Source organism: Streptomyces gottesmaniae (assembly GCF_031845845.1).
Lineage (GTDB): Bacteria > Actinomycetota > Actinomycetes > Streptomycetales > Streptomycetaceae > Streptomyces > Streptomyces akebiae.
In genome coordinates, this window is record NZ_JAVRFJ010000036.1 from 55530 (window position 1) to 113200 (window position 57671).

Sequence of the window (57671 nt, forward strand, 5' to 3'; positions counted from 1 at the left end):
ATCGGCACCTTCGGCTTCAACTTCCCCGTCTGGCTCTCGGCCTACGCGGACGACGTGTTCCACGCGGACGCCGGCGCGTACAGCCTCTTCAACACGCTGATGGCGGTCGGCTCCGTCGCCGGCGCCCTGCTCGCGGCCCGCCGGGGCACCGCCAGGCTGCGCGTGCTGCTCGGTGGGGCGCTCGCCTTCGGGCTGCTGGAGATCGTGGCGGCGCTGGCACCCGCGTACTGGATCTTCGCCCTGCTGATGGTCCCGATAGGGATGTTCGGCCTGACGGTGAACGTCACCGCCAACACGGCCCTCCAGATGAACACCGACCCCGCGATGCGCGGCCGCGTCATGGCCCTCTACATGATGGTCTTCCTCGGCGGTACGCCGCTGGGCGCGCCGATCGCCGGCTGGGTCACCGACGCGTACGGCGCCCGGCTCGGCTTCGTCGCCGGCGGTGTCGTCGCCACGGTCGCCACGGTCGTCGTCACGCTGGTCCTCGTCAGGGCCGGGGGGATGCGGCTGTCGGTGGCGTGGAGGCGCGGGCACCCACGCGTCCGCTTCGTGCCCGCCCGGCGAGCCGCCGCGGACCACGCGGAGCAGGCTGGAGAAAGGCCCGAGGAGCAGACGGTGTCCGTGACGAGCGCCGCCTAGGGCTGGAAGGGTGGCACTCATGCGTACGACGAGTACCGTGCGGCTGTTCGCCGCGGTGTTGCCGCCCGATGAGGTGGTCGACGAACTCGGCCTGGTGGTCGGGGAGTTGAAACGGCTGCCCGGTGCGGACCGGTTGCGGTGGACCGGGCCGCCCGGCTGGCACTTCACGCTCGCCTTCTACGGGGAGGTCGAGGAGGACGTCGTCCCGGAGCTGTCGCGGCGGCTGGAGCGTGCCGCGGGCCGGAGCGAGCCGTTCCGGCTGGCGGTGCGCGGCGGCGGCCGGTTCGGGCACGGGCGGGCGCTGTGGGCGGGGGCCGAGGGGGACGTCGGCGCGCTGCGGATGCTGGCCGACCGGGCGGAGGCGGCCGCGCGGAAGGCCGGGGTGCCGATGGGGGAGCATCGCCGGTACACGCCCCATCTGACCGTGGCCCGCAGCCGGGTGGATCTCGACGTACGGCCGCACGTCGCCGTGCTCGACGCCTTCGCCGGGAGTCCGTGGACGGTGTCCGAGCTGGCGTTGGTGCGCAGCGATCTGCCGACGTCCGGGGTGGCGGGGGAGCAGCCGCGGTACGAGGCGGTGGCGCGGTGGGGGCTCGGGGCGGCCGGATGACCGTTCGGGCCGCCGGTTAGGCTCGGGGGGTGGACCCGAAGACCCGTAACCGGATCATGGCCGGTGTGCTCGCGCTGATGTTCGCCGTGGTGGCTGTGGCGGCGGCGCTCGGTAAGTGACCGCCGCGCTCCGGCGCCGTCGGGGAACTGCGGACCTTGACTGACGCGCGTCCCGGTGCGGCCTGGTCGCGCAGTTCCCCGCGCCCCTCAAGGGCAGGGGCGGCCGGCGGTCACCAGGCGAAGGCCTCCGGGGACGGCCCCGGGCCCGGGAAGATCTCGTCCAGGGCGCTCAGGAGCTCCTCGCTCAGGGTCAGCTCGGACGCGCGGATCGCGGAGTCGAGCTGCTGGGCCGTCCGGGGGCCGACGATCGGGCCGGTGACGCCGGGGCGGGTGAGGAGCCAGGCGAGGGCGGCCTCGCCCGGTTCGACGCCGTGCTTGTCGAGCAGGTCCTCGTACGCCTGGACCTGGGCGCGTACGCCGCTGTCCGCGAGGGCGTCGGCGGCGCGGCCGGAGGAGCGGCGACCGCCCTCGGCCTCCTTCCTGATGACGCCGCCGAGCAGCCCGCCGTGCAGCGGCGACCAGGGGATGACGCCGAGGCCGTACTCCTGCGCGGCCGGGATGACCTCCATCTCGGCGCGGCGCTCGGCGAGGTTGTAGAGGCACTGTTCGCTGACGAGGCCGATGGTGCCGCCCCGGCGGGCGGCGATCTCGTTGGCCTGGGCGATCTTGTAGCCGGGGAAGTTGGACGAGCCGGCGTACAGGATCTTGCCCTGCCGCACGAGCACGTCGACGGCCTGCCAGATCTCCTCGAAGGGCGTGGCCCGGTCGATGTGGTGGAACTGGTAGACGTCGATGTGGTCCGTGCGCAGGCGCTTGAGGCTGGCGTCCACGGCCCGCCGGATGTTCAGCGCGGAGAGCTTGTCGTGGTTGGGCCAGGCGTCGGCCGAGGCCGCCATGTTGCCGTACACCTTGGTCGCGAGGACGACCTTGTCGCGGCGGTCGCCGCCCTTCGCGAACCAGTTGCCGATGATGCTCTCGGTGCGGCCCTTGTTCTCGCCCCAGCCGTACACGTTCGCGGTGTCGAAGAAGTTGACTCCGGCGTCCAGCGCCGCGTCCATGATCGCGTGGCTGTCCGCTTCGTCCGTCTGCGGACCGAAGTTCATCGTGCCGAGGACCAGTCGGCTGACCTTGAGTCCCGTGCGTCCGAGTTGTGTGTACCTCATGACCGTCCAGCCAAGGCGGTGGAGTGCGCTCTAGGCAAGCGGAAGGACCTTGCGCTAACTGAAGGTTAGTGCTTTCCTTTCGTAAGCAAACGCTTGAACTTTCAAGATGAGCCTCCAGATGGGAGCATCGTGACCCCCACCACGCCTGCCCGACGCACGCTCGTCGCCGTCCTCGCGGCCGTCGCGCTGACGTCGACCCTCGCCGTCGTACCGGCCGCCGCGGCCCCGCCCGCCGCCGTCGCGGAGCGGGCCCCGCACGGGGACGCCGCGCGGCTCGCCCAGCAGAAGTCCGTGGCCGTACGGGTGCTGAAGGGGGTGTTCGAGGACGGGGACACGGCGGTCGTCGACCGTTACGTGCGGCCGGACTACATCCAGCACAATCCCTTCGCGCCGGACGGGGCCGAGACGCTGAAGGGGCTCGCGGCGGCCGTGGGGCAGCAGTTCCCGGACGCCGCCTACGACATCAAGCGGGTCATCTCCCAGGGCGACCTCGTCCTCGTCCACTCCAACGTCGTGCTCACGCCCGGCAGCCGGGGCTCCGCCGTCTTCGACATCTTCCGGTTCCAGGGCGGGCTGATCGCGGAGCACTGGGACGTGGGGCAGGAGGTGCCGGAGTCCTCCGCCAACGGCAACGACATGTTCTCCACCGTCAGCCGTCCGCGCACCGCCGTGCCGGGGCCGGCCTGGCTGACCTCCTTCAACGAGAAGCTGGTGACCAAGGCCTTCGACCGGCTGCTGGTGCGCAAGGACCTCTCGGCGCTCGACCGGTACTGGGGCCCCGAGTACCACCAGCACAATCCGAACATCCCCGACGGCGTGGCCGGGGTCAGGGCCGGCCTGGGCGGCTACTTCCAGCAGTTCCCCTCCCTCACCGTCACACGCAAGCGCGTCGTCGCCGAGGGCGACCTCGTCGCCGTCCACAGCCACTACGTCAACGCCCCGGGCGAACGCGGCCAGGCCGTCGTCGACCTGTTCCGGGTGCGGAACGGCAAGATCGTCGAACACTGGGACGCGCTCCAGGACGTGCCGGAGACGTCGGCGAACGACAACACGATGTTCTGACCGTCACACCGTTTCCTTCGTGGGCCCGGCGGCCATGACGCCGGGCCTTCGTGCGTGGCCACGGTCGGTGTCGGTACTTCGCGAGGGGCTGTGGGCGTCAGTTCGTCGCGAGGGGCTGTGGGTCCTGGTCGTCGTTCGGGGCGGGGGCGAGGGGCGGCTCGGGACGGCGGCGGGGGGTGAGGAGGAGCAGGGGGGTCGTCAGGAGGAGCAGGCCGGCTGTGGCGATCGCGGTGCGCGGAGTGGTGACGGCGGCGAGGAGGCCCCAGAGGGCCGTCATGGCGGCTGTGGTGAGCTTGCCGGTGACGGACCAGGCGGTGAGGGTGCGGGCGACGCGGTCCGGCGGGGTCCGGGTGAGGCGCCGCGTGGCCAGTACGGGGTTGAAGACGCCGATGCAGATGATCAGGCCGAACTCGACGACCATGACGAGGACGAGGCCGGCCGGGCCCGCGCCGATGAAGGCCAGCCCGAGCGGCCAGCACGCCCGCAGGGTTCCGGCGACCCGGACGACCCTGTCCTGGCCGTAACGGGCGACGAGAGGGCCGGAGAGACGGGAACCGATCAGGCCGCCGACGCACGGGACGGCGAAGGCGAGGCCGTACTGCCAGGGCGCGAAGCCGAGTTGGCCCACCATCAGGATGACCAGCAGCGGCGCCGGCGCCATGATCAGGGCGTTGACCAGGACGGAGTTGAGGAAGAGGGGACGCAGGGCACGGTCGCGGAGGATGTACCGCCAGCCGTCGAGGAGATCCCCGGCGCGGAACCGGGGAGTGCTGCCCGCGGCCGGTTTCGTGGTCGGGTCCGGTCGGGTCGGCCGGGGCTCCTTGCCGCCGATCGCCCGGATGCCCGCTGCCGACAGGAGGTAGCTGCCGGCGTCGATGAGCACGGTGACGACCGGGCCGAAGAGGCCCATCGCGGCGCCGCCGAGGGGCGGGCCGAGCATGGTCGTCGTCCAGGTCGTCGCCTCGAAGCGGCCGTTGGCGGACACGAGGTGCTCCGGGGGGACCAGGAACTTCAGACAGGCACCGCTCGCCGCGGTGAAGGTGATGTCGGCCACGGCGACGACCGCGGAGACCAGGAGGAGTTGAGGGAAGGTGAGCAGGTCCAGGGCGTAGGCGACGGGGACGGACAGCAGGGTCGCGCAGCGGACCAGGTCCATCGTGATCATCACCGGGCGCTTGGGGCGGAACTCCACCCAGGGGCCGAGCGGTACGGCCACGGCCGCGCCCACCGCCAGACCGGTGGCCGCCAGCGCGGAGACCTCCGTGGGGCCGACGTGCAGGACCAGCACCGCGATCAGGGGCAGCGCGTCGAACGACAGCCGGGTCCCGAACGCGCTGACCGCGTACGCCGCCCACAGCCACCGGAACTCCCGCCCCAGCCCACCGCCGCCCCGTGTCATTCGCCCCGCCCCGCATCCGTCGCCGCCGCGTCCGACCGGGACATCCAAGTGGGCGGGGGGCCGCCGATCAAGTGGGGATCGCCCGGGCCGGGTGGCCGTGTGCGGCGGCGTCAGCCTCGGGGGAAGTCGGCGGTCGGCAGGACCAGGCCGAGGAGGGTGGTGGTCATGTCGACGTCGCCGCCGTAGGTGATGGACAGGTCACTGACGTAGTCGCCGTCCTTGGGCTGGGTGAACAGCCGGCACTTGCCCACGTAGGGGTCGGCGATCAGATAGACGGGGACCTCGGCGAGTGCGTACGCGGTCTTCTTGGGGCCGTAGTCGTTCCTGGCGGTGTCCTGGGAGATGACCTCGGCGATGAAGTCGACGTCCTCGTGGCGCCAGCGGCCCTCTGGGCCCTTCTCGGCGTCGTCGCGCAACTTGGCCACGTCCGGGGCGAGCCCGTTCTGGCGGCCGGGGAAGTCGATTCGGACGTCCGAGAACACCGTCGTCTCCCGCCCGAAGTGATCCTCCAACGCCCAGATGATCTTGCGAATCGTCTGCCAGTGGATGTCCCGCTGCGGCGACATGTAGATGGTCCCCTCGACGATCTCGACCTTGTATCCCTCGGGGACGGGCATCTTCTCGAGCCGCTCGAACATCTCGTCGAGCTGGCGCGTGTTGTCGCTCTCGGCCATCGCGATCCTGTCTTCAAGGACGGTCATCGTGGCGCTCCTCCCCGGCCGCCCCTCGAACGAGGACGGCCGCGCGGTACAACGATACGCACGGTGACGAGGACACGACGGATGAAAGGGGTACGGAGGCTACGCCTGCTCGTACGGGCCTCCGAGCCCCCACGCCTCGTGCATCGCGTTCGCGAAGGCCGCCGCGATCTTGTGCTCGCCGGAGGCGTTGGGGTGGGTGCCGTCGTAGGTGTCCCGGTGGATGTCGTACGACGGGGGCGGGGACGCCAGCAGGAGCGGGGAGCGGGGTTCGTCGAGGTCGGCGGCCGTCTTGGCGAGGAGTTCGTTGAAGCGGGCGACCTGGGCGGCGAAGGGGGCGTCGGACTCGGCGCGGACGTTGGGGGTGACCGGCAGGAGGACCATGCGGATGTGCGGGGCGGCCTCGCGGGCGGCCTCGACGAAGCGGCGGGCGTTCTCGGCGGTCTGCTCGGCGTTGGTGTAGAAGCCCAGGTCGATGAGGCCGAGGGAGACCAGGAGGACGTCGGCCCGGTGCCTGCGGACCGCGTCGGCGATCAGCGGGGCCATGTGGAGCCACCCCTCGCCCCAGCCCGCGAGGTGGGCGCGGGGGAAGCACGGGTCGGTGTCGGCGTACTCGTACGACGTCGGGGCGTCCGTCGCCTTGTCGTAGAGCGTCTCGCGCGGCCCGACGATCGCGAAGGGGCCGTCGTACGCCGTGCGCAGGTGCTGCCAGAGCCGGTAGCGCCATGTGTGTTCGCCCGCGCTGCCGATCGTCATGGAGTCGCCTACGGGCATGAACCTGAGCATCCGCTCATCATGAACGATCGCTACCGGCGGGTACGACCTCTCGACGGAGAAGAGCTCTGTGAACCCCGCCACGTGGGCCTCGCCCAGCCGCCCCACCGCGCACGGCGCTCCCCCACTCCACTCGGCGGAGCGAGATGGCAGGCTTGGGCCCATGCGCCGTCGCCCCCTCAACCGCCCTCACCCCCTCCGCCGGTTCCGCAGGTTCCGCGCGGCCCGTACCGGCCTCGCCGGTCTCGCCGCGATCCTGCTCGCCGCTCTCCCGGCCGCGCCCGCGGTCGCCGCCGACGACGGCTTCACGATGCAGGACCCGCGGATCACCGAGTCGAGCGGTCTCGCCGCCTCGCGTCAGCACCCGGGGGTCTACTGGACCCACAACGACAGCGACGACGGGGCGTTCCTCTACGCCGTCGACAGCGGGACGGGCGAGACGGTCGCCACGGTCACGCTGACGGGCGTGGGCACCCCGAGGGACGTCGAGGCGATCTCGATGGGCCCCGGCGACAAGCTCTACGTCGGCGACATCGGCGACAACCTCGGCGGCACCTGGGCGTACGTGTGGATCTACGAGCTGCCGGAGCCGAAGGAGCTGAAGGACCAGACGCTCAAGGCCACGCAGTACGTCGTGAAGTACGAGGACGGGGCGCGGGACGCGGAGGCGCTGATGGTGCATCCGAAGACCGGGCGGGTCTACATCGCCGACAAGAACGAGGCGGGCGGGTCGCTGTACGAGGGCCCCGCGGAGCTGTCCGCCTCCGGCACCAACGTGTTCAAGAAGGTCGCGTCCGTCCCCGACCTGGAGGTCACGGACGGCGCGTTCTCGCCGGACGGCAAGCAGCTCGCCCTGCGGGCGTACTTCGGCGGCATCCTCTACGACTGGAACGGCGGCAAGATCGAGAAGGTCGAGCGGCTGAGCGTGCCCCTGCAGCGGCAGGGGGAGTCGGTGACCTTCCGCACCGACGGCTCGAAGGTCATGTACGGCAGCGAGGGGTCCGGCAGCTCGGTCGTCGCACGGGACGTGCCCGGCGGCGGCTCCGGGAGCGGTGGCTCCGGCTCGTCCTCCTCCGACGGGGGCGGCTCCGGCGCGGCCGAGGCCGACGGCGAGGGCACCAGCTCGACCTTCAAGGTCGGCGCGCTCGGCGTGGCCGGCGCGGTCGTCGTCGTCTGGGGCTTCCGGCGGCTGCTGCGCCGCCCGTCGGCCTGAGCCGCCCGCCTACCCGTCTGCGGGGTCCCTGGTTCCGGCCTCTTCGCCTCCGGCCTCCCCGCCCTCGCGGCGGCGGGTCACGAACACCTCCAGTCCGTCCAGGATGCGCTGCAGTCCGAACTCGAAGTGGTCGAAGTCCGTGCCGAAGGCGTCCTCGGAGAGGCCGGCGAGGACGGGGTAGCGGCCGGAGAGCATGAGCTCTTCGAGGACGGGCGCCTGGGCCTGCCAGAACTCCACGTCGGTGAGGCCGGTGCGGAGTTCCGCCTCCTGCGCGTAGAGCTGGGTGCGGGCGGCGCCGACGACATAACCGTCCACGGCGATGACGGCGGAGATCAGTTCGGGGTCGGTCAGCCCCATGGACTTGATGCGGGAGAGCACCTTCTCCATGCCGTCGAGCGCGCTCGGCCCGAGGACCGGGCGGGACTGGTTGACCTGGAGGAGCCAGGGGTGGCGGCGGTAGAGGGCAAGGGTGGCGCGGCCCATGGCCTCCAGGGCCGAGCGCCAGCCGCCGTCGCCGAGGTCGGCGGGATTCTCGGAGGGCCGCTGGACGCGGTCGAGCATCAGGTCCAGCAGTTCGGCCTTGCCGGGGAGGTAGCGGTACAGGGACATGGTCCCGGTGCCGAGTTCGGTGGCGACCCGGCGCATCGAGAGGGCGTGCAGCCCTTCCGCGTCGGCGACCTGGACGGCCGCCTCCACGATCCGGTCCAGGGTGAGCCCCGGCTTCGGGCCGCGACTGGGGCGCGGGCCGGTGTCCCAGAGCAGTTGCTGGGTGCGGACGATGTCGCCGCTCCCGCTGGTCTCCGTACCGCCCGCGGCGCTGCCCGCCGTACCGGCCGCCGTACCGCTCTTGCCCCTTGTCATGGGGCCGAGTCTAGGTCCTCGCGAAAAAACTGGGTACGTCGTACGCGTAATCGGGTACGGTGTACCCAGTTCTTTTCGGAAGGGGGACTCATGGGTGACGGATACGCGGTCCGGGCGGAGGGTCTGGAGAAGCGGTACGGGGAGAAACGCGCGCTCGACGGCTTCGACCTCACGGTCCGCGAGGGCTCGGTGCACGGCCTTCTCGGCCCGAACGGTGCGGGCAAGACCACCGCGGTACGCATCCTCTCCACGCTGCTGCGCCTGGACGGCGGCCGGGCGACGGTGGCCGGCCTCGACGTGGCGCGGCACCCGCGCGAGGTGCGGGCCCGTATCGGCCTCACGGGTCAGTACGCCGCCGTGGACGAGGTGCTGACCGGTCGGCAGAACCTGGAGATGTTCGGCCGGCTGTTCCACCTCGGCGGGAAGCGGGCGAAGCTGCGCGCGGTCGAGCTGCTCGACCGGTTCGACCTCACCGACGCCGCCGACCGGGGCGTCGGCAAGTACAGCGGCGGTATGCGGCGTCGGCTCGACCTCGCCGCGTCGATGATCCTCGCCCCGTCCGTCCTCTTCCTCGACGAGCCGACGACCGGCCTCGATCCGCGCAGCCGGGGTGAAGTCTGGGATTCCGTGCGGGCGTTGGTGGCCGGCGGTACGACCGTGCTGCTCACCACGCAGTATCTGGAGGAGGCCGACAGGCTCGCCTCGCGCATCACCGTCATCGACCAGGGGCGGGCCATCGCGGACGACACCCCGGACGGGCTGAAGAGCACGGTCGGCGGCGACCGTATCGAGGTCGTCGTCGCCGAGCGCGCCGACATCCCGCGCGCGGTGAAGGTCGTCGCCCGGGTCTCGGACGGCGAACCGGAGTCGGACGAGGCGGAGTTGCGTGTTCACGCGCCCGTGGCCGACCGCGTCTCGGCCCTCACCGAGGTGGCCCGCACCCTCCAGGACGAGGGCGTGCGGGTCGAGGACATCGGCCTGCGCAGGCCCAGCCTGGACGACGTGTTCCTGCGGCTGACGGGCCACCGCACGGAGAAGACCGACGAGAACGACAAGGGGGCCGCCGCATGACCGCCGTCGATCCGAAGACAGTCGATCCGAAGACCGTGGCCGCGAGTACCGTCGTCACGAGCGCCGTCGACCTTGAGGTGTCGAACGCGCGCGGCCGCATGTACTGGGTGTTGTCCGACGTCTGGAACATCGTCCGCCGCGGCCTCACCCACTACCGGCGCCAACCGGTGAACATCGCCTGGCAGTTGGGCTTCCCGATCCTCTCCGTCCTCCTCTACGGCTATGTCTTCGGCAGTGCCATGCAGGTGCCCGGCGGCGGGGACTACCGGGACTTCCTGATGCCGGGGATGTTCGTGATGACGATGGCCTTCGGGTTCATCAACACGGCGACCCTCGTGGTCTACGACTCCACCAAGGGTGTCATCGACCGGTTCCGCTCCATGCCGATGGCGCCGTCGGCGGTCGTCGCGGGGCGGGGAGTGACCGATCTCCTCGTCGCCTGCGCCGAGTTGGCCATCATGATGCTGACGGCCCTCGCGATGGGCTGGCGGCCGGACGCAGGGCTGGGCTTCCTGGCCGCGTTCGGTCTGCTGCTCTGGCTCCGCTTCGCGCTCATCTGGATCGGCGTCTGGCTGGGCCTGCTGGTTCCCAACCCGGAGGCGGCGGGCGGTCTCTTCGCGGTCGCCTTCCCGCTGACCATGATCTCCAGCATCTTCGTCGCGCCGCAGCTGATGCCCGACTGGCTGGGCTGGATCGCCGCCTGGAACCCGATCTCCTCCACGGCCGCCGCCACCCGCGACCTGTTCGGCACTCCGGTCGGCGGCGGTGACTCCTGGATCGAGGAGAACGCGCTGCTGATGGCCGGCGTGTGGCCGGTGGTGCTGACGCTGGTCTTCCTGCCGCTGGCGGTGCGGAGGTTCCAGAAGCTGAGCCGGTGACGTTCGGCGGACCACAAGACGACAAGCCGCGCGGGGCGTCCGGTGTACCAGGTGGCGCCGGACGCCTTGACGTGTCCATGTGACCTGTCTTCCATGGGAGGTGCGGGTGATGGGAGCGCTCCCATCCTGTTCCGGCCCCGCGCCTCCCGAGGAGGAAGCAGCGATATGTTCCGCAGCTTACGGAGAACCCTGGGCGCCCTGTGCGCGGTCGCCGCCGTGCTCGCGCTGCCCCTGACCGGCGGCGCCCACGCGGCGGCCGGTTCGGCAGGTTCGGCAGGTTCGGCCGAGAAGGCCGCCGCGGCCGAGGCCGGTGCCGGGTACTGGCGCACCAGCGGCCGGCAGATCCTGGACGCGAGCGGGCAGCCCGTCCGTATCGCCGGCGTCAACTGGTTCGGTTTCGAGACCGCCAACCACGTCACCCACGGCCTGTGGGCCCGCGACTACAAGAGCATGATCGACCAGATGAAGTCGCTGGGCTACAACACCATCCGCATGCCCTACAGCGACGACATCCTCAAGCCCGGCACCATGCCGGACAGCGTCAACCACTCCGACGGCAAGAACGCCGACCTCCAGGGCCTGACCTCGCTCCAGGTGCTGGACAAGATCGTCGCGTACGCCGGTCAAACCGGCCTGAAGATCATCCTGGACCGGCACCGTCCGGACGCGGCGGGCCAGTCGGCCCTCTGGTACACCTCGGCCGTCCCCGAGACGACATGGATCACCAACCTCAAGGCCCTGGCCACCCGCTACAAGGGCAACCCGACGGTCGTCGGCATCGACCTGCACAACGAGCCCCACGATCCCGCCTGCTGGGGCTGCGGCGACACGGCCAGGGACTGGCGGCTGGCCGCCCAGCGCGCCGGGAACGCGGTCCTGTCCGTCAACCCCGAGCTGCTGATCCTCGTCGAGGGCGTCCAGACGTTCGACGGGGTCTCGGGCTGGTGGGGCGGCAACCTGATGGGCGTGGCCCAGTACCCCGTACAACTGGACGTGCCGAACCGGGTGGTGTACTCGGCCCACGACTACGCCACGAGCGTCGCCCAGCAGAGCTGGTTCAGTGACCCGTCCTTCCCGGCCAACATGCCGGGCATCTGGGACAAGTACTGGGGCTACATCTTCAAGCAGAACATCGCGCCGGTGTGGGTCGGCGAGTTCGGTACGACGCTGCAGTCCACGATCGACCAGCGCTGGCTGGCGGCCCTGGTGACGTATCTGCGCTCGACCTCCGCCCACGGCTCGGACTCCTTCCACTGGACCTTCTGGTCCTGGAACCCCAACTCCGGTGACACGGGCGGCATCCTGAAGGACGACTGGCAGACGGTGGACACGGTCAAGGACGGCTACCTGACGAGCATCAAGGCACCGGGCTTCCCGCCGGGCGGTGGCACCGACCCCGGTGACCCGGAGGATCCCGGCGACCCGGGCGGCGGGACGCCCGCCTGCGCCGCCGCCTACACCGTCAGCAGCGACTGGGGCAGCGGCTTCAACGCCGAGGTGAAGGTCACCAACACCGGTACGACCGCGATCGGTTCGTGGAAGGTGACCTGGAGCTGGCCCGGCTCCCAGCGGGTGACGAACATGTGGAACGCCTCGTACACCCAGAGCGGGGCGACGGTCACCGCGACCAACGCGGCCCACAACGGGGCACTCGCGGCGGGCGGTTCGGCGAGCCTCGGCTTCGGGGGCGCGCCCGGGGGCGGGGGTGTGCCGAGCGTGAGCTGCACGGCGTCGTGAGGGGGGCGTTCCGGGAGCGCGTCCCGAAGGCCCCGTCATGTGAGGGGCGTGTCCCGGATCTGAGCAACTGCCCCTTTCTGTGAGGTATTTGAGAGTAAGCAATGACTCAATTCGGTCAAGTCTTGGTCGAATGAGTTCTTGCGGGGTGTGATCTTCGGGAACCATGCCGCACGGGCCGCGTACCCGCGGCCCGTGAACCCCCCTCACCCGTTGCGAGAGAACTCCATGAGAAGAAGCGCAGCCGTGCTGTGCGGCGCCGGCGTCGTCCTGGCCGGGACCATCAGCGCCGTGCCCGCCAACGCGAGCGGGTCGTCCGCCGCGAACACCGTCCAGGCCGCCGCCGCGAAGGTCGCCTGGAAGAAGTGCGCCACGGACGACTACCCGACGCTGCAGTGCGCGTCGGTGAAGGTGCCGCTCGACTACGCGAAGCCCAGCGGGAAGAAGATCACGCTGGCGCTGTCCCGCGTGCCGCACACCTCGAAGACGTACCAGGGCCCGCTGCTGGTCAACCCGGGCGGCCCCGGCGGCAGCGGTCTGACGCTGGCCGGATACGTCGCCTCGTCGCTGCCGAAGAAGGTCGCGGCCCAGTACGACGTCATCGGCTTCGACCCGCGCGGCGTCGGCGCCAGCAAGCCCGCCCTGAACTGCAAGCCCGGTTACTTCAACCCGGTGCGCCCGGACTCCGTGCCCAGCACGGCCGCGATAGAGAAGGCCAACCTCAAGCGGGCCAAGGACTTCGCCAAGGCCTGCGGCACGAAGCACAAGGACGTCCTGCCCTACATCAACACGATCAGCGCCGTGAAGGACCTGGACTCGATCCGCAAGGCCCTCGGCGCGAAGAAGATCAACTACTTCGGCTACTCGTACGGCACCTACCTCGGCGCCGTCTACGCCAAGCTCTACCCCGAGCGCGTCCGGCGCCTGGTGCTCGACTCGATCGTGGACCCGACCGGTGTCTGGTACGAGGACAACCTCGACCAGGACTACGCCTTCGACAAGCGCCACAAGGCGTTCATGACGTGGGTCGCCAAGAACAACGCCACGTACAAGCTGGGCACCGACCCGAAGAAGATCGAGGCGAAGTGGTACGCCATGCGTGCCGCCCTCGCCAAGAAGCCGGTCGGCGGCTCGGTGAAGGTGGGCGCCTCCGAGCTGGAGGACACCTTCCTCCCCGGCGGCTACTACAACGGCTACTGGCCCTTCCTCGCCGAGGCGTTCGCCGCCTACGTGGGCGACAAGAACGCCGACCCGCTGGTCGAGGCGTACCAGAACTTCGCCGCCGTCGACTCCTCCGGTGACAACGGCTACAGCGTCTACACCTCGGTGCAGTGCCGTGACGCGTCCTGGCCGCGCGACTGGAAGAAGTGGCAGAAGGACAACTGGGCGGTCTACAAGAAGGCGCCCTTCATGACCTGGAACAACGCCTGGTACAACGCGCCGTGCGCGTTCTGGCCGACCAAGTCGCTGAAGCCGGTGAACGTCGCCAACTCCAAGCTGCCCCCGACGCTGCTGTTCCAGGCGACGGACGACGCGGCCACCCCGTACCAGGGCGGTCTCACCGTCCACAAGCTGCTCAAGAACTCCAGCCTGGTCGTCGAGCAGGGCGGCGGCAACCACGGCATCTCGCTGAGCGGCAACAGCTGCCTCGACAAGTACCTGGCCACCTACCTCACCAACGGCAAGGTGCCGCGCGGCAAGGGCAAGGTCGACGCCACCTGCAAGAAGCTGCCCGACCCGAAGCCGGCGGCCGCCCAGGAGGCGTCGGCCCGGTCGACGCTGAGCACGGCCCCGGGAACCGCCGCCACCAGCGGTGACACCCTGCACGGCATCCTCGGCTTCCGCGGCTGATCCGTCCGGCCGAGCGTCACCTCGTACGGTGACGAGAAGGGCGCCCGGTGTTTCCACCGGGCGCCCTTCGCTGTCGTACGGGTGTGATCAGAGCTTCTCGATCACGTAGTCGACGCACTTCGTGAGGGCCTCGACGTCCGCCGGGTCGATCGCCGGGAACATGGCGACGCGGAGCTGGTTGCGGCCGAGCTTGCGGTAGGGCTCGGTGTCGACGATGCCGTTGGCGCGCAGGACCTTGGCGACGGCGGCGGCGTCGATCTCGTCGGAGAAGTCGATCGTGCCGATGACCTGGGACCGCTTGGCCGGGTCGGTGACGAAGGGGCTCGCGTACTTGCTCTCCTCCGCCCAGGTGTACAGCCGGGTCGAGGAGTCCTTGGTGCGGGCCGTGGACCAGCTCAGACCGCCCTGGCCGTTGATCCACTCCAGCTGCTGGTTGAGCAGGAAGAGGGTGGCGAGGGCCGGGGTGTTGTACGTCTGGTTCTTGCGGGAGTTGTCGATCGCCGTGGGGAGGCTGAAGAACTCCGGGACGTGACGGCCCGAGGCGTGGATCCGCTCGGCGCGCTCGATGGCGGCCGGGGAGAAGACGCCGATCCACAGGCCGCCGTCGGAGGCGAAGGACTTCTGCGGGGCGAAGTAGTAGACGTCCGTCTCGGCGATGTCGACGGGCAGGCCGCCGGCGCCGGACGTGGCGTCGACCAGGACGAGGGCGCCCTCGTCGGCGCCGGCCACGCGGTTCAGCGGGGCGGCGACACCGGTGGAGGTCTCGTTGTGGGTGAAGGCGTAGACGTCGACGCCCGCCTCGGCGGTCGGCTCCGGGTGGGTGCCGGGGTCGGAGGAGACGACCGTCGGCTCGGCGAGCCAGGGGGCGAGCTTCGCGGCCTTGGCGAACTTCGAGCTGAACTCGCCGAAGGTCAGGTGCTGGCTCTTGTTCTCGATGAGACCGTGCGTCGCGACGTCCCAGAACGCCGTGGAGCCGCCGTTGCCGAGGATGACCTCGTAGCCCTCGGGGAGGGAGAACAGCTCGCTGATGCCCGCGCGGACCTGGCCGACCAGGTTCTTCACCGGGGCCTGGCGGTGGGAGGTGCCGAGCAGGGAGGTACCGGTCGCGGCCAGGGCGTCCAGCGCCTCCGTCCGCACCTTGGAGGGGCCCGCGCCGAAACGTCCGTCGGCGGGCTTGATGTCAGCGGGGATCTGGATATCAGCCACGACCGCGAGCCTATCGGCTCCACGAAACGCGGGCGAAACGTCGTCCGTCGGGTGAGACGGGGGTTGGGCGCCCAGGAGCTCGGGGGTTCGGGGTTCGTTGGCGGGTGCGGGTCCGGTGGGGGCTTCTCGCGCAGTTCCCCGCGCCCCTGAAAAGCAGGGGCTGCGCCCTCTGCTTTTCGGCCCGAATGGGCCATAGGCCCATAAGGGGCGCGGGGAACTGCGCGACCAGCCCCACCGGACCCGCGCTCAGGCGCCGCGGGCCGCCCCCGGCGAGAACCGCACCGGCAACCCCACCAACCCCCGCAGCCACGGCGACGGCCGACGCGTCAGAGCATCCGCCGGCACCGCGAGGTCCAGGTCCGGGAGCCGGTCCAGCAGGACCTCGATCCCCGTCCGGGCGATGACCTCGGCGCTCTCCTGGGCCGGGAACGGACACCGGTGGTCGCCGTGGCCGAAGGAGAAGTGGGCGTTGTTGCCACCCGTCAGGGCGGAGCCGTGGGTACGGACGCGCGGGTCGGAGTTGGCCCCCTGCAGGCCCAGCAGGACCAGGTCACCCGCACGGAGGACACGGCCGCCGAGCCGGGTGTCCCGGGTGGTCCAGCGCCCGGCCGCGTTCTGGATGGGCGCGTCCTCCCACAACACCTCGTTCATGGCCTCGGCCACACTGCTGCGCCCACCGAAGAGCGACGCCGCGAAACGGTCGTCCGTCAGCATCAGCCGCAGGGAGTTGCCGATCCAGTCGGCCGTCGGCTGATGCCCCACCGCCAGCATCACCATCACATCGTGCGTCACCTCCTCCACCGTCACCTCGTACGCACGCGCGTTCGCCAGGAGCCGCGAGACCACGTCGTCGCCGGGCCGCTGCCGGCGCTCCGCCACCAGCCGGGTCATCGCCGTCCGCAGATACTCCTCGGCCGCCATCGCCCGGTCCTGGCCGTCGAGGATGTCGTTCAGCGCCGCCACCAGCCCGGGGGCGTGCTCCTCCCGGAAGCCGAACAGGAACGCCAGGACCCGCGCGGGCAGCGGCGCCGCGAACTGCCCCACCAGGTCGGCCGCCCCCACCCCGCACACCACGTCGATCAACTCGTCGGCGAACCGCTCGACATGACCGCGCAGTTCCAGCGGATCGACCGCCTCCCACGCCTCCTCGATCAGCGCGGCACGCTGCCGGTGCCGCTCGCCGACCGTGCCGAGGACCGACGGCTGCTCCGGGCTGATCACGGGCAGCAGCGGCCAGTCGGCCGGGACGCGCGGCCACTGGTTCCACAGCGCGGAGTCCCGGCTGAACAACTCGGGATCGCTCGTCACCTGGTGCAGCTCGCGGTAGCCGAGCACCAGCCACGCCGGTACGTCCCCGTCCAGCAGCACGGGCACGACCTCTCCGTGGTCCCGCCTCAACTCCCGGTACAGGGCGGCGGGTTCGGCCCGGAAACGCGCACCGAAGAGAGGAACGGGTGCGGGCGTGGAGCCGGATACGGAGTGCCCGTCGCCGTTCTCAGAGGTTGCGAAGTCCAACTAGCACCTGCTCCAGAATGTCCAGATCGACCAGCGTGGCCTGGTTCGGATGTCGGGCACTGACCCGGCCCGCCGTGAGGAGGTCGGAGAGCAGCACCTTGGTGATGCTCACCGGCAGTCGCAGTTCGGCGGCGATCTCCACCACCGCCGTCGGCCGCTCCGTCAGCCGCAGGATCGTCACATGTTCCGACTGCATGCCCGGTGTCGGCTGGCTCTCCGCGACGACCAGGGTCACCAGGTCGAACGGTGTTCCGGGCGCGGACCGACTGCGGCCCCCGGTGAGCGTGTACAGCCGGTCGGGCAGATCGTCCCTGCCGGGCCGGCTCATGACGTACGGGGCGCCAGAGCCGTGGCCGTGGCCACGGTCGTCGTCGTGTCCGCGGTGCCACGGGCGGCCGTGCTCGTCGGATGGCGGGGCCGTGCGCTCAGGTGTTCGCCCAGCTGTTCGATCAGCTCGCTCATGTTGTGCCCGACGAGCCCGGCGTCCGCCTCCTCGTCCGTCACCAGGGCCAGATGCGCGCCCTCGCCCGCCTCCACGATGAACAGGACCCCGCCGTAGAACTCCGCCATCGCCGACCGTACGCCTCCGCTGCCGTCACCGAACTGGATGGACGCCCCGTGGGACAGCGACTGGATGCCGGCGGCGATCGCGGCCAGCTGGTCGGCCTGGTCGACGGAGAGTTCGGGCGTGCGGCACAGTTTCAGGCCGTCCCGGGAGAGGACGAGCGCGTGCCGGGCGCCCGGAGTGCGTTCCAGCAACCCCTCCATGAGCCAGGTGAGCCTGTCGTCGGCGGTGGAGCCGGTGCCGGTCATGGGGTGTGGTCGCCTTCCAGGTGGGGGTGCGAGCGGGGGGCCGGGGTCCGGGGCGGCTCTCCGGCCGGACCGGGGGTCGGATCCGCGTACGGGTCGGACGTCCCGTACGGGTCGGGGTCGGGGGTGGGCTGCGCGTACGCCTCCGGGGCCGGATCCGTGTACGGGGCCGGCTGCGCGTACCCGGAGGGGTCCGTGGCCGGGTCCACGTAGGAGGGGAAGGGCGCCGGGTCAGGGGTGGGGGCGGTGTCCTCGTCCGGCGTGGGGCGGGTGTCCCGTACGGGCTCCCAGGCCGGTTCCCGTACCGGGTCGAGCTCCCACTTCGCCTCACCCGCGGGGTCGGGTGCCCACGGAAGTTCGGCGGCGGCCTCCGCCTCCCACGCGGCCTGCTTCGCGGCCTCCGGCTGCCACGCGAGCCCTCGCGCGGGCTCGGGCTCCCATCCGGCCTCCGGCACGGGCCCGGGCGCCCAGGCCGGCTTCCCCACGGGTTCGGCCTCCGGTTCCGGTCCGGGTTCCCACGCGGTTCCCCCTACGGCCCCCCACTGCGGCTCCCGTACGGGCTCCAACTCGGGCTGCGGTACGGCCTCGGCGGGCGCAGCGGCGTCCCGTACGGGTTCCAGGGCGGCCTCCGGTGCCTCCGGTGCGGGAGGCCCGGCCGGGGGCACGTACCGGTCCACGGCGGCGCCCGGGTGCGTGTGCCGGTCCACGGCGGCGGCCTGGTCCGGTGACGTCGACGGGCCCCGCATCCCTGTGGAGTCGTCGTCCCCCGTGGCCGTCCCCTGGACGAACGCCTGGTCCAGCCCGCCCGTGCCCCGCACCGCGCGGCGGAAGCTGCTGAAGCGGACCGCGCCGGTGCCGGCGTCCTCGGCGGGCCGGGAGACGCGCTCCGGACGGGCCTCGACGTCGGCGGCCTGCGCCCTGGTGCGTGCCTCCGCCTCCGCGAGGGACCGGCCGCGCCGACGCCGGGGGAGGGCGTCGGAAGGGGCGGGGGCGGTGGTGTCGGCGGCGGTCCTGGCGGCGGCCTCGTCGGGGGTGGCCGGAGCTTCGGCCCCGGCGTCGAGGTGCGGGCCGGGCGCGTAGGCGTACCCGTCGGCGTGGGTGGTGTCGAACGTCGGGCCGCCGGAGCCGAATTCGGAGCTGAACGACGAGGTGTAGGGCGTGCCGTACGCGGGAGAGCCCGTCGGCGCGTCGGCCGTCGTGCCCGTCGGCGGAGCCGAAGGCGTTCGCCGGAAGCCGGACAGGGAGTCGATCAGGGCGTCGGCCACGGGGTCGGCGGCCGGCGGGGCGGGAGCCTCCGGCGGGAACTCGTGCCTGGGCGTCGGCTCGGAGTCCAGGTCGTGCGGGGCGCGTACGCCCGCGTACGGCGGCGGCTGGACGGGCGCGGCCCCCGGGAAGGACGTCGACGCGGGAGAGGTGGTCGTGGGGATCGTGCTCGCCAGGACGTCCTGCGGGATGAGCATCAGGACGCCTGTGCCGCCGCGCGCGGACGGCCGGAAGGAGATCTTCAGCCCGTGCTTGCGGGCGAGGCGGCCGACGACCGCGAGGCCGAGACGCGTGCCGGAGAGGCTCGCGAGGTCGGCCACCTCGCCCGACACGGCGCGTTCGGCCCGGCGGAGCTGGATGTCGCTCATGACCAGCCCGGAGTCCTCCACGGAGATGATCGCGCCGGCCGGGACCTCCTCGACGTACACATGGACCTCGGCGGTCGGCGGCGAGAAGTTGGCCGCGTTGTCGAGGAGTTCGGCGAGCGCGTGCATGACGCCCTCGGCGGCGTGACCGGCGACGGCGGCCTCGCTGGAGGAGTGCAGCCGCACCCGGCGGTAGGCGCCGATCCGGCCCATCGCGCCCCGCAGGATCGACTCCATGGGGATGGGCCGTGCCCAGCGGCGGCCCGAGCGGGCGCCCGCGAGGACGGCGACGGAGTCGGCGAGCCGGCCCGCCTGGGCGGTGCGGTGGTCGAGGTGGAGCAGGTCGGCGAGGACGTCCTCGTCGGCGTGACGTTCCTCCATGGCCCGCAGATCGGCGAGGGTGCCGGTGGCGAGGGCCTGCATCCGGCCGGCCACGTTGGCCGTCACGGCGAGGAGGGCGGCGCGGTCGCTCTCGGCCCGCTCGGCGCGCTCGGCCAGCAGGGACCGCTCCTGCGTGGTCTCCTCCGCCGTACGGTCCCGCTCGTCGGACAGCCGCTCGCGCTCACGCTCGGCCTCCGTGGCCAGCCGCACCCGTTCCCGTGCGAACTCGGTCGCGATCCTGGCCCGTTCCTGGACGAACTCCTCGGTCAGCCGACCGCGTTCCTGGGCGTGCTCCTCGGCCGTTCTGGCCCGTTCCTGGAGCAGCAGACCCGTGTCCCGGGCGACCGCGTCCAGCCGCCGGCGCAGCAGCCGCACCGACACGCGCGCGTGCACGGCGACCGCGACGACCAGCGTCAGCAGCAGCGCGGCCGCGCCCGCGCCGGCCGCGAGGGGTATCCGTGCGTCCGGCGGCGCCGGCGCGACGACCGCGCCGACGGCGGTCGCGGAGAGCACGGCGGTCACCAGCGGTAACGGAAGGACTGAGCGCAGGGCGGGGCGTTCGCCCGGCGGGCGTGGGGGGCTGGGCGCGGTCATCGGCGGGTGTCCTCGGTCGGTTCTGAACCCGGTAACGCAGTCGGTTCCTGGAGTCGGTAACTCGGTCGGTCCCTGAACGAGAAGCGACGTCTGGTGCTCAATTGGGCGTCACTATATGGGAGTTCGTGACGGCGGTTGGCCGGTTTCCGGTTAGCTCCACGTAATCCGGCCAACGTGCCCGGTGAGCGGCGCGCCGCCTGTCCACGGACCGGACGATCACCCTGGGGGTCGCACGTCGTCACTGTCAGTGGTCGGGTGCATCCTGGAACGCATGACGGAGATCGGGGGCACGACGGGCCGCCGCGGTGCCGTGCGCGCGCGGCAGGCGGCAGGTGACGCGGACGCGGACGCGGCGGAGTCGCGGGCCGCGCTGTCGGCCGCGCTGCGGGCGGCGGGCGTGCGCGGCGAGACCGCGTTCGACGCGACCGCACGCGCCCTGACGACGATGGACGCGTCCAACTACCGGCGGGTGCCGCTGGGCGTGGTCGCGCCCCGGGACGCGGACGACGTGGCGGCCGTCCTGTCCGTCTGCCGCGACCACGGCGTCCCGGTCGTCGCGCGCGGCGGTGGCACGTCGATCGCCGGGCAGGCCACGGGCACGGGCGTCGTCCTGGATTTCACCCGTCACCTGAACCGGCTGGTCTCCCTGGACCCCGAGGCGCGCACGGCGGTCGTCCAGCCCGGCCTGGTCCTGGACCGCCTCCAGGAGGCCGCCGCCCCGCACGGCCTCCGCTTCGGCCCCGACCCCTCCACCCACAGCCGCTGCACCCTCGGCGGCATGATCGGCAACAACTCCTGCGGCTCGCACTCGGTCGCCTGGGGCACCACGGCGGACAGCGTGCGCGAGCTGTCGGTGATCGGCGGAAGCGGAGAGGTACGGAGACTGGCCCAGGGCTGGTCCGGCGCCCCGGAGGGCCTGCGCCCGCTGGTGGATCGGGAGTTGGCGCGCCTGCGCACCGGCTTCCCCGACCTCCCCCGCCGGATCTCCGGGTACGCCCTGGACGCCCTCCTCCCGGAGAACGGCGCGGACGTGGCCCGCTCCTTCTGCGGCTCCGAGGGCACGCTCGGAGTGCTCACGGAAGCGGTCGTACGGCTCGTCGAGGCGCCCCGCGCGCGTGCCCTCGCCGTCCTGGCGTACGCCGACGAGAGCGCGGCGGCCGAGGCGGCCCCCGGCCTGCTGCCCCTAGGCCCGCTGACGGTGGAGGGCATGGCGGCGGACCTCGTCCCGCCGGGGGTGAGCGGAGGCCTCCCGCCGGGCGGGGCCTGGCTGTTCGTGGAGGCGGGGGGTGACACCCCCGCCGAGGCACGGGCCCGCGCCGACGTCCTGGTCCGCGCGGCCGAGGCCACCGACGCGCTCGTGGTCACGGACCCCGCCGCGCAGCGCGCGCTCTGGCGCATCCGGGAGGACGCGAGCGGTACGGCCACCCGGATGCCGGACGGGAGCGAGGCGTGGCCGGGCTGGGAGGACTGCGCGGTGCCGCCGGCCCGACTGGGCGCGTACCTGCGCGACTTCCGGGGCCTGCTGCGCGCCCACGACCTGCGCGGCACGCCCTACGGCCACTTCGGCGACGGCTGCATCCACGTCCGCATCGACTTCGACCTCCTGACCCCGAAGGGCATCGGCCGCTTCCGCCGCTTCTCCGAGGAACTGGCCGAACTGGTCACCTCGCACGGCGGCTCCCTCTCCGGCGAACACGGCGACGGCCAGGCCCGCGCGGAACTCCTGCCGACGATGTACGGCACCGAGATGGTCCGGCTCTTCGAGCAGGTGAAGGGCGTCTGGGACCCCGACGACCTCCTGAACCCCGGCATGCTCGTCCGCCCCGCACCCCTGGACACCAACCTCCGCTTCGCGGTCCTCCCGCGCACGCCCGTGCCGGTGGAGTTCGCGTACCCGGGCGACGGCGGTGACTTCTCCGCGGCGGTACGACGCTGCGTGGGCGTCGCGAAGTGCCGTACGACCGAGGTGGGTCCGGCCTCCGGAGCCGTCATGTGCCCCTCCTACCGCGCCACCGGGGAGGAGGAGCACTCCACCCGGGGCCGGGCCCGTCTGCTGCACGAGATGCTGGCCGGCGAGGTCGTCACCGACGGCTGGCGCTCACCCGAGGTGCGGGACGCCCTCGACCTCTGCCTCTCCTGCAAGGGCTGCCGCTCGGACTGCCCGGTCGGCGTCGACATGGCCACGTACAAGGCGGAGTTCCTCCACCACCACTACGCGGGGCGCCGCCGCCCGGCCGCCCACTACGCGATGGGGTGGCTGCCGCTGTGGCTCCGCCTGGTGGCCCGTACGCGCACGGCCGGACTCGTCGGCTTCCTCGCCGGGGTACGCCCCTTGGCCGCGCTCGCCAGACGGCTGGGCGGGATCGCGGAGGAGCGGGAGCTGCCCCGGCCGGCGAGGGTGCCGTTCACGCGGTGGTACCACCGGATGCTGAAGGAGGAGGCGCGGCGGGAGGAGGCGGCCGCGGAGGAGGCCGGGTTCCCGGAGGTGGGGGAGGAGGCGGCCGTCGAGGGTCTGTTCGGCGGTTCGGGCTTCCGGCAGCAGCGGGAGTGGGACGTCCGGGGCCGTCCCCTCGGCCCGGCGGAACCGGCCGAGGCGCTCGCCGAGACGGGCGCCGACGTGGACTTCGAGGCGGATGTCGAGGCCGACGGCGAGGACGAGGACCGCGAGGGTGGGGACCACGAGTCGCCCACGACCGTGCTCCTGTGGACGGACACCTTCACGGAGTACCTCTCGCCGTCCGTCGGGCAGGCGGCGCTGAAGGTGCTGGAGGCGGCCGGGCTCCATGTGATCGTGCCGCCGACGCTGTGGATGAAGCGGAAGCCGTCGTGGGCGCTCCGGGCCGAGGCAGGCGAGGAGGTCGCCCTCACCCAACCGCGCCTCACCCGGACTCTGTTCGCGATGCGGACGGGCCGGGTCTGCTGCGGGCTGACGTACATCTCGACGGGCCAGCTCGACCGGGCCCGCGCGGTGCTGCGCCGCACGCTCGACATCCTCGACGTCTTCCTGAGCCCGATCCCGCAACGGCTGCTGGACGAGGACCCGGACCTCGCCCCGCCTCCCCTCCCCGTCGTCGTCCTCGAACCGAGCTGTGCGGCGACGCTCCGCTCCGACCTGCCCGAACTCCTCCCCGACGACCCCCGGGCACACAAGCTCGCCGCCTCGGTCATCACCTTCGCGGAGGCGCTCGAACGCCATGCCCCGCACTGGACCCCACCCGCCGTCGACCGCCCGGTCGTCGGCCAGACCCACTGCCACCAGCACGCGGTACTGGGCGACGCCCCTGACCGCCGCCTCCGCGCCGCCGCCGGCCTCACCGGCGCCCTCAGCGGCGGCTGCTGCGGTCTGGCCGGCAACTTCGGCTTCGAGAAGGGCCACTACGACGTCTCCGTGGCCTGCGCCGAGGAGCAACTCCTCCCGGCGGTCCGGGACGCGCCCGACGACGCGCTCGTCCTGGCGGACGGCTTCTCCTGCCGGACCCAGCTGGAGCAGCTGGCGGGAAGGCGGGGGTTGCACCTGGCGGAGGTGCTGGCGGAGGGCCTGGCAGCGGCAGAGGAGCGGGTGGAGCAGCGCGTGGAGCAGCGGGTGGGGGGCGGCGATCGGGACCCGTGAACCGGCGCCGACGCACGGGGGCGTAGGGGGTAGGGGACGTAGAGGGCTCCTAGCCCGCGTCCCTAGGAGCCCTGGGTCTCCGCCAGCCCCACCGCGCGGCCGTCCCCGTCCCAGCGGATCTCCAGGATCCGCACGAGGGCATCGCGGTCGAGGGGCCCGAACACATGGGGGAATCGGACGTCCTCGCCGACACCCGGCGGCGGAGCGGGAGCCGCGGCCTCGAACTCCACCCGCGCGGTCAGCCGTGCCTCGTCGAGGACGAGCACGTGCAGCGGCTCGGACACGTCCCGGTAGAAGGCGTTGACGACGGCCAGGGTCGTCGCCTCGTCCGGCGAACAGTGCACGAAACCGTCCTCCGGGAGCGAGGCGGGGGCGTACGGCTGGTCGGGTCGGGCGTTCCAGGCGGCCAGGGATACGACGTGGTAGATCACAGGCCGGTTATACAGCAGCGCCCGATCCGCCCTCCGTGGCCGTCGAGCGCGACGGACGGTGCGGACTCATCGACCTTGAGCTCACCCCGCACCCCGCGCACTTCCCGAACTCCCTGCCTTCCCCCGTCCCACCTGTGTCCGCACCGCCCCCATGCTCGCCCCGATGACCAGGGCGATCGCGAGGGCCTCGACGGTGGTCAGGGCCTGGTCGAGGATGACGAAACCGGCGGTGGCGGCGATCGCGGGCTCCAGGCTCATGAGGATCGCGAAGGTGGAGGCGGGCAGGCGGCGCAGGGCGAGGAGTTCGAGGGTGTAGGGGAGGACGGAGGAGAGCACGGCGACGGCGGCGCCCAGGGCGAGTGTCGTCGGATCGACGAGTCGGCCCCCCGATTCGACGATCCCCAGCGGCAGGAACAGCACCGCCGCGACGGCCATGGCCAACGCCAGCCCGTCGGCCTGCGGGAACCGCCGCCCCGTACGCGCGCTGAAGACGATGTACAGGGCCCACGCCAGCCCGGCGGCGAGGGCGAAGGCGATGCCCAGCGGGTCGAGCCCGCCGACTCCTCCGCCCTTCCCGAGCAGGAAGACGCCGCAGAGCGCCAGCCCGGCCCACACCACGTTGACCGCCCGCCGGGACGCGAGGACGGAGAGCGCCAGCGGGCCGAGCACCTCCAGGGTGACGGCGAGGCCGAGGGGGATACGGGCGACCGCCTGGTAGAAGAGGCCGTTCATCGCGGCCATGGTGACGCCGAAGACGATCACCGTCCCCCAGTCGGTACGCGAGTGCCCACGCCACCGGGGCCGGCAGATCACGAGCATCACCAGCGCGGCCACCGCCAGCCGCAGCGTCACCACCCCGAGCGCCCCGGCGCGCGGCATCAGCGTCACCGCCAGCGCCCCGCCGAACTGCACCGATATGCCACCGGCCAGCACGAGCCCCACGGGCCCGAGGGAGCCCAGGCCGCGCGCGCGGGGGCCGCCGGGGACGAGGTCGGCCGGAGGCGTGGCCGGGGCGGCGGGCGCGGACTGTTCAGCGCGGGGGAGTGTCACGGAGACCGTCCAGAGGAGCGGAGAGGCGAGCGAGGCGACGGGACTTCGTTCAGTATGGAGGACTAGATAGTGCAAAGCAATGGACTAAGTCAGGCCCGTAACTCATTTTGCCGCTTACTCGGGTGCCCGCCAAAAATACAATCACGCTTGCTTGTTTCCGTGTCCGCTGCCATGCTCCCCCCATGGCCGACCCCACGCCCGTGATCGACGATCTCCGTGCCGAGAGCGACGAACTCGACCTGCTGGTAGCCGAGTTGAGCCCGGAGGAGTGGGCGCTCGCGACGCCCGCGCCCGGCTGGACCGTCGCCCACCAGATCGCGCACCTCGCCTGGACGGACCACTCGTCCGTGCTGGCGGTGACCGACCAGGCCGCCTTCGCCCGTGAGGTCGAGAGCGCGCTGACCGCGCCCGGGGACTTCGTGGACAGGGGCGCCGAGGACGGGGCAGGGAAGCCGCCCGCGGAACTGCTCGCGGACTGGCGGGCCGGTCGCGAGGCCCTGGAGGCCGCCCTGCGCGCGGCACCCGAGGGCGCGCGGTTCCCCTGGTACGGCCCGCCCATGTCCACCGCCTCCATGGCGACCGCCCGCCTCATGGAGACCTGGGCCCACGGTCTGGACATCGCCGACGCGCTGGGCGTCCCCCGGACCGCCCCCGGCGACCGCCTCCGGCACATCACCCGACTCGGCATCCGCACCCGCGACTTCGCCTTCGGGGTGCACGGGCTGACCCCGCCCTTCGAGGAGTTCCGCGTCGAACTCACCAGCCCCGCCGGGGAGATGTGGACGTACGGCCCTCAGGACGCGACCGACCGCGTCACCGGCCCCGCCCTCGACTTCTGTCTCCTGGTCACCCAGCGCGCCCACCGCGCCGATCTCGCCCTGCACACCGAAGGCTCCGACGCCGACCGCTGGCTGGACATCGCCCAGGCCTTCGCGGGCCCGCCGGGCACCGGGCGCACCGCGAAGGGAGCCACCCCGTGACGGCGGACGCCCTCCGCATAGGCAACGCCTCCGGCTTCTACGGCGACCGCTTCGACGCCATGCGCGAGATGCTCACCGGCGGCGAACTCGACGTCCTCACCGGCGACTACCTGGCCGAGCTGACCATGCTCATCCTCGGCCGCGACCGCCTGAAGGACCCCGCCGGAGGGTACGCCCGCACGTTCCTGCGCCAGTTGGAGGAGTGCCTGGGGCTCGCGCACGAGCGCGGCGTGCGGATCGTCGCCAACGCCGGCGGCCTCAACCCCGCCGGACTCGCCGACGCCGTACGCGAGTTGGCGGGACGGCTCGGCATCCCCGCCCGGGTCGCGCACGTCGAGGGCGACGACCTGACCCCACGCCACCCCGGCACCCTCGCCGCTCACGCCTACCTCGGCGGCTTCGGCATCGCGGCCTGTCTGCGGGAGGGCGCCGACATCGTGGTCACCGGCCGGGTGACGGACGCGGCCCTGGTGACCGGGCCCGCCGCCGCCCACTTCGGATGGGGGCCCGGGGAGTACGACCGCCTCGCGGGCGCCGTCGTCGCCGGGCACGTACTGGAGTGCGGGGCGCAGGCGACCGGCGGCAACTACGCCTTCTTCCACGAGTCCACCCAGGCCGCGCTGCGCCACCCCGGCTTCCCGCTCGCCGAACTCCACGCCGACGGCACGGCCGTGATCACCAAGCACCCCGGCACCGGCGGCCTCGTCGACGTCGGCACGGTCACCGCGCAGCTCCTCTACGAGACGGGCGGCGCCCGGTACGCGGGCCCCGACGTCACCGCCCGCCTCGACACGATCACGCTCACCCAGGACGGCCCCGACCGCGTCCGTGTCGAGGGCGTACGCGGAGAGGCCCCGCCCCCGACCCTCAAGGTCGGCCTCAACCGGCTCGGCGGCTTCCGCAACGAGGTCACCTTCGTACTGACGGGCCTGGAGATCGAACGCAAGGCCGCTCTCGTCCGCGATCAGCTGGAGACCGCGCTCGCCGCCGCCAAGTCCCCTCCGGCGCGGATGGACTGGGAACTGGCCCGCACCGACCACCCCGACGCCCGCACCGAGGAGACCGCCAGCGCCCTCCTCCGCCTCGTCGTCCGCGATCCGGACCAGAGCGCCGTCGGCCGGGCCCTCGGCGGAGCCGCCGTGGAGCTGGCCCTCGCGAGCTACCCCGGCTTCCACGTCCTGGCCCCACCCGGAAAGGGCGCCCCCTACGGGGTGTTCGAGACGGCCCACGTCGGCCAGGACACCGTGGAGCACCTCGCCGTCCTCCACGACGGCCGCCGGCTCCCCGTGCCCCCGGCCGGCGAGACCCTCGTCCTGCGGCCCGTCGACGAGCCACCCCTGCCGGAGCCCCTGCCACCAGGGCTGCCCACCCGCCGCGCGCCCCTCGGCCTCGTCGTCGGCGCCCGCAGCGGCGACAAGGGCGGCAACGCCAACGTCGGCCTGTGGGCCCGTACGGACGACGCGTGGCGGTGGCTGGCCCACACCCTCACCACCGACCGGCTCCGCGCCCTCCTGCCGGAGACGGCCGGTCTGCCGGTCACCCGGCACGCGCTGCCCAACCTCCGCGCCCTCAACTTCGAGATCGTCGGCATCCTCGGCGAGGGCGTCGCCGCGCAAGCCCGTTTCGACCCCCAGGCCAAGGCCCTCGGCGAATGGCTGCGCTCCCGCCACCTGGACATACCGGAGATCCTCCTGTGACCGTCCTCAGCTCAGCCCTCGACCCGGGCGCCCCCGACCACACCGCGAACCGCGAGGCCATGCTCGCCCGGCTCGCCGACCTCGACGCCGAGCACGCGAAGGCCCTCGCCGGCGGCGGCGAGAAGTACGTCGCCCGGCACCGGGGGCGCGGCAAGCTCCTCGCCCGTGAGCGCATCGAACTGCTGCTGGACCCCGACACGCCCTTCCTCGAACTGTCGCCGCTCGCCGCCTGGGGCAGCGAGTACACGGTCGGCGCCTCGCTCGTCACCGGCATCGGGGTCGTCGAGGGCGTGGAGTGCCTGATCACCGCCAACGACCCGACCGTGCGCGGCGGCGCGAGCAACCCGTGGAGCCTGAAGAAGGCCCTCCGGGCCAACGACATCGCCCTCGCCAACCGGCTGCCCTGCATCAGCCTGGTGGAGTCCGGCGGAGCCGATCTCCCCTCCCAGAAGGAGATCTTCATCCCCGGCGGCGCGATCTTCCGCGACCTCACACGGCTCTCCGCCGCCGGAATCCCCACCATCGCCGTCGTCTTCGGCAACTCCACCGCCGGCGGGGCCTACGTCCCCGGGATGTCCGACCACGTGATCATGGTGAAGGAACGGGCGAAGGTGTTCCTGGGCGGGCCGCCGCTGGTGAAGATGGCCACCGGCGAGGAGAGCGACGACGAGTCGCTGGGCGGCGCCGAGATGCACGCGCGCGTGTCGGGCCTCGCGGACCACTTCGCCGTCGACGAGCCGGACGCCCTGCGCCAGGCCCGCCGGGTCGTCGCCCGCCTCAACCACCGCAAGGCCTACGCCGATCCGGCCCCCGCCGCGCCACCGAAGTACGACCCGGAGGAACTCCTCGGCATCGTCCCCGGCGATCTGAAGGTGCCCTTCGACCCCCGCGAGGTCATCGCCCGGATCGTCGACGCCTCCGACTTCGACGAGTTCAAGCCCCTCTACGGCACCAGTCTCACCACCGGCTGGGCCGCCCTCCACGGCTACCCGGTCGGCATCCTCGCCAACGCGCGGGGCGTCCTGTTCAGCGAGGAGTCGCAGAAGGCGGCCCAGTTCATCCAGCTCGCCAACCAGCGCGACATCCCGCTCCTCTTCCTGCACAACACCACCGGGTACATGGTCGGCAAGGAGTACGAGCAGGGCGGCATCATCAAGCACGGCGCGATGATGATCAACGCCGTGAGCAACAGCCGGGTGCCCCACCTGTCCGTCCTCATGGGCGCCTCGTACGGCGCCGGCCACTACGGCATGTGCGGCCGCGCCTTCGACCCGCGCTTCCTCTTCGCCTGGCCCGGCGCCAAGTCGGCCGTGATGGGCCCCCAGCAGCTCGCGGGCGTCCTGTCGATCGTGGCCCGGCAGTCCGCGACGGCCAAGGGGCAGCCGTACGACGAGGACGCCGACGCCGCCCTGCGCGCGATGGTGGAGCAGCAGATCGAATCCGAGTCGCTCCCGATGTTCCTGTCCGGCCGGCTGTACGACGACGGGGTCATCGACCCCCGCGACACCCGTACCGTCCTCGGCCTGTGCCTGTCCGCGATCCACACGGCGCCCTACGAGGGCGCACGCGGTGGCTTCGGCGTCTTCCGGATGTGAGGGAACCAGTGATCACCTCTGTGCTCGTGGCCAACCGGGGCGAGATAGCCTGCCGGATCTTCCGCACCTGCGCCGAGCTGGGCATCCGCACGGTCGCCGTGCACTCCGACGCCGACGACGACGCCCGCCACGCGCGCGTGGCCGACGCGGCGGTACGGCTGCCGGGCGCGGCCCCCGCGGACACCTATCTGCGCGGCGACCTCATCGTGAAGGCGGCCCTCGCCGCCGGCGCCGACGCCGTCCACCCCGGCTACGGCTTCCTGTCCGAGAACCCGGACTTCGCCCGAGCCGTCCAGGACGCGGGCCTCGTCTGGATCGGCCCGCCCCCCGAGGCGATCGAGGCCATGGCCTCCAAGACCCGTGCCAAGGAGCTCATGGGCCTGGCACCCCTGGGCGAGGTCACCGAGGACGACCTGCCGGTCCTGGTGAAGGCGGCGGCGGGCGGCGGCGGACGCGGCATGCGCGTCGTACGCCGCCTCGACGACCTGGACGGCGCCCTGGAGAGCGCCCGCGCCGAGGCCGCGAGCGCCTTCGGCGACGGCGAGGTCTTCGTCGAGCCGTACCTGGAGAACGGCCGCCACGTCGAGGTCCAGATCCTCGCCGACACCCACGGCACCGTCTGGCCGCTGGGTACCCGCGACTGCTCCCTCCAACGCCGCCACCAGAAGGTCGTCGAGGAGGCCCCGGCCCCCGCCCTGTCCGACGAACTCACCGAGGAACTCCACACCCTGGCCGTACGCGCCGCCCGAGCCGTCGCCTACGTCGGCGCGGGCACCGTCGAGTTCCTGGTCTCCGCGGGCCGGGCCCACTTCCTGGAGATGAACACCCGCCTCCAGGTCGAACACCCGGTGACCGAAGCCGTCTTCGGCCTCGACCTGGTCGCCGAACAGATCCGCGTCGCCGAGGGCCACGCCCTGCCCGCCGAACCCCCGAGCGCGCGGGGCCACGCGATCGAGGCCCGCCTGTACGCCGAGGATCCGGCCCGCGAGTGGGCCCCGCAGACCGGCACCCTGCACCGGCTGGCCGTCCCCGAGGGCGTCCGCCTGGACACCGGCTACGAGGACGGCGACACGATCGGCGTCCACTACGACCCCATGCTCGCCAAGCTGATCGCCCACGCCCCCACCCGGGCGGAGGCGATCCGCAGACTGGCGGGCGCCCTGGAACGGGCCACACTCCACGGCCCGACCACGAACCGCGCCCTGCTGGTGAACTCCCTGCGCCACCCGGAGTTCACCTCGGCCCGTATGGACACCGGCTTCTACGACCGCCACCTGACCGACCTCACCGCCCCGGCCCCCGACCCCTGCGCCCCGCTGGCCGCCGCCCTGGCCGACGCCCACGACGGCCCCCGCTCCCGCTTCGGCGGCTGGCGCAACGTGCCCTCCCAGCCCCAGGTCAAGCGGTACGCGACGGCGGGGGAGGAGCACGAGGTCCGCTACCGGCACACCAGGAACGGCATGGAGGCGGACGGGGTCCGTGTCGTCCACGCCGACGCCCGTCTGGTCGTCCTCGAAGTGGACGGCGTCCGGCGCAAGTTCGAGGTGACACGGCACGGCGACCGCGTCCACGTCAACGCCACGACGCTCACCGCCCTCCCCCGCTTCCCCGACCCCACCGCCTCACAGGCCCCCGGCTCCCTCCTGGCCCCCATGCCGGGCACGGTCGTCCGCGTGGCGGAGGGCCTGAAACAGGGCACGTCCGTACAGGCGGGCCAACCCCTCCTGTGGCTGGAGGCGATGAAGATGGAACACAAGATCACGGCCCCGACGACGGGAACCCTGACGGCCCTGCACGTAGTACCTGGTCAACAGGTGGAGCCCGGCGTGTTGCTCGCGGTGGTGCAGCCGACTTAGGGGCGCGGGGAACTGCGCGACCAGCCACGACCCACCCGCGGTCTCCAGACATCCGAACCGCCTCCCCCTCAGGAGCCCCCAATGCCCCCCGTCCTGGAATCCGAAGAACACAAAGCCCTACGAGCCGCAGTCTCCGCCCTCGGAAAACGCTACGGCCGCGACTACATCACCACGATCAACAAAGAGGGCCGCCACCCCGACGAACTCTGGTCCGAAGCCGCGAAACTCGGCTACCTGGGCGTCAACCTGCCCGAGGAGTACGAGGGCGGAGGCGGCGGCATAGCGGAACTCTCCATCGTGCTCGAAGAGTTGGGCGCCGCAGGCTGCCCCCTGCTCATGATGATCGTGTCGCCCGCCATCTGCGGCACCGTCATCGCCCGCTTCGGCACCGAGGCCCAGCGGCGGACCTGGCTCCCCGCGCTGGCGAACGGCACCCGCCTCATGGCCTTCGGCATCACCGAACCCGACGCCGGCTCCAACAGCCACCGCATCACCACCACGGCCCGCCGCGACGGCGCCGACTGGCTCCTGACCGGCCGCAAGGTCTTCATCTCCGGCGTCGACAGGGCGGACGCCGTCCTGATCGTCGGCCGCACCGAGGACGCCCGCACCGGCACCCTCAAGCCCTGCCTCTTCATCGTCCCCACGGACACCCCCGGCTTCGACTACCGCCCGATCGACATGGAACTCCGGGCCGCCGAGAAGCAGTTCGAGCTGACCTTCGACGACATCCGGCTCCCCGCCGACGCCCTGGTCGGCGACGAGAACGCCGGTCTCCTCCAGCTGTTCGCCGGCCTCAACCCCGAGCGGATCATGACGGCCGCCTTCGCCATCGGCATGGCCAGGTACGCCCTCGGCAAAGCCGTCGAGTACGCCCGCGACCGCTCCGTGTGGGGGCAGCCCATCGGCGCCCACCAGGCGATCGCCCACCCCCTCGCCCAGTCCCACATCGAACTCGAACTGGCCCGTCTGATGATGCAGAAGGCGGCCCACCTCTACGACGCCGGTGACGACGCGGCGGCCGGCGAGGCGGCCAACATGGCCAAGTACGCGGCGGGCGAGGCGTGCGTGCGGGCCGTCGACCAGGCCGTGCACACCCTCGGCGGCAACGGCCTCACGGCCGAGTTCGGCCTGGCCTCGCTGATAACGGCCGCGCGCGTGTCTCGTATCGCGCCGGTGAGCCGGGAGATGATTCTCAACTACGTCTCCCACCAGACCCTGGGCCTGCCGAAGTCGTACTGAGCCGCCACGCGTCGCCGGAGGGCGGCAAGCGGGAGCCTGAGCGCGGCCGCAGGAGTCGGAGCGCACGAGGAGGAACCATGTTCCGCAGCGAGTACGCAGACGTCCCACCCCTCGAACTCCCCATCCACGACGCCGTCCTGGGCCGCGCCGCCGAGTTCGGCGACCTGCCCGCGCTGATCGACGGCATCGACGGCACGACCCTCACCTACGAACAGCTGGACCGCTTCCACCGGCGCCTCGCGGCCGCGTTCGCCGAGGCGGGCGTCCGCAAGGGCGACGTCCTCGCCCTGCACAGCCCCAACACGATCGCCTACCCGACGGCGTTCTACGCGGCCACCCGCGCGGGCGCCACCGTCACCACCGTGCACCCGCTGGCCACCCCCGGCGAGCTGGCCAAACAGCTCCAGGACTCCGGGGCGAGCTGGATCGTCACGGTCTCACCGCTCCTGGAGACCGCCCGCGCCGCCGCCGAACGTGTCGGCGGCATACGGGAGATCTTCGTCTGCGACAGCGCCCCCGGCCACCGCTCGTTGATCGACATGCTCGCCTCCGCCGCACCCGAACCGGCCGTCGGCATCGACCCGGTGACGGACCTCGCGGCCCTGCCGTACTCCTCCGGCACGACCGGCGTCCCCAAGGGCGTCATGCTCACCCACCGGTCCATCGCCACCAACCTCGCCCAGCTCGAACCGGTCATGCCGGCCGGCCCCGGCGACCGCGTCCTCGCCGTGCTCCCGTTCTTCCACATCTACGGGCTCACCGCCCTGATGAACGCCCCGCTGCGGCTCGGCGCCACGGTCGTCGTCCTGCCCCGCTTCGACCTGGAGAGCTACCTCGCGGCGATCGCCGAACACCGCATCACCCACCTCTACGTGGCCCCGCCGATCGTCCTCGCCCTCGCCAAGCACCCGGCCGCCGAACGCTACGACCTCTCCACGGTCCGGCACGTCCTCTCCGCCGCCGCACCCCTGGACGCGCGGCTCGCCGCCGCCTGCTCCGCCCGCCTCTCCCTGCCGCCCGTCGTCCAGGGCTACGGCATGACCGAACTCTCCCCCTGCTCCCACCTGGTCCCCCTCACCCAGGCCGCCGCCGCGCCCCCCGGCACCGTCGGCAAACTCATCGCCGGCACCGAGATGCGGATCGTCTCCCTCGACGACCCCGGCAAGGAGCTCGGCGTCGGCGAACCCGGCGAGATCGTCATCCGCGGCCCCCAGGTCATGAAGGGCTACCTGGGCCGCCCCCAGGCCACCGCCGAGATGATCGACGCCGACGGCTGGCTCGCCACCGGCGACATCGGCCACGTCGACGCCGACGGCTGGCTGTACGTCGTCGACCGCGTCAAGGAACTCATCAAGTACAAGGGCTTCCAGGTCGCCCCCGCCGAACTCGAAGCCCTCCTCGTCACCCACCCGGGCATCGCCGACGCCGCCGTCATCGGCCACTACGACGACGACGGCAACGAGGTCCCGCACGCCTTCGTCGTCCGCCGGCCCACCGCGCACGACCTCTCCGAGGGCGAGGTGATGATGTACGTCGCCGAACGCGTCGCCCCCTACAAACGCGTCCGCCACGTCACCTTCATCGCCGACGTGCCCCGCGCGGCCTCCGGGAAGATCCTCCGCCGCGAACTCAGGGAACGCCTATGACCGACACCGCACCGTCCGTGCACCGCGCCCACCACCGGGGCATCACCACCCTCACGCTCGACTCCCCGGCCAACCGCAACGCGCTCTCCGCGACGCTGGTGCGGGACCTGTCGGACGCGCTCACCCGGTGCGGCGAGGACGACGACGTACGCGCCGTCGTCCTCACCCACACCGGGAACACGTTCTGCGCGGGCGCCGACCTGCGCGACCCGCCCGACCCGAAAGCCATGGTCGCGCTGCTCCGCCACATCCTCGACCTGCCCAGACCGGTCGTCGCCCGAGTCACCGGCCAGGTCCGCGCGGGCGGTCTCGGCCTGCTCGGCGCCTGCGACATCGCCGCCGGCGGCCCGGACGCCGGGTTCGCCCTCACCGAGGTCCGCATCGGCGTCGCGCCCGCCGTCATCTCCCTCACCCTCCGCCCGCCCACCGATCCCCGCGCCCTCGCCCGCTACTCCCTCACCGGCGAGAGGTTCGGCTCCGCCGAAGCCGCCCGCATCGGGGTGCTCACCATGGCCGGCGCCGATGTCGACGACCTGCTCGAACCCGTCCTCGACGGCCTGCGCCGCGCTTCACCGAGGGCCCTGACGGAGACGAAACGCCTGCTCACGGCTAAGGTGCTGGAGAACTTCGACCGGGACGCGAGTGAATTGACCAGCCTCTCGACCCGGCTGTTCGCCTCCGCCGACGCCCGCGAGGGCGTGACGGCGTTCCTAGAAGGACGGGACCCGGGATGGGTGTTGTGAGCATGACGGAAACAGGTCCGGTCGTGGAGCGCGGCCCCAAGCAGGACCGCAGCCGCGTCACCCGTCAGCGCCTCCTGGAAGCCGCCGTCGCCTGCCTCGCCGAACACGGCTGGGCCGGCTCCACCGTCTCCGTCGTCGCCGAACGCGCCGGCGTCTCCCGGGGCGCCGCACAACACCACTTCCGCACCCGCGAGGACCTGTTCACCGCCGCCGTCGAGTACGTCGCCGAGGAGCGCTCCCTCGCCCTGCGCGCCCTCTTCCCCGAGGGCACCGCCGACCGCCGGGCCGTCGTCGCCGCCGTCGTCGACCTCTTCACCGGCCCCCTCTTCCGCGCCGCCCTCCACCTCTGGGTCGCCGCCTCCAACGAGGAGCAGCTCCGCTCCCGCGTCACCGAACTCGAAGCCCGCGTCGGCCGCGAGACCCACCGCATCGCCGTCGACCTCCTCCGCGCCGACGAGACCGTCCCCGGCGTCCGCGAAACCGTCCAGGGCCTCCTCGACATGGCCCGCGGCCTCGGCCTCGCCAACCTCCTCACCGACGACACCGGCCGCCGCGACAAGGTGGTGGCCCAGTGGGCGGCCCTGCTCGACGAGAAACTGGGCTGAGACCCGTCACGGCCCGAGCCGCTCCACCCGCGTCACGGACTGAGCCGCTCCACCCGCCACGACCCGTCCGGCTCCGCCACGTACCGCAGCCGGTCGTGCAGCCGGTTCCACCGCCCCTGCCAGAACTCCACGCTCTGCGGCACCACCCGGAAACCACCCCAGTTCGGCGGCACCGGCACCTGCTCCCCCTCCGGATAGCGCGCGTGCAACTCCTCGTACGCGGCGTCCAGTTCGGCCCGCGAGGAGATCACCGACGACTGCGCGCTGGCCCACGCGCCCAACTGCGAACCGTGCGGCCGGGTCCGGAAGTACGCCGCCGTCTCGTCCCGCCCGGTCCGCCGCGCCGTACCCGTCACGATCACCTGCCGGGCCAGCGCGTGCCAGGGGAAGAGCAGCGAGACGTACGGGTTCTCCGCCAGGTCACGGGCCTTGCGGGAGCCGTAGTTCGTGTAGAAGACGAAGCCCTGTGCGTCGTACGCCTTCATCAGCACCGTACGAGAAGTGGGGTGCCCCTCGGCGTCGGCCGTCGACACCACCATCGCGTTCGGCTCGAACACCGCCCCCTCCTGCGCGGCCTGGAGGAACCACCGCCCGAACTGCTCCATGGGGTCGGCGGCCAGGTCGCTCTCGTCGAGCCCGTCGGCGCGGTACTGCTTGCGCATGAGAGCAGGGTCGTGATCGTTCACATGGTCATCCTGCCGTATGAACGCCAGGCCGGAGAGGAAGTGGCACTGAGTGCCGCGGACTCTCCCCAAACCTGGCACTCAGGCGTATGGTGCTGGAACCGCCTGTCGCACACATCAAGAGGAGCCGCCTGATGTCCGACTTCGTACCCGGGCTCGAAGGAGTCGTCGCGTTCGAGACGGAGATCGCCGAACCGGACAAGGAAGGCGGTGCCCTCCGCTACCGGGGCGTCGACATCGAGGACCTGGTCGGCCACGTCTCCTTCGGCAACGTCTGGGGCCTCCTCGTCGACGGCGCCTTCCGCCCCGGCCTCCCGCCCGCCGAGCCGTTCCCCATCCCCGTCCACTCCGGTGACATCCGCGTCGACGTGCAGTCCGCGCTCGCCATGCTGGCCCCGGTCTGGGGCCTCAAACCGCTCCTGGACATCGACGAGGAGCAGGCACGCGCCGACCTCGCCCGCGCCGCCGTCATGGCCCTCTCCTACGTGGCCCAGTCCGCCCGCGGCCAGGGCCTGCCCATGGTCCCGCAGCGCGAGATCGACAAGGCCCAGTCCGTCGTCGAACGCTTCATGATCCGCTGGCGCGGCGAGCCCGACCCCAAGCACGTCGCGGCCGTCGACGCGTACTGGACCAGCGCCGCCGAACACGGCATGAACGCCTCCACCTTCACCGCACGGGTCATCGCCTCCACCGGCGCCGACGTCGCCGCCGCCCTCTCCGGCGCCGTCGGCGCCATGTCGGGCCCCCTCCACGGCGGCGCCCCCTCCCGCGTCCTCGGCATGATCGAGGAGATCGAACGTACCGGCGACGCCGACGCCTACGTCAAGCAGGCCCTCGACAAGGGCGAACGCCTCATGGGCTTCGGCCACCGCGTCTACCGCGCCGAGGACCCCCGCGCCCGCGTCCTGCGCCGCACCGCCCGCGACCTCGGCGCCCCCCGCTTCGAGGTCGCCGAAGCCCTGGAGAAGGCCGCCCTGGCCGAACTCCACGCCCGCCGCCCCGACCGTGTCCTCGCCACGAACGTCGAATTCTGGGCGGCCATCGTCCTGGACTTCGCCGAGGTCCCGGCCCATATGTTCACGTCCATGTTCACCTGCGCCCGCACGGCCGGCTGGTCGGCGCACATCCTCGAACAGAAGCGGACCGGACGCCTGGTGCGCCCCTCCGCCCGCTACGTGGGACCGGGCACGCGCGGCCCGCAGGAGATCGAGGGATACGCCGACATCGCCCGGTAGCCGGTCGTACCGGCGGACCCCCGCCCTGTCACGCGGGGCTCAGCAGCCCCGCGTGATGCCGCTCGGCGACCAACGGATGCGCCCGCAGCTTCCCCTTCAGTTCGTTGAACCCGTACTCGGCGAAGAGCGGATTCCCCGGATCGTCGGTCACCCCGGGCGCGGTGGAGGCATACGGGAAGACCAGCGGCTCGACCCGGGCGTCGAGCCGCGGGTTGTAGAAGAAGGGCACGGAGAACCGCTCGGTGGCCCCGGGCGGGCTCACGACCCGGTGGTTCGTGGCGAGCAGATACCCGTTCGTCGCCACCTCCAGCAGCTCCCCGAGGTTCACCACGAACGCCCCCGGAATCGGCGGCACGTCATGGAACACCCCGTCCGCCCGCTCCACCTGGAGCCCGCCGACCTGGTCCTGCAGCAACAAGGTCAGGAACCCGTAGTCCTTGTGGGCCCCCACCCCCTGGTCGGCCCCGTCCCCCGCACTGCCGGGATACCGCACGAGCTTCAGATGCGGATGGGCCCGCTCCCCGAAGACCGGATCGTAGAAACCGGCGGGCGCCCCGATGGAGACCAGCAGCTCCCGCAGCAGCCGCTGCGCCACGGCACTGAGCCGGTCGATCCACGCGAGCGCGGCGGCCCGCAGCTCCGGCAGGGACGCCGGCCACTGGTTGGGGCCCTGGAGCCACCAGTACGCGGGCTCCCCGGGACCGGGAACACGGGCGGCACGCTCGGCGCCGATGTCCAGCTGATCCCGCCAGTCCCGACTGCCACCCGTCCGCTCGTCCCCGGTCCGCGTGTAGCCCCGGAAATGCGGCGAGTTGACGTTGTCGAGGGCGAGCCGCTCGGCCTCCGGCAGCGCGAAGAACGCTCGCATGGCGGCGTCGAGCCGCCTGATCTCCTCCTCTCCGACCCCATGCCCGACGAGCTGGAAGAACCCCACGTCATGCGCGGCGCTGTGCAACTGCGCGTGCAACAGCGCACGCGCCGCGGGCCCGCGATCGGCGGCGGAGAGATCGATGATGGGCAGCTGGAGGTACGACGATTCCGTCGCTGAGTTCGTCATGGCATGCGTCCGAGAGGGAGGAGGGAAGTGCTGGGACCGAGCTCCGGGGTCAGACGGAAGGCCGACAGCACATGCTCGTGACGCGCACGAAGTCAACGTGCCGGCGTCGAACGAGTATCGGAAGCATGGTGAAAGCATACTGCGCCCTACGAAACGCAGACGACCCGCAGACTCTGGGTCCCTCCGCCCAGAAGGCGGAGAAGCCGGCCGGACGTACCGGCGAGTCTGCGGGTCGGGTGACTGCTTGAGATTGGGCCGGCTGCACGCTCAACACGCGCTGGTCCGGCACCGCACTGTGTGTGGTGCAGGGCCGCTAGCCCGCAGCCACCTCGTGCGTCCGGGTTTCATACATGTACCCGATCACCTCCCTTCTCACGTGCCCATCACTTTAGGAAGCGAGCTGGAGGCGTTCAAGCGCTTTTTCGCAGGGATCACTCGACGATGCCGTCGCGCTTGGCATAGCTGTAGCCGTCGCCCCGTTGCAGCAGCCGAATGTTCCGGTGGCTGACGTTGATCCGGCCTGCGGGTGTGGAGAGGCTGTGCTGGCCCCGGGCCCGGACGGCGATGTGCCCCACCCACCTACCCGCCCACTTGCCGGACGGCACCGTGGCCTGCGCGAGATCACCGGTGACGAACCCGAAGTGCTGCTTGCTTCGAGCCCTCCGGAGCCGTGGAAATCCGAACCGGTCGGGCGTCGTACGAGCGTACGATCCGCGTCCGACGGCCTTCACCACGAGGAGCTGCCCGGGTACCCGGACGATCGTGTTCCAGGTCTCACGATCCAGCGCCCCGACGCAGAGAGCATCGAGGCTGTGCGTCTTGGGCAGTCCGGTGACAGTGCGATTCCGCTGGGTCAGGCTGCCGGACCAACAGCGGACAGGCCTCCCGAGCGCCGTCAGCGCAGCCAGCAGTCCCCAGCGGGTGGTGTTCATGGCCGCAGCATCCTGAAGGGGGGCTCTGACCTGCTCCAGGACCTTGGCGAGGCGTTCAGGATCGTGGGCGAGGAAAACGGTGACCGGGCGGCTCCCCTTGGCCTGATTGCACGGGACGCATGCGAGGACGAGATTGGACATCCGGTCCGAGCCTCCCCGGCTGCGCGGCCGGAGGTGGTCGACATTCAGAGGTACGCCGGTGGCGCCGCAGTACGCGCAGGCGCAGCCCCACTTCGTACGCAGGTGGGCGCGGGCATGGGTACCGCCGAGCGGGCCGTGCTGGTACTCGGCGCCGCGGAGACTTCTTCTTGTGCTCATGGAACGGGTATCGAAGGCCACGTGCTCCAAGTGGATCTCCGAGACGGGCGCGTAGCGGCCATACGGGTCACCAGGGAGGCGGTGGTGTCGACGCGATGCCGTAAGGATGGTGGAAGCCAGCCCTGAGCGCGGGCGCGATTCCGCGAACGCCGCGGTCGGTAACGGCGGTTGGCGGAGCGTCGCCGGTGCCGGTACCCGGCCCGCTGCTGCATGGATCTTTGGATCTGGCGGCCCCGGTGCTGCAACTCGGCGGTGACCAGACCTCGTCTGACGACGCCCTTCCGTCCCTGGCTGTCGATTTCCTCTTTGTCCTCGGTGAGGGCGAAGCCCGTCCCCCTGGAGCCGGGGTCGACGCGCAACTGGACGCCGTCGACCTCGGACTCGGCGAGTGTGCGGTCCTTCAGCCGGATGGCGAAGGGAGCGTGCCGGGCGACCACGGCCCGTCCTCTACCGAGAAGCTCACGAGCGCGAGCGGGATGGCACGGCATGAGTGGCTTTCCGTCCTTGGAGAGGACGAAGACCCTGGCAGCGCCGATACCGCCCGCGTACGTGTCACAGCCTGTGGGGACGTCACCGTCCCCGTTCGCTGCCTCCGCCACCGCCGGAGCAGTGGCTTTGGCGTGACGCCGGCGGACCCTGGTGCTGGGCCCGCCGGTCTCCCCTCGCCCATGTGTCCCGCCGGTGCCCCGCTCGATGGCGGGGTGTCCGTGAGCCGTTTCGTCCCTGCTCCCAGGGGTGTCTGCTCCCACGGATTCCAGAGCAGGCTGCTGAGGAAGCACAGCCTGGTGGGTCTTCGCACCTACGGGGGACGTAGCCATCGGGGCACCTCCCTGATCTCGCGATCATGATGACTGGGGCTGGTCCCTCGACGACCGTGTGTCGGGGAGCGAGGGACCTCCTGTCTCGTGTGCTTCGAGACGCTAGCGATCAAGCGCTCTTCCGGAGCCCGATCGGCAGTGAAAGCACTCGGTCGTGCGAATCGTCGCAATTTCTCGAACGAATGCCCGTGGTGGTGCTACTCGGGGGTTCTTACTCGCCTTCGTTGAGGCTGGCAGGATCCGCCCGCAGTACCGCGAGGATCCCCCGCACCCGGGTGCCGTCTGGCAGCGCCCAATGGCCGGTGACCTGGCCTTTTGCTCCGGGTGGGAGGTCGAGCGCGTCCGGGTGGAGGACTCGGGTCAGGTGGAGGACCGTGGGGCCGGGGGTGAGGGTCAGTTCGGTGGCTTCGGGGGTGTCGACGGCGGACGAGGCGCTCGTGGGCAGGGGGGCGGCCCCCTCGTAGGAGCGGGTGACCTCGTGGTCCGGGGTGTCGGTGAGGCTCTGTGCCTGGGGTTCGGCCCTGCCTTCGAAGAGGGCCAGGAGCTGGGCGAGCAGGACCGGGTCGTGGACGCCGTCGTAGACCCATCGGGTGCCCAGGACGCCGTGTTCCGTGGTGCCGACGAGGGCGTGCTCGGCGTCGGGGAGCGGGGCGCCCCGATAGGTGAGGGGGGCCAGATAGTGGACCGGCGTGGAGCCGGAGGTATCGGTGGCGACCATGAACTCGATGCCGACCTCGCCCTCCGGGTCGTCGAGCCGGAAGCCGCCGGCCTTGGTCAGGTGCGGAGCGGCCGGACCGCCGGCGTACCAGGGGCGGCCCGGCAGCCAGGAGGTCAGCAGTTCGAGCTTCGTGGGCGTGAGGGTGGTGTGGTGGATGAGCGCCATGAACGGATTGTGCTCCGCACGACCGCCCGGCCACGAGCCCTTTCCCGCACGCCGGGCCCGCCGGCCCGCCCGCCGCCCGCGTCGCCGTGCCTACTCCGACGACCTCTCCAGCGCCTCCAGGTCCAACGCCGCGGCGATGTGTATGGCGATGTCCTCCGCGTAGACGGCGTCCGCGCGTTCGAACGGGGTGCGGCCGGCGCCGCGGAGGAAGGTGACGACGCCGAGGGTGCGGCCGCGGCTGCGGAGGACCGCGCAGAGGGCGTGCACGGTCTCCGGGGGCCACTGGCGCCCGGTGGCCCACTCGCGAGCCGTCTCCGGCGCGGCCGTACCGGCGCTGGCGCGGACCGAGCCGGCGCGCTCCACGCACTGCAGGGCGGGGTGGCCGGGGCCGTAGCGGACGGGGATGCCGGCGTGGCCGGCGAGATGGCTGGGGCCGGGCCGGCCGGAGGGCGTGGCGGCGGCGCGGACGAGCCGGGCGGGCCCTTCGCCGTCGGCCATCGAACCTCCGGCCACGCGGTCGATGAGGGCGTGGTCGGCGAAGCCGGCGAGGGCGAAGTCGAGGTGGACGGTGGCGGCCTCGCCGGGGTCCTCGCACTCGGCGGCGGCGCGTGCGGCCCGGTGGAGCTGGTTGACGCGGAAGCGGAGCTGTGCGGCCTCCTGCTCGGTCTGCTTGGACTCGGTGATGTCCTGGAAGAGCCAGCCGACGCCGAGCGGCACCGGTTCCTCGGCGAGGGGGGAGGCGAGGCGGAGGAACCCGCTGCGCCAGCACCGGCGCTTCTCACCGTCCGGGGTGCGCACGCCCACCCAGATCTCGGCGGGCGCGGGCGGGGCGCCCTCGGCGAGGACGTGGGTGAGGGCGCTCTCCAGTTCCTCGGCGCCCTGGGCGAGCAGTTCGCCGATGGGGCGCCCGAGGACCGCCGTACGGCCGATGCCGAGGGCGCGGGCGGCGTGGGCGTTGACGACGGCGGGGCGCAGGTCGGCGTCGACGAGGACGACGCCCCAGGAGGCGTCCTCGAAGAGGGCCTCGCTGAGGGCGATGGACCGTTCGAGGTCGATCTGCGTGTGGACCTCGCTGAAGGCGCAGTAGAGGCCGACGGGCTTGCCGTCGGGTCCGCGCACGGCGGCGGACTGGGTGCGGACGAGGACGCGGCCGCCGTCCTTGGTGACCAGGGCGAATTCGTGCACCTGTCGGCCGCTGGCGTGCATGGCGGCCATCAGCCGCCCTTCGACCTCCTCGGCGTCGGCGGTGCGTACCGCCCACCCGGCGAATCCGCGGCGGCCCACCGCCTCCTCGGCGCTCCAGCCCAGGATGCGTTCGGCCTCGCGGTTCCAGTGGGTGACGACGCCGTCGGCGTCGAAGGCGCACAGGGCCGCGTCCATCCCGTCGAGGAGGGCGGCGAGGAGGTCCGAGCCACCGGAGTCCGCGGAATCCGTGGAGCCCTCGGTGCCTTCGGTGTCCTCGGTGTTCACCGTGCCCTCGATGTCCTCGGTGTCCTCGTTGATGGGACCGTCCCGCTCGGGCTTGTCGGGCCCGAGTTCGTCGGTGGCCCCACTACGCCGGGAAGCACTCACCTGAACCCCCTGCAGGCTGCGTTGCGTCCGCATGTACGGCTGGTACGGCGCGTCGGTTCGCTCACTCGTCATCATTCAACTCGAACGTGACCCAGCCCACATCTGCTTCGCGCAAGATTTGGACGAAATCGTTGTACGCCGGATTTCCTCCTCACCCTTCTCAGCGTTCCCACGAACCCGGGGGAGCAGTCAGCGGAGGTAGAAGATCCGATCTCCGTACTCCCGCATCACCCGGTCGTTCCAGTCGAGCCCGCCGTCGACGTTGCCGGAGCGCAGCAGGGGCGGTTCGACGCCCCGGTCCGCGAGGGAGGCGGCGGCGGTGGCCATGACGGACTGCAGGATCGCCGAGGTGACGACGGTGGAGGCCGGGGCGAAGGGGGCGGGGATGGTGTCGAGGGTGAGTTCGGCGTCGCCGACCGCGATCTTGGAGTCGAGGACGAGGTCGCAGTGGTCCTTGAGGAAGGTGCCGGAGGAGTGGCGGGAGGTGGTCTCCGTGGCGTAGGCGACCGAGGTGACGCCGATGACCTTCACGCCCAGCTCGCGGGCGTGCGAGGCCATCTCGACGGGCAGCGCGTTGCGGCCGGAGAGCGAGATGACCACGAGCAGGTCCCCGGCCCGGAGCGGGCTGCTGTCGAGGACGGCGGTCGCGAGCCCGTCGACCCGCTCCAGCGCCGATCCGAGGGTCGCGGGCATCACGTCCACGCCCACGGCGCCGGGGACCGCCAGCAGGTTCATCAGCGCGAGTCCGCCGGCGCGGTAGACGAGGTCCTGGGCGGCGAGCGACGAGTGGCCGGCGCCGAACGCGAACAGGCGCCCGCCGGCGACGACCGTGTCCGCGATCAGCTCTCCGGCCGCGGTGATCGTCTCGGCCTCGTCGTCCCGCAGGCGTTCCAGCAGCCCGATCGCCGCGTCGAGGAACCGCCCACCCGCCGTGCCGCCGTCCAGTCCCATGCGTCGATCCTTCCGTCGCGTGCTCCGCGTCCTCCGTGACGCCGATCACGTTAGTGGTCTGGACCAGTGGGGTGTCAATATGGTGCGACCGTCGTCCGCGGGTCGGCGGGGCGTCCCGGAAAATGGGGCGCTGGGTCATAAACCGGCCACCTGACCGGAGTCATACCGCCGTCGTTTCCCCGCCGCCACCCGGTTGTCAGTCGGATGCGTAAGAATTGACCCCAGGGCCAGCGCAGCAAGCCGCAGCAAGCCGGTGTGGCCGTCGAAGCCTCCGGCTGAATCTCATCGAGGGGCACGTATGTCCGGACTGATCGATACGACGGAGATGTATCTCCGCACCATCCTCGAGCTGGAGGAGGAAGGTGTGGTCCCCATGCGCGCCCGGATCGCCGAGCGGCTCGACCAGAGCGGCCCCACGGTGAGCCAGACGGTCGCGCGCATGGAGCGCGACGGCCTGGTGTCCGTCGCCGCGGACCGCCACCTGGAGCTCACCGAGGAGGGCCGTCGGCTGGCGACGCGCGTGATGCGCAAGCACCGCCTCGCGGAGTGTCTGCTCGTCGACGTGATCGGTCTGGAGTGGGAGCAGGTGCACGCGGAGGCGTGCCGCTGGGAGCACGTGATGAGCGAGGCGGTCGAGCGCCGCGTCCTGGAGCTGCTGCGCCACCCCACCGAGTCGCCGTACGGCAACCCGATCCCGGGCCTGGAGGAGCTGGGCGAGAAGGACGGCGCTGACCCCTTCCTCGACGAGGGCATGGTGTCGCTGGCAGACCTCGACCCCGGGACGGAGGGCAAGACCGTCGTCGTGCGCCGGATCGGCGAGCCCATCCAGACGGACGCCCAGCTGATGTACACGCTGCGCCGCGCGGGCGTCCAGCCCGGCTCCGTGGTGAGTGTGACGGAGGCGGCCGGCGGTGTCCTCGTGGGCAGCGGCGGCGAGGCGGCGGAGCTGGAGGCGGACGTCGCCTCACACGTGTTCGTCGCCAAGCGCTGACCCGCCCGGCCCGGCCCCGGTCCGATCCCGGCCCGCCCTTGGGTCGGCACCGGCACCACGCTCACGCCCACCCGTCCACCCGTCCCTCCATGCGGCCGCACCCCCTTCCGGCCGCTGTCCGGCACGTCTCGGCGGATGTCCGTACTCCCCGTCAACTCCCGATGCGGGAGGGGGAGTTGTGGTGTACCGGGGTGCGTGTCAGGGAACCCGTCGAATCCGAGATTCACTGCGTCGAATCGCAGCGCTCGGGCCGTTCGCGTGCGAGGCTTGCGCGTGAGGCATATGACCTGAGGGGCTCTTGGCCGCCCGAGACGAGGATCTCCGGTGGTGAGGGAGGGGGCGGGGCGGATGTGCCGTGGACATGAGGAGGGCCCCGGCGCCGTACGGCGCCGGGGCCTGTCCTCCCCTGTACTGACCCGGAGCCCCGAGCTCTCAGGGTCATCCCCCTCGGACCGTTTTCCCCGAGCGGTCCGCCTCTCGTTGAAGATCTCCCCTCGGCGGCGGCGGGCAATCCCTGAGGGAGGTCACTCGAATGAGGGGTGTTGTCGCCAAGAGCGGCATCTTCGAATGTGTATTCGATAACGTGGGCGGCGTGTCGCTGTGTGACCCGCGCCATGACTGATGCGCGCGCCCCACACGTAACGTGTCAACCGATATGCACGCTGTAACACAAGTGCTCGTCGTCCGAGCGGCGCGCACGGTCACGACAGCAGCTGGAGCAACGGCGAGGCGACGGCGAGAGCCAGGGCGGAAGCGACAGCGGATGCACTACGGAAGCAGCAGCACGACAGCGGTACGACAGCAGTTGGGACGAGTGGACCGGCCGGCTCGAAGCGGGAGCGAGAGGCGGGAGCGAGCGGTCCGGGCGGGAGTCTGGGGGGTGCCAATGGTGCGGCGCATCGACGTGACGGGAGCGGGCGGCGTGAGTCTCGCCGCCTGGGAGTTCGGCGACCCGCCCAAATCCGGTGAGAACGAGCCCCGGCCCGGGGTGCTGTTATTGCACGGCCTCATGGGCCGCGCCTCGCACTGGGCACCCACCGCCCGCTGGCTCTCCGAACGCCGCCGTGCCGTGGCGCTCGACCAGCGCGGACACGGCCAGAGCGAGAAGCCCGAGCAGGCCGCGTACACCCGTGAGGCCTACGTCGACGACGCCGAGGCCGCCGTCGAACAGCTGGGCCTCGCCCCGGTCGTCCTCATCGGCCACGCCATGGGTGCGCTGACCGCCTGGCAACTGGCCGCCCGCCGCCCCGACCTGGTGAGCGGACTGATCATCTGCGACATGCGGGCCTCGGCCCTCGGCGCCGCCTCGCAGCGCGAGTGGGAGAACTGGTTCAAGGCCTGGCCGCTGCCGTTCGCCACCCTCGCCGACGTCCGCAAGTGGTTCGGCGAGGACGACCCCTGGGTGGAGCGTCCCAGCCCGTCCCGGGGTGAGTTCTACGCCGAGGTCATGCACGAGGGGCCCGACGGCTGGCGGCCGGTGTTCGAGCCCGAGCAGATGCTGACGACCCGTGAGACCTGGGTGTACGACGCGCACTGGGAGGAGCTGACCCAGGTGCGCTGCCCGGCCCTCGTCGTCCGCGGTCTCGACGGGGAGCTGGGGCGCGCCGAGTCCCAGGAGATGGTCCGGGTGCTGCCCCACGGGCAGTACGCGGAGGTCGCCGACGCGGGGCACCTGGTGCACTACGACCAGCCGGACGCCTGGCGCTCCGCGATCGAGCCGTTCCTGGACGGGCTGGATGGGGACGGCGCGGTCGGCTGAGGTGCGCCTGGTAGCTCTGGGGTGCCTGTCTCGTCGGCGGGTGCGGGTGAGCGGGGGTTGCTCGCGCGGTTCCCCGCGCCCCTAAGAGCCCAGGCCCTGCGGGCCTGAGAAGCATGGGGCGCAGCCCCGGCTTTTCAGGGGCGCGGGGAACTGCGCGAGAAGCCCCACCAGCCCGCGGCCGCGAAACCGGCCCAACGGCCCCCGCCCGGAGCGCAACCGGCGAGCGCGGAGCGCTACCGGCGCCCGTCCCGCCCGCAGGCGTAGGCGAGCGGTGAGATCAGTTCCTCCGCGTCCGGCAGCCATCGGTTCGCCGGAGTGGGCCGCCGGGCCCACTGCACGGCGCCCCGGGATCCGTAGCGCGTCGGCGGAGCGGCCACGAACTCGCCCTCACCCAGCGCCCTGAGGTCGAGCGCGAGCGGCGACCAGCCCAACTTCCGTACCAGGTCGGGGACTTTGACCGACGCGCCCGGGAGCACGAAGAACTGCATGCGGCGGTCCGGTGTCCAGGTCACCGGCCCGAGCGTCAGCTCCATGCGCTCCATACGGGCCAGCGCCAGCAGGCCGGCGGTCTCGGGAACGTCGATCGTGTCGAACGTACGGCCTGTCGGCAGCAGGATCGACGCGGTCGGCTGCTTCGACCAGAGGCGGCGTGCGACGGTCGCACTGCCTGTCGCCTGGGTCGCCCAGTCCTCACGCGCCGGGTGCGCGCCGGGGGTGGCGCACGCTGCGTTGCCGCAGGAGCAGTGCTGCACCCCGTCGACGGCTTCCAGCCATGTACCGGGGAACACGTCCCAATGGCGCTCTTCGGCGTATCGAACGGCGGTGTCCAGCAGCGATTCGCCACGCTGCTTCGGGATTTGGGCAGCTTCAGGGCCCGCGATGGTCTCTTCCACGATGAACACAACTCTAGCGGTCATCAGGGGTTACGGATGTCACATGCGCGGGGGAGAGCATCGTCAACGGGGCCGGGGCGCATGGGTGCATGCCCGGGGGCGCGCGGGAGGGATCACGGAGTGAGCCGGGTAGCCACGAGTGGGGTACAGCATCCGTGTTTACCCCGGCAATTCTGGCATGTCTCGCATCTTCGGTATGTCGGCGGGGCATTGATCTTCGAGGCCGGATCTTTTCGATACGTGGGTACACGTATGCGACAGGAGGCGGTCACTGAAGACACGTCAACTCGGTGCGTGGGCAAGGCACCACAGCCACAGGGGGTACGCCATGGCCGCAAGGCCGCTCGTCGCCAGGCAGCCGAACGAACGACTGCAGGCGCTCATCCAGGAAGCGGGCTGTTCCAACGCGGGGCTGGCCCGGCGCGTGAACATGTGCGGCGCGGAGCATGGACTCGACCTCCGCTACGACAAGACGTCCGTCGCGCGCTGGCTGCGTGGACAGCAGCCGCGGGGCCGGGCGCCCGCGATCATCGCCGAGGCCCTCGGCCGCAAGCTGGGCCGTACGGTCACCATCGACGAGATCGGCATGGCCAACGGCAAGAACCTGGCGTCCGGTGTCGGCCTGCAGTTCTCGCCGACGGTGCTGGGAGCCATCGAGCAGGTCTGTGAGCTGTGGCGCAGCGACGTGGGGCGGCGGGACTTCCTCTCCGGGTCGTCCGTGGCCGCCTCCGCCCTCGTCGAGCCCAGCCGTGACTGGCTGATCTCGGCGCCGGACTCCCAGGTGGCCCGCTCGGCGGGACCCCGGGTGGGGCTCGCCGACGTGGCGGCCGTGCGCGCGATGACGCAGGCGCTCGTGGACCTCGACCACCAGTACGGCAGCGGTCACGTCCGGCCGGTCGTCGTGCACTACCTCAACAGCGTCGTCTCGGGGCTGCTGGCCGGCTCCTACCGGGAAGCCGTGGGGCGGGAGTTGTTCGCGGCGGTCGCCCGACTGACCGAACTCGCCGGGTACATGGCCGTCGACACCGGTCAGCCCGGACTCGCCCAGCGGTACTACATCCAGGCGCTCCGTCTCGCCCAGGCCGCGGGCGACCGCGCGTACGGCGGCTATGTCCTCGCCGCGTCCATGAGCCATCTCGCGGCCCAGCTCGGAAACCCGCGGGAGATCGCGCAGTTGGCGCGCGCGGCGCAGGAGGGGGCGCGGGGGCGGGCGACTCCGCGCGCGGAGTCGATGTTCCACGCGGCGGAGGCGCGCGGACACGCGCTGATGGGCGACGCGCGCGGCGCACAGGCGGCCGCGGGGCGGGCCGTCGAGGCGCTGGAGGCGGCGGATCCGTCGTCCGGGGACGACCCGGTGTGGATCAAGCACTTCGACGAGGCCTATCTGGCCGACGAGTTGGCGCACTGCCACCGCGATCTGGGGCAGGCGGAGGCGGCCGCCCGGCGGGCCGAGGAGTCGTTGGCCAAGCATCCGGGGTCGCGGGCGCGGCGACGGGCGATCGGATATGTGCTGCTCGCCACGGCACAGGTGCAGCAGCGGGAGGTCGAGCAGGCCTGCCACACGGGGTTGAAGGCCGTGGAGCTGCTGGGGTCGCTGCGGTCGAACCGGGGGGCCGAGTACCTGGAGGACTTCCAGCAGCGGTTGGAGCCGTTCCGGGAGGAGGCGGTGGTCAGGGAGTTCGGGGCGCGGATGGATCTGCAGGCGGCGTAGGGGCTCCGTGGGGGTGTGCCGTCGTTTCGCGGCCGCGGGTCCGGTGGTGTGCGTGCGGGGCGCGCGGCTCCCCGACCACCGACGAGGAGGCTCCGGCCCCTCGTCGGGGCGCGGGTGGTGCGTGGGGTGTCGTCCGGACCCGGTAGCGTGAGTCGACGATTCCGCAAGTCCCCCATTCGTAGGAGTCACGGTGACGCAGAGTGGACAGGGCGAGGAGCCCTCGGCGCGGACCGCGCACGAAGGCATCGTGCTGCCCTCGGACGGTGGGGCGCCGCTCCACCCGAGCGATCTGCCGCCGGCCCCGCTGCCGCCGGCCCCGGCCCAGCCGTGGGACCAGCAGCGGCCGTGGGGCTCCGAGGAGACCGCGGCGCCGCCCGCCCAGCCGCAGGCCGGCCACTGGAACAGCACGCCCCCCGCGCCGGAATGGGGGGCCCACGGGGCGCAGGACGCGTACGGCACGCCGACGCAGGACGCGTACGGCACGCCGGGCGGGCAGACCGGGTACGGCGCGCAGGACGCGTACGGCGGCCGGCGTGACGTGTCCGGTCAGGCGTACGGCTCCCAGGGTGGGATGCCGTTGCCGCCCGAGGGCCCGGCGTACGGGGGCGCGGGGTACGGCGGGCCGGGTGCGCCGTTGCCGCCGGCCGCGGGGGAGGTGGCCGTGCCGTCGGCCGGTTCCTCGCCGCTGCCGCCCGCGGACGAGGGGGCCACCCAGTACATCCCGTATGTGCCGGCGGCCGGGGCCATGCCGGTGGATGAGGGGGCGACGCAGTACATACCGCCGGTGGCCGCGCAGGCGCCCGCCGACGAGGCCGCCACCCAGTTCCTGCCGCCCGTCGGGCCGGGGGCGCTGCCGCCGGAGGCGTCGGGGGACGCGACGACGTATCTGGGGCGGGTGCCGGACCACGGCGCCGGGTCCCCGCCGCCGGCCGCGCACCCGGACGCGGAGGCGACGCAGTACATACCGCCGGTGGCCGCGCAGGGGCAGCAGCGACCGCCGTACGGTGCGTCGGGGCCGCGGCCGGGACAGCAGCAGCCGGACGTGTTCGACAGCCTCTTCCGGAACGAGCCGGGGGCCGGTGGCGCCGCCGGGTCCACCCAGCAGATGCCGAAGATCGACCACGGTCATGCCCCGCAGCCGCCGCGGGGCCCGGGTGGGCCGGGCGGTCATGGCAGCCACGGCGGGCCCGGTGGTCACGGAGGCCACGGTGGGCATGCCGGGCGCGCTTCCGGGAGACGGGAGAGCGCGGGCGGCGGGGGCGGTCGTACGGGATCGCGGGTGCCGTTGATCGCGCTCGTCGGCGTGGGGATCGCGGTGCTCGGGATCGGGGCGGGCGCGCTGATGGCCGGGTCGGGGGACGACTCGTCGCCGAGCGACAACAAGCCCGCGTCGGCGAGCGGGGCGCCCGAGGAGTCGACGTCCGCGTCGGCGGACCCGGCGCGCGAGCAGGCGGTCGCGCTCGACAAGCTGCTGGCCGACAGCGGCGACAGCCGGACCAGCGTGATCAAGGCGGTCGCCGACATCAAGACCTGCTCCAACCTGGGCCAGGCCGCCACCGATCTGCGGGACGCGGCGAAGCAGCGCAACGACCTGGTCACCCAGCTCGGCGAGCTGTCCGTCGACCAGCTGCCGAACCACGAGGCCCTGACCACCTCGCTGACCAAGGCATGGAAGGCCTCGGCCTCCGCGGACAACCACTACGCGGCGTGGGCGGACCAGACCGCCGGCAAGAAGGGCTGCAAGAAGGGGCAGGCCCGCACCACCGGCCAGACCCAGGCCGGCAACCAGGCCAGCGCCACCGCCAGCGCCGAGAAGACCAAGGCCGCGGAACTCTGGAACAAGATCGCCAAGACCTACACCCTGACCGAACGCCAGGCGGTCCAGCTGTAGGGACAGCGGCGCCGGGGCCGAGGCCGCCGCGCACCCCGGGCGGGTCCGTCGCGCGGGGCGTCGGTCAGTTCTCCGCCTCCACCAGCGTCTTCTCCACGTTCACGAAGTCCCGTCGGGCCGCGACCAGTTGGCCCTTGCGGACGACCTGGAAGGTGACTTCGGGGTTGATGAGGCGGGGGAAGCCGGCGGAGGCTATGAGGTCCTCGAAGCGCCAGCTGAGGGGTGGGGTCAGGCCGCCGGTGGTGACCTTCAGCCCGTCGTCGAGGACACGCCGGATGGCCTGGGAGGTCACCTCTCCGTCGCCGATCTTCTCGAGGGCGGCCGTCAGCACGGTGTAGGCGATCCACGTGGTCTGCACGCCCGGGTCGGCGGGGTCGATCCGGTTGTCGCCGAACGCGTGCTCCCGGATCACCTTCTTCATCCGGTCCCACCGCTTGTCGCTCTCCACCGGGTACCAGCCGGTGACGTACGCCCCCTCGTACGGCCCCGACCGCCCCCCGGTCGCGTCGATCACCGTCTGGTCGACACTGCCCAGCACCGTCCCCGTACGGACGTCCGGGAAGTCCGCGCGGTCCCGGCGGAAGGAGTCCATGAAGGTGAAGGTGCGGTCGCCCAGGGCGGGGACCACGCACCCCTCCGTGTCCGGCTCCGTGCTCGCCCGCCGCAGCGCCTCCCGGGCGTGCCCGCCGTACTCGGTCGCGTCCTCGGCGGCCAGCTGGTCCTTCGACCCGTCGTGGCCCCCGGACCGCAGCCCCGAGTCCAGCAGCAGCGGCAGCTGGTCGCCGGCTATCGAGTCGGGGCGGACGAGGGCGACCGGGCCGCAGTCCTTGGCGAGCTGTTCGCCGAGGCCGGCCATGAGGGAGGCCTGGCCGCCGTTGACCGGGTACGACAGCGCGCTGGCGAACTCGTCGTCGGTGACGCCGTAGCCACCGATGTACGGGATGCCCGCCGATTCCAGCGGGGCGAGGAAGGCGCGGCCGTGCTGACTGTAGGAGCCGACGACCGCGACGACGTCCTCGTCGGCGGCGCGGCGGGCGCACTTCGCGGCCGTCACGGTCTCGTTGTGGTCGTTGCAGGTGAGGATCTTCAGCTCGCGGCCGTTGATGCCGCCACTGGCGTTGACCCAGCGGGCGTACGCCTTGGCCATCGCGGGCATACCGGGCTTGTTGGTGGCGGCCGTCTTCTCCGGGGCCCAGGTCATGACGGTGACGGGGCCGTCCCCGGTACCCCCCGTGGTACCAGGGATGACCCCGCACCCGGCGACGAGTGAGGCACACGCCGCCAGCGTGGTGGCTCTGACCAGGCGTTTGGCGAGGCCAGTGGGATGGCCTGGGGGCTGATGTGTCCGTCGTGCCTGGAAGCCAGTCATGGCTCCGCACGATTCCGCCACATCACCAACCCGGGCGTGACGGATGGTCAACGCGAGGTGACCGGGAGGTGAATTGCGAGGAGCTACGATCGTATTTTCGAGTGGTTTCAGAGAGGAATGCGCGATCGATGACCGTCCAAGGTCCGGAGACCCCTTCCCGTCGTGGGCGTCGCTCATCCACCATGGGCGGCATGCCACTGAACGACATGCCGTGGTGGCGCTGGCGCAGCAATGTGCGCTCCGCGCTGCACATGCTCTCCGACCCGGCGTTCCAGCAGAACGTCTGGCTGGCCGGTGTCGACGGGTACGGGGACGTCACCGACGCCGTGTACCGCCTGGTCGAGGACACCTGGCTGGACAACTGGTCCGCCGAGAAGTACGTCGGCACGATCTTCCGTGACGCCCAGGAGGCGGCCCTCGTCGACACGGCCGTGCTGCGCGTGCTGCGGATCATGCACCAGGTCGGCCCGGACGCCCCCGTCTCCGCGTACCTCGACCACGACGCCTGGCCCGAGGCCGTCCGCGCCGCCCGCGAGGCCCACGTACGCCTCTCCGTGAGCGACGGGGAGGACCCGGACACCCCGCCGCGCACGCTCGAAGTGCTGCGGATCATGACCAGGGCGGCGTAGGGAAGCCCGCCGGGCGGTGGCGGGTGCCCGCGGTCCGGCCTTCGGGACGATTGCCGACATGGGTACGCCATATGGGACCCTGTCGGGCATGAACGAGCAGTCCACCCGAGCCGCGGCGCCCGCCGACCAGTACGTCCTCACCCTCGCCTGCCCCGACAAGCCGGGCATCGTGCACGCCGTGTCGAGCTACCTCTTCATGACCGGCGGGAACATCGAGGACAGTCAGCAGTTCGGCGACCACGACACGGGTCTGTTCTTCATGCGCGTCCACTTCTCGGCGGACGCACCGGTGAACGTGGACAAGCTGCGGGCCAGCTTCGCGGCGATCGGTGACTCCTTCCAGATGGACTGGCAGATCAACCGGGCCGACGAGAAGATGCGCATCGTCCTGATGGTCAGCAAGTTCGGGCACTGCCTGAACGACCTGCTCTTCCGGGCGAGCACGGGCGCGCTGCCGGTGGAGGTCGCGGCCGTGGTCTCCAACCACACCGACTTCGCCGAGCTGGTGGGGTCGTACGACATCCCCTTCCACCACATCCCGGTCACCAAGGACACCAAGGCGGACGCGGAGGCGCGGCTGCTGCAGATCGTGCGCGAGGAGAAGGTCGAGCTGGTCGTGCTGGCCCGCTACATGCAGGTCCTCTCCGACGACCTCTGCAAGCAGCTCAGCGGGCGCATCATCAACATCCACCACTCCTTCCTGCCGAGCTTCAAGGGCGCGAAGCCGTACCACCAGGCGCACACGCGCGGTGTGAAGCTGATCGGCGCGACGGCGCACTACGTCACCGCCGACCTCGACGAGGGGCCGATCATCGAGCAGGAGGTCGAGCGGGTGGGCCATGGGGTGACGCCCGAGGGGCTCGTCGCGGTCGGGCGCGACGTGGAGTGCCAGGCGCTGGCACGGGCGGTCAAGTGGCACGCCGAGCGGCGCATCCTGATGAACGGGCGCCGGACGGTCGTCTTCGCCTAGAAGCCGGGCACATGAGGGGCATCGGGGGGTAACTCCGCCTGACGGACGAGGAGTTGGCGCGGATCCAGGCGATCCCGTCCGGGCCTGGGACCGCATGGAGGACGTCCGCGAGGGCGAGGAGCACATCGAGCCCGGTCCCTCCGAAGCGCCCTACTACGCCACCGACAGGGCCTGGCGCCTCTCCGGAGTGCTGCTGCGACGCGGCGGCCCGCGGACTGGCCGCTCTGCCCTACGACCGGCTCGCCGGGCTCTGCCCACCCGGCGCGGAGGACGACGAGGCCCTGGAGGCCCTGGAAGGTGCGCGGGGCCTGTACGAAGAGCTGGTGGAGTACTTCGGCGCGGCGGCCCGCGACGGTCACGCGGTGCTGGTCTGGCAACTCTGACCCACGAGCGCCGTCCCCGCCGCGTTCCCGGCGCACGCCCAGCGCGTTCCGGCGCTGTCGCCGCCCCGGCTCCGCTACATGCGGCTCAGGGACGCCGCCGCGAACAGCACGTCCCTGATGGCCTCCCGGTCGCCACCCTGCCCGGCGGCGGCCTCCTCCGGAGGCAGGTGCCCGGCGGCGAGACGGCAGAACTCGACGCCGTCCAGGGCCACGTGGGCCACCTCGTGATCGGTGGAGCCGAGGGCGGCGGGCGAGTCGAGGGGGATCAGCCACTCGCCGCCGCCGGAACCCTCGATCTCCAGGCGGAGACTGCGGCCGGGGGCGCCGGCCGGTACGAGGTGGCGGCCGGACGGGGGCGGGGACGCGAGGCCGGTCCGGCGGCGCTCGGCCAGCGACACCGGCAGCATGCGGGCCGCCAGGTCGATCATGCCGTGCAGATGGCGGCCGGACGGCGGCTCGTACGGGTAGTCCACGGCCTCCGCGATGTCCTCCGCGTGGATCCAGCACTCGAACGCCCGATCGAGCATCGCGTCCGGGAGGGGAAGCTCGAAGCCGCCGTACGGGACTGCCAGGCGCGCTGAGGCGTCGGAGCCGTCGGGGCCACCGCCCTTGAAGGAGGCCGTGCGGACGATGTCGTGGCTCTGTTGCCGCCAGGGGGCGCGCAGGGCGCGGGTGGGCGGGAAGTGGGACGCCTTCCAGTACGCCTCGGTGCGAGCCGCCGGGGAAGCGGCGACGGGAGACTCGTCGGGGCCGGGTCCGAGCGGGCCGAGCGGGTCGTCCAGGCCGAGCGCCGCGGCGACGAGCCCGTCGACGGTGAGCAGGTGGGCGATGACCCCGGCGACGGTCGTACGACGGCTCACCGGGCCCTCGCCCTCGAACCAGCGCAGCCGTACGGGGGCCTGCCAGTCGGCGGCGCCGATGTCCTGGAGCAGCGCGTCCAGCCGCGCCGTCTCCGCGTCGTACGGGGCGGCCCAGCGGGGGACGGGGATACGGGGCGGACGGCGGCCCAGGCAGACGTCCAGTACCTGGGTGCGCAGGGCCGGGTCGAGGTCGAGGCTCTCCGGAGGGTGCAGCAGCCCCACGGCTTCCCGCAACCGCCGCGCCTCGTCCGCGCATCCTCCGCACTCTCCCAGATGCTCCTCCACCGCCAACGCCTCCTCCGCCGAACACACCGCCAGGGCCCAGGCCCCGAGCAGCGCCTTCAACACCCGGTGCTCCAGCACGAGGGGCGGGCGGGATCCGGACAGGGCCGAGGGGCCCGGCGCCGGGGTGGGGTTCGGCACGGCGTCGGGCAGCGGCATTCCGGTGTCCTCCACGGAGGTGCGCGGCAGCGGTATCCGGGGCGGACCCACCGGCTCGTCACCACCGTCCCCGGCAGCGGTCGGCCCACTCGGCCCGCCCGGCCCGCCTGTGTCACCCGAGCCGCCGGTGTCACTCGTTCTGGACGGCCCGCCGAGGTCGTCCCCGAGCCCCTCCTCAGGCCGGTCCTCAGGCCGGTCCTCAGGCCGGTCCTCAGACCGGTCCTCGGACCGGTCCTCAGGCTCGTCTCCCGGTCGCTCGTCTCCGGGACCGAGTCGTCCTCCGGGGCCACCGGGCTCGGCCGTGGGGTCTCCGTGTGGGGAGGCGCGCCCTGGGACCGGACCGGCGGGGCCGTTCGGTCGGGCCGGGGGCGGGGGCTGCCGGTTCTCCGGCTCGGGTGGCCCGTCAGGGCTCGGGGTGGCGTTCATGTGAGGGGCCCGGGTTCGGGTGGGGTGCCGGAGGGGCGTGTGTCGTGGGCGGTGGAGAGGAGCTGGAGGCCGAGGCGGAGGCGGCGTCGGGCCTCGTCCTCGGTGACGCCCAGGTCGGTGGCGGTCTGGCGGTAGTCACGGCGCTGGAAATAGGCCAGCTCCAGAGCGGCCCGCAGCGGGGCGGGCATGGCCTGCACGATGTAGTCGGCGCGGGCCGCCACCGACGCCTGGTGGACCTTGCGTTCCAGGTCCTCCGTCGTGCCCTCGCCGCCCCGGGCGAGCGCGGCGGTCTCGGTGGCCCGCAGCCGCTGCACCGCGAGACGGTGGGTCAGCGCCGCCATCCAGGACCGCAGCGGCCCCTGCTGGGGGTCGTACGCCTCGGGGTTCTCCCAGAGCTGGAGGAACACCTCGCGGGTGATGCCGTCCGCGCCCCGCTCGTCGCCGAGGACGCGGTGGGCCAGCCCGTGCACGAGGGACGCGAACCGGTCGTACAGCTCACCGAGTGCCGCCGCCTCGCCGCGTGACAGCCGCTGCTGCATCTTGCGGTCCCAGCGGGGCGGTGCGTCCATCGTCGCCATACGGCCCCCTCACCCTGCTCTCACCTGCGCTGTTCCTTGAATGCTCGCCCGGTCGTGCGCCGGCCGTCCGTCGGTCGTGCGCCGGCCGGCCCCCCGGCCCGTCGGCTGTCCGCTTACGGCCCGATTCCAGCCTGTGCGCACCGCCGTCCCGAATGTAGTCGGCACCGCTGACCGCGCACGCCCCTTTATGGCAATGCGCGCCCCTCGCGAGGCCGGAGGTGGTATGCGCCTCCTGAGTAAGCCGTTTCCACACCACCCACGTGGGCGTCCGCCCGCCTTTCGTATGCCTGTACGACCATATGAGGTGCCTGATCTGCGCGAATCCAACCGAGTGGAGACCATCTGGGCCCGCATCGGATCGATACCGAAGCCATTCGTGATCAATACTCGATCACATGTGACCGTACTCGATGGAAATCGCACCGAAAAGGCCCCTGAAATGGCTCGCTTACCCCGCGCCTTTCGGCGGGCGCCTGGTGTTTCATGGAACGACGGCGGGGCAGCCGCGCAGCAGGAAGCGGTGCAGTGGCTTCCGGTTCGGCGACTGAGAGGCATCGCGGTGGCGTTCGAAGTGACCGACGGCGAGCAAGGTGAGTGGGCCGTGCTGCACGTGTCCGGAGAGATGGATCTGGTCACGTCGCCGGTGCTCCGTCAGCGGGTGCACGAGGCGGTGGCCGACGGCCGCCGAAGTCTTGTCCTCGACCTCTCCGCCGTCGT

49 protein-coding genes (2 of these 49 cut by a window edge) are annotated in these 57671 nt (G+C 72.1%); 26 read left to right on the top strand and 23 right to left on the bottom strand.

The window, feature by feature from the left end; translation table 11 throughout:
• Window positions 1-642 carry the 3' end of an MFS transporter gene (locus RM704_RS33050; RefSeq protein WP_052145898.1) on the top strand. The gene continues 681 nt to the left of window position 1, outside the view, so the window shows 642 of its 1323 coding nt (coding positions 682-1323); its start codon lies off the left edge, out of view; its stop codon occupies window positions 640-642.
• Window positions 643-679: 37 nt separating this feature from the next.
• Complete coding sequence (gene thpR / locus RM704_RS33055; RefSeq protein WP_033526046.1) at window positions 680-1252, top strand: RNA 2',3'-cyclic phosphodiesterase; 573 nt, start codon at window positions 680-682, stop codon at window positions 1250-1252.
• Between the two features lie 229 nt (window positions 1253-1481).
• Here the strand turns inward: thpR and RM704_RS33060 are convergent, their stop codons facing one another.
• Window positions 1482-2474 (bottom strand): aldo/keto reductase, encoded by a 993-nt coding sequence (locus tag RM704_RS33060; protein WP_033525914.1) that lies wholly within the window; start codon window positions 2472-2474, stop codon window positions 1482-1484.
• 129 nt (window positions 2475-2603) lie between these two features.
• Between RM704_RS33060 and RM704_RS33065 the strand changes: the two genes are divergently transcribed.
• Complete coding sequence (locus tag RM704_RS33065) at window positions 2604-3536, top strand: nuclear transport factor 2 family protein (RefSeq protein WP_033525913.1); 933 nt, start codon at window positions 2604-2606, stop codon at window positions 3534-3536.
• 97 nt (window positions 3537-3633) lie between these two features.
• Here RM704_RS33065 and RM704_RS33070 read toward each other — a convergent pair whose 3' ends face one another.
• The 3 genes from RM704_RS33070 to RM704_RS33080 all read right to left on the bottom strand — a co-directional run bounded on the left by RM704_RS33070 (window position 3634) and on the right by RM704_RS33080 (window position 6419).
• Window positions 3634-4935 carry an MFS transporter gene (locus tag RM704_RS33070; protein WP_033525912.1) on the bottom strand — a complete coding sequence of 434 codons (1302 nt, stop codon included), beginning with the start codon at window positions 4933-4935 and terminating at the stop codon, window positions 3634-3636.
• A gap of 110 nt (window positions 4936-5045) precedes the next feature.
• The gene (locus RM704_RS33075) at window positions 5046-5636 is read right to left on the bottom strand and encodes a Uma2 family endonuclease (RefSeq protein WP_033525911.1); all 591 of its coding nucleotides are present in this window, start codon (window positions 5634-5636) and stop codon (window positions 5046-5048) included.
• Window positions 5637-5735: 99 nt separating this feature from the next.
• Window positions 5736-6419, bottom strand: a complete 684-nt coding sequence (locus RM704_RS33080; RefSeq protein WP_033526045.1) for a GDSL-type esterase/lipase family protein — start codon at window positions 6417-6419, stop codon at window positions 5736-5738.
• A gap of 151 nt (window positions 6420-6570) precedes the next feature.
• Between RM704_RS33080 and RM704_RS33085 the strand changes: the two genes are divergently transcribed.
• Window positions 6571-7620, top strand: coding sequence for a membrane protein (locus tag RM704_RS33085; protein WP_033525910.1), 1050 nt, complete (start codon window positions 6571-6573; stop codon window positions 7618-7620).
• Window positions 7621-7629: 9 nt separating this feature from the next.
• Here RM704_RS33085 and RM704_RS33090 read toward each other — a convergent pair whose 3' ends face one another.
• Window positions 7630-8481, bottom strand: coding sequence for a TetR/AcrR family transcriptional regulator (locus RM704_RS33090; protein WP_033525909.1), 852 nt, complete (start codon window positions 8479-8481; stop codon window positions 7630-7632).
• Window positions 8482-8571: 90 nt separating this feature from the next.
• Here RM704_RS33090 and RM704_RS33095 point away from each other — a divergent pair, with 90 nt between their 5' ends.
• The 4 genes from RM704_RS33095 (at window position 8572) to RM704_RS33110 (ending at window position 14015) form a co-directional block, all read left to right on the top strand.
• Entirely contained in the window at window positions 8572-9552 is a 981-nt protein-coding gene (locus RM704_RS33095; protein ID WP_033525908.1) for a daunorubicin resistance protein DrrA family ABC transporter ATP-binding protein, read from the top strand.
• Window positions 9553-9650: 98 nt separating this feature from the next.
• Window positions 9651-10430, top strand: a complete 780-nt coding sequence (locus RM704_RS33100; RefSeq protein ID WP_052145909.1) for an ABC transporter permease — start codon at window positions 9651-9653, stop codon at window positions 10428-10430.
• 165 nt (window positions 10431-10595) lie between these two features.
• Entirely contained in the window at window positions 10596-12167 is a 1572-nt protein-coding gene (locus RM704_RS33105) for a cellulase family glycosylhydrolase (RefSeq protein ID WP_033525907.1), read from the top strand.
• 225 nt (window positions 12168-12392) lie between these two features.
• Window positions 12393-14015, top strand: a complete 1623-nt coding sequence (locus RM704_RS33110; RefSeq protein ID WP_033526043.1) for an alpha/beta hydrolase — start codon at window positions 12393-12395, stop codon at window positions 14013-14015.
• 87 nt (window positions 14016-14102) lie between these two features.
• Here the strand turns inward: RM704_RS33110 and serC are convergent, their stop codons facing one another.
• The 5 genes from serC to RM704_RS33135 all read right to left on the bottom strand — a co-directional run bounded on the left by serC (window position 14103) and on the right by RM704_RS33135 (window position 20149).
• Complete coding sequence (serC, locus tag RM704_RS33115) at window positions 14103-15221, bottom strand: phosphoserine transaminase (RefSeq protein ID WP_033525906.1); 1119 nt, start codon at window positions 15219-15221, stop codon at window positions 14103-14105.
• Window positions 15222-15467: 246 nt separating this feature from the next.
• Window positions 15468-16736 carry a cytochrome P450 gene (locus RM704_RS33120; RefSeq protein WP_033525905.1) on the bottom strand — a complete coding sequence of 423 codons (1269 nt, stop codon included), beginning with the start codon at window positions 16734-16736 and terminating at the stop codon, window positions 15468-15470.
• Window positions 16717-17064 (bottom strand): DUF742 domain-containing protein, encoded by a 348-nt coding sequence (locus RM704_RS33125; protein ID WP_033525904.1) that lies wholly within the window; start codon window positions 17062-17064, stop codon window positions 16717-16719. The genes RM704_RS33120 and RM704_RS33125 overlap by 20 nt, the downstream gene beginning before the upstream one ends.
• A complete protein-coding gene (locus RM704_RS33130) occupies window positions 17061-17549 on the bottom strand; it encodes a roadblock/LC7 domain-containing protein (protein WP_052145897.1) in 489 nt (162 codons plus the stop codon). Before RM704_RS33130 ends, RM704_RS33125 begins: the two co-directional genes overlap by 4 nt.
• Entirely contained in the window at window positions 17546-20149 is a 2604-nt protein-coding gene (locus RM704_RS33135; RefSeq protein ID WP_037657537.1) for an ATP-binding protein, read from the bottom strand. The genes RM704_RS33130 and RM704_RS33135 overlap by 4 nt, the downstream gene beginning before the upstream one ends.
• Before the next feature lie 271 nt (window positions 20150-20420).
• Here RM704_RS33135 and RM704_RS33140 point away from each other — a divergent pair, with 271 nt between their 5' ends.
• Complete coding sequence (locus RM704_RS33140; RefSeq protein WP_311591719.1) at window positions 20421-23759, top strand: FAD-binding and (Fe-S)-binding domain-containing protein; 3339 nt, start codon at window positions 20421-20423, stop codon at window positions 23757-23759.
• A gap of 62 nt (window positions 23760-23821) precedes the next feature.
• On the opposite strand, the gene RM704_RS33145 is transcribed toward RM704_RS33140, so the two are convergent.
• Window positions 23822-24190, bottom strand: coding sequence for a DUF952 domain-containing protein (locus tag RM704_RS33145; protein WP_033525903.1), 369 nt, complete (start codon window positions 24188-24190; stop codon window positions 23822-23824).
• 81 nt (window positions 24191-24271) lie between these two features.
• Window positions 24272-25240 (bottom strand): EamA family transporter, encoded by a 969-nt coding sequence (locus RM704_RS33150; RefSeq protein WP_438828968.1) that lies wholly within the window; start codon window positions 25238-25240, stop codon window positions 24272-24274.
• A gap of 182 nt (window positions 25241-25422) precedes the next feature.
• Here RM704_RS33150 and RM704_RS33155 point away from each other — a divergent pair, with 182 nt between their 5' ends.
• The 8 genes from RM704_RS33155 (at window position 25423) to RM704_RS33190 (ending at window position 35604) form a co-directional block, all read left to right on the top strand.
• A complete protein-coding gene (locus tag RM704_RS33155; protein WP_033525902.1) occupies window positions 25423-26220 on the top strand; it encodes a TIGR03084 family metal-binding protein in 798 nt (265 codons plus the stop codon).
• A complete protein-coding gene (locus RM704_RS33160; protein ID WP_033525901.1) occupies window positions 26217-27917 on the top strand; it encodes an acyclic terpene utilization AtuA family protein in 1701 nt (566 codons plus the stop codon). Before RM704_RS33155 ends, RM704_RS33160 begins: the two co-directional genes overlap by 4 nt.
• Window positions 27914-29512, top strand: a complete 1599-nt coding sequence (locus tag RM704_RS33165) for an acyl-CoA carboxylase subunit beta (protein ID WP_033525900.1) — start codon at window positions 27914-27916, stop codon at window positions 29510-29512. The genes RM704_RS33160 and RM704_RS33165 overlap by 4 nt, the downstream gene beginning before the upstream one ends.
• Window positions 29513-29520: 8 nt before the next feature.
• Window positions 29521-31368, top strand: coding sequence for an acetyl/propionyl/methylcrotonyl-CoA carboxylase subunit alpha (locus tag RM704_RS33170; protein WP_033525899.1), 1848 nt, complete (start codon window positions 29521-29523; stop codon window positions 31366-31368).
• Window positions 31369-31449: 81 nt separating this feature from the next.
• Entirely contained in the window at window positions 31450-32610 is a 1161-nt protein-coding gene (locus RM704_RS33175) for an acyl-CoA dehydrogenase family protein (RefSeq protein ID WP_033525898.1), read from the top strand.
• 77 nt (window positions 32611-32687) lie between these two features.
• Window positions 32688-34256, top strand: a complete 1569-nt coding sequence (locus RM704_RS33180) for a 4-coumarate--CoA ligase family protein (RefSeq protein WP_033525897.1) — start codon at window positions 32688-32690, stop codon at window positions 34254-34256.
• Complete coding sequence (locus RM704_RS33185; protein WP_033525896.1) at window positions 34253-34999, top strand: enoyl-CoA hydratase family protein; 747 nt, start codon at window positions 34253-34255, stop codon at window positions 34997-34999. Before RM704_RS33180 ends, RM704_RS33185 begins: the two co-directional genes overlap by 4 nt.
• Entirely contained in the window at window positions 34987-35604 is a 618-nt protein-coding gene (locus RM704_RS33190) for a TetR/AcrR family transcriptional regulator (RefSeq protein WP_033525895.1), read from the top strand. Before RM704_RS33185 ends, RM704_RS33190 begins: the two co-directional genes overlap by 13 nt.
• Window positions 35605-35636: 32 nt before the next feature.
• Here RM704_RS33190 and pdxH read toward each other — a convergent pair whose 3' ends face one another.
• Window positions 35637-36266: a pyridoxamine 5'-phosphate oxidase gene (pdxH, locus tag RM704_RS33195; protein ID WP_052145896.1), complete on the bottom strand. Its 630-nt coding sequence runs from the start codon at window positions 36264-36266 to the stop codon at window positions 35637-35639.
• A gap of 155 nt (window positions 36267-36421) precedes the next feature.
• On the opposite strand from pdxH, the gene RM704_RS33200 reads away from it, so the two are divergent.
• On the top strand, window positions 36422-37522 hold the full coding sequence (locus RM704_RS33200) for a citrate synthase 2 (protein WP_033525893.1): 1101 nt from the start codon (window positions 36422-36424) through the stop codon (window positions 37520-37522).
• Between the two features lie 28 nt (window positions 37523-37550).
• On the opposite strand, the gene RM704_RS33205 is transcribed toward RM704_RS33200, so the two are convergent.
• The 6 genes from RM704_RS33205 to RM704_RS33230 form a co-directional block, all read right to left on the bottom strand.
• Complete coding sequence (locus tag RM704_RS33205) at window positions 37551-38579, bottom strand: isopenicillin N synthase family dioxygenase (protein WP_033525892.1); 1029 nt, start codon at window positions 38577-38579, stop codon at window positions 37551-37553.
• Between the two features lie 431 nt (window positions 38580-39010).
• Window positions 39011-39829: an HNH endonuclease gene (locus RM704_RS33210; RefSeq protein WP_311591728.1), complete on the bottom strand. Its 819-nt coding sequence runs from the start codon at window positions 39827-39829 to the stop codon at window positions 39011-39013.
• The gene (locus RM704_RS33215; protein WP_311591730.1) at window positions 39826-40647 is read right to left on the bottom strand and encodes an RRXRR domain-containing protein; all 822 of its coding nucleotides are present in this window, start codon (window positions 40645-40647) and stop codon (window positions 39826-39828) included. Before RM704_RS33215 ends, RM704_RS33210 begins: the two co-directional genes overlap by 4 nt.
• Window positions 40648-40858: 211 nt before the next feature.
• The gene (locus RM704_RS33220) at window positions 40859-41530 is read right to left on the bottom strand and encodes a maltokinase N-terminal cap-like domain-containing protein (protein WP_033525891.1); all 672 of its coding nucleotides are present in this window, start codon (window positions 41528-41530) and stop codon (window positions 40859-40861) included.
• Window positions 41531-41620: 90 nt separating this feature from the next.
• On the bottom strand, window positions 41621-43102 hold the full coding sequence (locus RM704_RS33225) for a PAS domain-containing protein (RefSeq protein WP_033526038.1): 1482 nt from the start codon (window positions 43100-43102) through the stop codon (window positions 41621-41623).
• Window positions 43103-43291: 189 nt separating this feature from the next.
• Complete coding sequence (locus RM704_RS33230) at window positions 43292-44053, bottom strand: SIS domain-containing protein (RefSeq protein WP_033525890.1); 762 nt, start codon at window positions 44051-44053, stop codon at window positions 43292-43294.
• A 298-nt stretch (window positions 44054-44351) separates the two neighbouring features.
• Here RM704_RS33230 and RM704_RS33235 point away from each other — a divergent pair, with 298 nt between their 5' ends.
• Window positions 44352-45044: an iron-dependent transcriptional repressor DtxR gene (locus tag RM704_RS33235; protein WP_033525889.1), complete on the top strand. Its 693-nt coding sequence runs from the start codon at window positions 44352-44354 to the stop codon at window positions 45042-45044.
• Window positions 45045-45930: 886 nt separating this feature from the next.
• Window positions 45931-46803 (top strand): alpha/beta fold hydrolase, encoded by an 873-nt coding sequence (locus tag RM704_RS33240; protein WP_033525888.1) that lies wholly within the window; start codon window positions 45931-45933, stop codon window positions 46801-46803.
• 233 nt (window positions 46804-47036) lie between these two features.
• Here RM704_RS33240 and RM704_RS33245 read toward each other — a convergent pair whose 3' ends face one another.
• A complete protein-coding gene (locus tag RM704_RS33245) occupies window positions 47037-47696 on the bottom strand; it encodes a bifunctional DNA primase/polymerase (RefSeq protein ID WP_398683293.1) in 660 nt (219 codons plus the stop codon).
• A gap of 328 nt (window positions 47697-48024) precedes the next feature.
• Between RM704_RS33245 and RM704_RS33250 the strand changes: the two genes are divergently transcribed.
• Window positions 48025-49407: an NsdA family TPR-like regulatory protein gene (locus tag RM704_RS33250; RefSeq protein WP_033525886.1), complete on the top strand. Its 1383-nt coding sequence runs from the start codon at window positions 48025-48027 to the stop codon at window positions 49405-49407.
• Window positions 49408-49597: 190 nt separating this feature from the next.
• The gene (locus tag RM704_RS33255; RefSeq protein WP_033525885.1) at window positions 49598-51298 is read left to right on the top strand and encodes a hypothetical protein; all 1701 of its coding nucleotides are present in this window, start codon (window positions 49598-49600) and stop codon (window positions 51296-51298) included.
• A gap of 64 nt (window positions 51299-51362) precedes the next feature.
• Here RM704_RS33255 and RM704_RS33260 read toward each other — a convergent pair whose 3' ends face one another.
• A complete protein-coding gene (locus RM704_RS33260) occupies window positions 51363-52667 on the bottom strand; it encodes an ABC transporter substrate-binding protein (RefSeq protein ID WP_078937000.1) in 1305 nt (434 codons plus the stop codon).
• A 128-nt stretch (window positions 52668-52795) separates the two neighbouring features.
• On the opposite strand from RM704_RS33260, the gene RM704_RS33265 reads away from it, so the two are divergent.
• The 3 genes from RM704_RS33265 to RM704_RS33275 all read left to right on the top strand — a co-directional run bounded on the left by RM704_RS33265 (window position 52796) and on the right by RM704_RS33275 (window position 54649).
• The gene (locus tag RM704_RS33265; protein WP_033525883.1) at window positions 52796-53296 is read left to right on the top strand and encodes an SCO4402 family protein; all 501 of its coding nucleotides are present in this window, start codon (window positions 52796-52798) and stop codon (window positions 53294-53296) included.
• A gap of 88 nt (window positions 53297-53384) precedes the next feature.
• A complete protein-coding gene (purU, locus tag RM704_RS33270) occupies window positions 53385-54266 on the top strand; it encodes a formyltetrahydrofolate deformylase (RefSeq protein ID WP_033525882.1) in 882 nt (293 codons plus the stop codon).
• Window positions 54267-54319: 53 nt separating this feature from the next.
• A complete protein-coding gene (locus tag RM704_RS33275; RefSeq protein ID WP_033525881.1) occupies window positions 54320-54649 on the top strand; it encodes a hypothetical protein in 330 nt (109 codons plus the stop codon).
• 74 nt (window positions 54650-54723) lie between these two features.
• On the opposite strand, the gene RM704_RS33280 is transcribed toward RM704_RS33275, so the two are convergent.
• On the bottom strand, window positions 54724-56376 hold the full coding sequence (locus tag RM704_RS33280) for a zf-HC2 domain-containing protein (RefSeq protein ID WP_438828969.1): 1653 nt from the start codon (window positions 56374-56376) through the stop codon (window positions 54724-54726).
• Window positions 56373-56954 (bottom strand): sigma-70 family RNA polymerase sigma factor, encoded by a 582-nt coding sequence (locus RM704_RS33285; RefSeq protein WP_033525879.1) that lies wholly within the window; start codon window positions 56952-56954, stop codon window positions 56373-56375. The genes RM704_RS33280 and RM704_RS33285 overlap by 4 nt, the downstream gene beginning before the upstream one ends.
• 553 nt (window positions 56955-57507) lie before the next feature.
• Here RM704_RS33285 and RM704_RS33290 point away from each other — a divergent pair.
• Window positions 57508-57671, top strand: partial view of an STAS domain-containing protein gene (locus tag RM704_RS33290; RefSeq protein WP_033526037.1) — the beginning only. 244 nt of this gene lie beyond the right edge of the window; 164 of the gene's 408 nt are visible here — the first part of the coding sequence; it begins with the start codon at window positions 57508-57510; its stop codon lies beyond the right edge, outside the window.

Bases quoted from the DNA above. Each gene is read 5' to 3' on its own strand.
- RM704_RS33260 (WP_078937000.1), bottom strand. From the start codon at position 52,667: ATGACTGGCTTCCAGGCACGACGGACACATCAGCCCCCAGGCCATCCC.
- RM704_RS33215 (WP_311591730.1), bottom strand. From the start codon at position 40,647: ATGGCTACGTCCCCCGTAGGTGCGAAGACCCACCAGGCTGTGCTTCCT.
- RM704_RS33250 (WP_033525886.1), top strand. From the start codon at position 48,025: ATGGCCGCAAGGCCGCTCGTCGCCAGGCAGCCGAACGAACGACTGCAG.
- RM704_RS33130 (WP_052145897.1), bottom strand. From the start codon at position 17,549: ATGACCGGCACCGGCTCCACCGCCGACGACAGGCTCACCTGGCTCATG.
- RM704_RS33140 (WP_311591719.1), top strand. From the start codon at position 20,421: ATGACGGAGATCGGGGGCACGACGGGCCGCCGCGGTGCCGTGCGCGCG.
- RM704_RS33205 (WP_033525892.1), bottom strand. From the start codon at position 38,579: ATGACGAACTCAGCGACGGAATCGTCGTACCTCCAGCTGCCCATCATC.
- RM704_RS33180 (WP_033525897.1), top strand. From the start codon at position 32,688: ATGTTCCGCAGCGAGTACGCAGACGTCCCACCCCTCGAACTCCCCATC.
- RM704_RS33085 (WP_033525910.1), top strand. From the start codon at position 6,571: ATGCGCCGTCGCCCCCTCAACCGCCCTCACCCCCTCCGCCGGTTCCGC.
- RM704_RS33220 (WP_033525891.1), bottom strand. From the start codon at position 41,530: ATGGCGCTCATCCACCACACCACCCTCACGCCCACGAAGCTCGAACTG.
- RM704_RS33190 (WP_033525895.1), top strand. From the start codon at position 34,987: ATGGGTGTTGTGAGCATGACGGAAACAGGTCCGGTCGTGGAGCGCGGC.
- RM704_RS33105 (WP_033525907.1), top strand. From the start codon at position 10,596: ATGTTCCGCAGCTTACGGAGAACCCTGGGCGCCCTGTGCGCGGTCGCC.
- purU (WP_033525882.1), top strand. From the start codon at position 53,385: ATGAACGAGCAGTCCACCCGAGCCGCGGCGCCCGCCGACCAGTACGTC.
- RM704_RS33200 (WP_033525893.1), top strand. From the start codon at position 36,422: ATGTCCGACTTCGTACCCGGGCTCGAAGGAGTCGTCGCGTTCGAGACG.
- RM704_RS33210 (WP_311591728.1), bottom strand. From the start codon at position 39,829: ATGAGCACAAGAAGAAGTCTCCGCGGCGCCGAGTACCAGCACGGCCCG.
- RM704_RS33070 (WP_033525912.1), bottom strand. From the start codon at position 4,935: ATGACACGGGGCGGCGGTGGGCTGGGGCGGGAGTTCCGGTGGCTGTGG.
- RM704_RS33125 (WP_033525904.1), bottom strand. From the start codon at position 17,064: ATGAGCCGGCCCGGCAGGGACGATCTGCCCGACCGGCTGTACACGCTC.
- RM704_RS33110 (WP_033526043.1), top strand. From the start codon at position 12,393: ATGAGAAGAAGCGCAGCCGTGCTGTGCGGCGCCGGCGTCGTCCTGGCC.
- RM704_RS33185 (WP_033525896.1), top strand. From the start codon at position 34,253: ATGACCGACACCGCACCGTCCGTGCACCGCGCCCACCACCGGGGCATC.
- RM704_RS33265 (WP_033525883.1), top strand. From the start codon at position 52,796: ATGACCGTCCAAGGTCCGGAGACCCCTTCCCGTCGTGGGCGTCGCTCA.
- RM704_RS33235 (WP_033525889.1), top strand. From the start codon at position 44,352: ATGTCCGGACTGATCGATACGACGGAGATGTATCTCCGCACCATCCTC.
- RM704_RS33100 (WP_052145909.1), top strand. From the start codon at position 9,651: ATGTACTGGGTGTTGTCCGACGTCTGGAACATCGTCCGCCGCGGCCTC.
- RM704_RS33175 (WP_033525898.1), top strand. From the start codon at position 31,450: ATGCCCCCCGTCCTGGAATCCGAAGAACACAAAGCCCTACGAGCCGCA.
- RM704_RS33280 (WP_438828969.1), bottom strand. From the start codon at position 56,376: ATGAACGCCACCCCGAGCCCTGACGGGCCACCCGAGCCGGAGAACCGG.
- RM704_RS33135 (WP_037657537.1), bottom strand. From the start codon at position 20,149: ATGACCGCGCCCAGCCCCCCACGCCCGCCGGGCGAACGCCCCGCCCTG.
- RM704_RS33155 (WP_033525902.1), top strand. From the start codon at position 25,423: ATGGCCGACCCCACGCCCGTGATCGACGATCTCCGTGCCGAGAGCGAC.
- pdxH (WP_052145896.1), bottom strand. From the start codon at position 36,266: ATGCGCAAGCAGTACCGCGCCGACGGGCTCGACGAGAGCGACCTGGCC.
- RM704_RS33285 (WP_033525879.1), bottom strand. From the start codon at position 56,954: ATGGCGACGATGGACGCACCGCCCCGCTGGGACCGCAAGATGCAGCAG.
- RM704_RS33090 (WP_033525909.1), bottom strand. From the start codon at position 8,481: ATGACAAGGGGCAAGAGCGGTACGGCGGCCGGTACGGCGGGCAGCGCC.
- RM704_RS33095 (WP_033525908.1), top strand. From the start codon at position 8,572: ATGGGTGACGGATACGCGGTCCGGGCGGAGGGTCTGGAGAAGCGGTAC.
- RM704_RS33075 (WP_033525911.1), bottom strand. From the start codon at position 5,636: ATGACCGTCCTTGAAGACAGGATCGCGATGGCCGAGAGCGACAACACG.
- RM704_RS33230 (WP_033525890.1), bottom strand. From the start codon at position 44,053: ATGGGACTGGACGGCGGCACGGCGGGTGGGCGGTTCCTCGACGCGGCG.
- RM704_RS33240 (WP_033525888.1), top strand. From the start codon at position 45,931: ATGGTGCGGCGCATCGACGTGACGGGAGCGGGCGGCGTGAGTCTCGCC.
- RM704_RS33060 (WP_033525914.1), bottom strand. From the start codon at position 2,474: ATGAGGTACACACAACTCGGACGCACGGGACTCAAGGTCAGCCGACTG.
- RM704_RS33080 (WP_033526045.1), bottom strand. From the start codon at position 6,419: ATGCTCAGGTTCATGCCCGTAGGCGACTCCATGACGATCGGCAGCGCG.